This is a genomic window from Subsaxibacter sp. CAU 1640 (assembly GCF_023156585.1).
Classification (GTDB): domain Bacteria; phylum Bacteroidota; class Bacteroidia; order Flavobacteriales; family Flavobacteriaceae; genus JBPOFM01.
Genome location: NZ_JALNMI010000002.1, coordinates 1 through 57,671, shown reverse-complemented (window position 1 = coordinate 57,671; position 57,671 = coordinate 1). Strand labels below are relative to the sequence as shown.

General features: G+C 35.4%; 58 protein-coding genes and 2 tRNA genes (1 of these 60 running past the window's edge). 30 read left to right on the top strand and 30 right to left on the bottom strand.

The window, feature by feature from the left end; genetic code table 11:
- The 3 genes from M0G43_RS04790 to M0G43_RS04780 form a co-directional block, all read left to right on the top strand.
- On the top strand, window positions 1–133 hold the 3' portion of the coding sequence (locus tag M0G43_RS04790) for an O-antigen ligase family protein (protein WP_248023933.1). The gene continues 1,232 nt to the left of window position 1, outside the view; the window shows 133 of its 1,365 coding nt (coding positions 1,233–1,365); the start codon falls outside the window, past its left edge; its stop codon occupies window positions 131–133.
- 280 nt (window positions 134–413) lie between these two features.
- A complete protein-coding gene (locus M0G43_RS04785; RefSeq protein WP_317231413.1) occupies window positions 414–1,097 on the top strand; it encodes a glycosyltransferase family 4 protein in 684 nt (227 codons plus the stop codon).
- Between the two features lie 53 nt (window positions 1,098–1,150).
- Window positions 1,151–2,545, top strand: coding sequence for an exopolysaccharide biosynthesis polyprenyl glycosylphosphotransferase (locus M0G43_RS04780; RefSeq protein WP_248023929.1), 1,395 nt, complete (start codon window positions 1,151–1,153; stop codon window positions 2,543–2,545).
- On the opposite strand, the gene M0G43_RS04775 is transcribed toward M0G43_RS04780, so the two are convergent.
- Entirely contained in the window at window positions 2,539–3,717 is a 1,179-nt protein-coding gene (locus tag M0G43_RS04775) for a DUF4105 domain-containing protein (RefSeq protein ID WP_248023928.1), read from the bottom strand. The genes M0G43_RS04780 and M0G43_RS04775 overlap by 7 nt on opposite strands.
- Before the next feature lie 14 nt (window positions 3,718–3,731).
- Window positions 3,732–4,718, bottom strand: a complete 987-nt coding sequence (locus tag M0G43_RS04770; protein WP_248024779.1) for a PorV/PorQ family protein — start codon at window positions 4,716–4,718, stop codon at window positions 3,732–3,734.
- Between the two features lie 202 nt (window positions 4,719–4,920).
- On the opposite strand from M0G43_RS04770, the gene M0G43_RS04765 reads away from it, so the two are divergent.
- Complete coding sequence (locus M0G43_RS04765) at window positions 4,921–5,682, top strand: CDP-alcohol phosphatidyltransferase family protein (protein WP_248023925.1); 762 nt, start codon at window positions 4,921–4,923, stop codon at window positions 5,680–5,682.
- A 20-nt stretch (window positions 5,683–5,702) separates the two neighbouring features.
- Window positions 5,703–6,581 carry a DUF808 domain-containing protein gene (locus M0G43_RS04760; protein WP_248023923.1) on the top strand — a complete coding sequence of 293 codons (879 nt, stop codon included), beginning with the start codon at window positions 5,703–5,705 and terminating at the stop codon, window positions 6,579–6,581.
- 1 nt (window position 6,582) lies between these two features.
- Here M0G43_RS04760 and lptB read toward each other — a convergent pair whose 3' ends face one another.
- From lptB to M0G43_RS04740, 4 genes are all read right to left on the bottom strand, one after another.
- The gene (lptB, locus tag M0G43_RS04755) at window positions 6,583–7,323 is read right to left on the bottom strand and encodes an LPS export ABC transporter ATP-binding protein (protein ID WP_248023921.1); all 741 of its coding nucleotides are present in this window, start codon (window positions 7,321–7,323) and stop codon (window positions 6,583–6,585) included.
- Window positions 7,324–7,397: 74 nt separating this feature from the next.
- Window positions 7,398–7,745, bottom strand: a complete 348-nt coding sequence (locus M0G43_RS04750) for a carboxymuconolactone decarboxylase family protein (protein WP_248023918.1) — start codon at window positions 7,743–7,745, stop codon at window positions 7,398–7,400.
- Window positions 7,738–8,538: a twin-arginine translocase subunit TatC gene (gene tatC, locus M0G43_RS04745; protein ID WP_411039849.1), complete on the bottom strand. Its 801-nt coding sequence runs from the start codon at window positions 8,536–8,538 to the stop codon at window positions 7,738–7,740. The genes M0G43_RS04750 and tatC overlap by 8 nt, the downstream gene beginning before the upstream one ends.
- A 23-nt stretch (window positions 8,539–8,561) precedes the next feature.
- Window positions 8,562–9,527: an SIS domain-containing protein gene (locus tag M0G43_RS04740; protein ID WP_248023914.1), complete on the bottom strand. Its 966-nt coding sequence runs from the start codon at window positions 9,525–9,527 to the stop codon at window positions 8,562–8,564.
- 88 nt (window positions 9,528–9,615) lie between these two features.
- Here M0G43_RS04740 and recQ point away from each other — a divergent pair, with 88 nt between their 5' ends.
- Window positions 9,616–11,817: a DNA helicase RecQ gene (recQ, locus tag M0G43_RS04735; protein WP_248023912.1), complete on the top strand. Its 2,202-nt coding sequence runs from the start codon at window positions 9,616–9,618 to the stop codon at window positions 11,815–11,817.
- 14 nt (window positions 11,818–11,831) lie between these two features.
- Here the strand turns inward: recQ and M0G43_RS04730 are convergent, their stop codons facing one another.
- Window positions 11,832–12,281: a hypothetical protein gene (locus tag M0G43_RS04730; protein WP_248023910.1), complete on the bottom strand. Its 450-nt coding sequence runs from the start codon at window positions 12,279–12,281 to the stop codon at window positions 11,832–11,834.
- Between the two features lie 122 nt (window positions 12,282–12,403).
- On the opposite strand from M0G43_RS04730, the gene M0G43_RS04725 reads away from it, so the two are divergent.
- Window positions 12,404–13,336, top strand: coding sequence for a peptidylprolyl isomerase (locus M0G43_RS04725; RefSeq protein ID WP_248023908.1), 933 nt, complete (start codon window positions 12,404–12,406; stop codon window positions 13,334–13,336).
- 93 nt (window positions 13,337–13,429) lie between these two features.
- Window positions 13,430–14,125, top strand: coding sequence for a tetratricopeptide repeat protein (locus M0G43_RS04720; protein WP_248023906.1), 696 nt, complete (start codon window positions 13,430–13,432; stop codon window positions 14,123–14,125).
- On the opposite strand, the gene M0G43_RS04715 is transcribed toward M0G43_RS04720, so the two are convergent.
- The gene (locus M0G43_RS04715; protein ID WP_248023903.1) at window positions 14,126–15,991 is read right to left on the bottom strand and encodes a M1 family metallopeptidase; all 1,866 of its coding nucleotides are present in this window, start codon (window positions 15,989–15,991) and stop codon (window positions 14,126–14,128) included.
- Window positions 15,992–16,150: 159 nt separating this feature from the next.
- On the opposite strand from M0G43_RS04715, the gene M0G43_RS04710 reads away from it, so the two are divergent.
- The 4 genes from M0G43_RS04710 (at window position 16,151) to M0G43_RS04695 (ending at window position 19,303) form a co-directional block, all read left to right on the top strand.
- Window positions 16,151–16,774 (top strand): hypothetical protein, encoded by a 624-nt coding sequence (locus tag M0G43_RS04710; RefSeq protein ID WP_248023900.1) that lies wholly within the window; start codon window positions 16,151–16,153, stop codon window positions 16,772–16,774.
- A gap of 23 nt (window positions 16,775–16,797) precedes the next feature.
- Window positions 16,798–18,132 (top strand): 2TM domain-containing protein, encoded by a 1,335-nt coding sequence (locus M0G43_RS04705; RefSeq protein WP_248023898.1) that lies wholly within the window; start codon window positions 16,798–16,800, stop codon window positions 18,130–18,132.
- Window positions 18,132–18,446, top strand: coding sequence for a 2TM domain-containing protein (locus M0G43_RS04700; RefSeq protein ID WP_248023895.1), 315 nt, complete (start codon window positions 18,132–18,134; stop codon window positions 18,444–18,446). Before M0G43_RS04705 ends, M0G43_RS04700 begins: the two co-directional genes overlap by 1 nt.
- 101 nt (window positions 18,447–18,547) lie before the next feature.
- Window positions 18,548–19,303, top strand: coding sequence for a LytR/AlgR family response regulator transcription factor (locus M0G43_RS04695; protein ID WP_248023893.1), 756 nt, complete (start codon window positions 18,548–18,550; stop codon window positions 19,301–19,303).
- On the opposite strand, the gene M0G43_RS04690 is transcribed toward M0G43_RS04695, so the two are convergent.
- From M0G43_RS04690 to M0G43_RS04680, 3 genes are all read right to left on the bottom strand, one after another.
- The gene (locus M0G43_RS04690) at window positions 19,304–20,560 is read right to left on the bottom strand and encodes a DUF2254 domain-containing protein (protein ID WP_248023891.1); all 1,257 of its coding nucleotides are present in this window, start codon (window positions 20,558–20,560) and stop codon (window positions 19,304–19,306) included.
- Between the two features lie 65 nt (window positions 20,561–20,625).
- Window positions 20,626–20,862: a hypothetical protein gene (locus M0G43_RS04685; RefSeq protein WP_248023889.1), complete on the bottom strand. Its 237-nt coding sequence runs from the start codon at window positions 20,860–20,862 to the stop codon at window positions 20,626–20,628.
- Entirely contained in the window at window positions 20,849–21,310 is a 462-nt protein-coding gene (locus M0G43_RS04680; RefSeq protein ID WP_248023887.1) for an SRPBCC family protein, read from the bottom strand. The genes M0G43_RS04685 and M0G43_RS04680 overlap by 14 nt, the downstream gene beginning before the upstream one ends.
- A 274-nt stretch (window positions 21,311–21,584) precedes the next feature.
- Here M0G43_RS04680 and M0G43_RS04675 point away from each other — a divergent pair, with 274 nt between their 5' ends.
- From M0G43_RS04675 to M0G43_RS04660, 4 genes are read left to right on the top strand one after another with little or no spacing between them, the layout of a single operon-like run.
- Window positions 21,585–23,531 (top strand): peptidylprolyl isomerase, encoded by a 1,947-nt coding sequence (locus M0G43_RS04675; protein ID WP_248023886.1) that lies wholly within the window; start codon window positions 21,585–21,587, stop codon window positions 23,529–23,531.
- On the top strand, window positions 23,532–24,395 hold the full coding sequence (locus tag M0G43_RS04670) for a peptidyl-prolyl cis-trans isomerase (protein WP_248023884.1): 864 nt from the start codon (window positions 23,532–23,534) through the stop codon (window positions 24,393–24,395). It begins immediately after the preceding gene.
- Entirely contained in the window at window positions 24,352–25,806 is a 1,455-nt protein-coding gene (locus tag M0G43_RS04665; protein WP_248023882.1) for a peptidylprolyl isomerase, read from the top strand. The genes M0G43_RS04670 and M0G43_RS04665 overlap by 44 nt, the downstream gene beginning before the upstream one ends.
- 6 nt (window positions 25,807–25,812) lie before the next feature.
- Window positions 25,813–26,766, top strand: coding sequence for an AAA family ATPase (locus M0G43_RS04660; protein ID WP_248023879.1), 954 nt, complete (start codon window positions 25,813–25,815; stop codon window positions 26,764–26,766).
- Here the strand turns inward: M0G43_RS04660 and M0G43_RS04655 are convergent.
- Window positions 26,750–27,349 (bottom strand): SCO family protein, encoded by a 600-nt coding sequence (locus tag M0G43_RS04655; protein WP_248023877.1) that lies wholly within the window; start codon window positions 27,347–27,349, stop codon window positions 26,750–26,752. The genes M0G43_RS04660 and M0G43_RS04655 overlap by 17 nt on opposite strands.
- Complete coding sequence (locus M0G43_RS04650; RefSeq protein ID WP_248023873.1) at window positions 27,346–28,494, bottom strand: hypothetical protein; 1,149 nt, start codon at window positions 28,492–28,494, stop codon at window positions 27,346–27,348. The genes M0G43_RS04655 and M0G43_RS04650 overlap by 4 nt, the downstream gene beginning before the upstream one ends.
- A 39-nt stretch (window positions 28,495–28,533) precedes the next feature.
- Here M0G43_RS04650 and M0G43_RS04645 point away from each other — a divergent pair, with 39 nt between their 5' ends.
- The 3 genes from M0G43_RS04645 to M0G43_RS04635 all read left to right on the top strand — a co-directional run bounded on the left by M0G43_RS04645 (window position 28,534) and on the right by M0G43_RS04635 (window position 32,755).
- The gene (locus M0G43_RS04645) at window positions 28,534–29,670 is read left to right on the top strand and encodes an acyltransferase family protein (protein WP_248023871.1); all 1,137 of its coding nucleotides are present in this window, start codon (window positions 28,534–28,536) and stop codon (window positions 29,668–29,670) included.
- Between the two features lie 202 nt (window positions 29,671–29,872).
- Entirely contained in the window at window positions 29,873–32,134 is a 2,262-nt protein-coding gene (locus tag M0G43_RS04640; RefSeq protein ID WP_248023870.1) for an aconitate hydratase, read from the top strand.
- 141 nt (window positions 32,135–32,275) lie between these two features.
- Entirely contained in the window at window positions 32,276–32,755 is a 480-nt protein-coding gene (locus tag M0G43_RS04635) for a TlpA family protein disulfide reductase (RefSeq protein WP_248023868.1), read from the top strand.
- Here the strand turns inward: M0G43_RS04635 and M0G43_RS04630 are convergent.
- The 7 genes from M0G43_RS04630 to M0G43_RS04600 form a co-directional block, all read right to left on the bottom strand.
- Window positions 32,733–33,428, bottom strand: coding sequence for a lycopene cyclase domain-containing protein (locus M0G43_RS04630; RefSeq protein WP_248023866.1), 696 nt, complete (start codon window positions 33,426–33,428; stop codon window positions 32,733–32,735). The two genes, M0G43_RS04635 and M0G43_RS04630, sit on opposite strands and share 23 nt — an antisense overlap.
- A gap of 48 nt (window positions 33,429–33,476) precedes the next feature.
- The gene (locus M0G43_RS04625) at window positions 33,477–33,926 is read right to left on the bottom strand and encodes a sterol desaturase family protein (RefSeq protein WP_248023864.1); all 450 of its coding nucleotides are present in this window, start codon (window positions 33,924–33,926) and stop codon (window positions 33,477–33,479) included.
- Between the two features lie 8 nt (window positions 33,927–33,934).
- Window positions 33,935–34,774: a phytoene/squalene synthase family protein gene (locus M0G43_RS04620; RefSeq protein WP_248023861.1), complete on the bottom strand. Its 840-nt coding sequence runs from the start codon at window positions 34,772–34,774 to the stop codon at window positions 33,935–33,937.
- A 77-nt stretch (window positions 34,775–34,851) separates the two neighbouring features.
- Entirely contained in the window at window positions 34,852–36,318 is a 1,467-nt protein-coding gene (locus M0G43_RS04615) for a phytoene desaturase family protein (RefSeq protein ID WP_248023859.1), read from the bottom strand.
- 49 nt (window positions 36,319–36,367) lie between these two features.
- Window positions 36,368–37,267: a MerR family transcriptional regulator gene (locus tag M0G43_RS04610; protein WP_248023857.1), complete on the bottom strand. Its 900-nt coding sequence runs from the start codon at window positions 37,265–37,267 to the stop codon at window positions 36,368–36,370.
- A gap of 68 nt (window positions 37,268–37,335) precedes the next feature.
- Window positions 37,336–37,420, bottom strand: a tRNA-Leu gene (locus tag M0G43_RS04605).
- Window positions 37,421–37,477: 57 nt separating this feature from the next.
- Window positions 37,478–37,550: transfer RNA gene (locus M0G43_RS04600), tRNA-Lys, on the bottom strand.
- A 127-nt stretch (window positions 37,551–37,677) separates the two neighbouring features.
- Between M0G43_RS04600 and M0G43_RS04595 the strand changes: the two genes are divergently transcribed.
- Window positions 37,678–38,196, top strand: coding sequence for a shikimate kinase (locus tag M0G43_RS04595; RefSeq protein WP_248023855.1), 519 nt, complete (start codon window positions 37,678–37,680; stop codon window positions 38,194–38,196).
- Here the strand turns inward: M0G43_RS04595 and M0G43_RS04590 are convergent.
- Window positions 38,188–38,691: a phosphoribosyltransferase domain-containing protein gene (locus M0G43_RS04590; RefSeq protein ID WP_248023854.1), complete on the bottom strand. Its 504-nt coding sequence runs from the start codon at window positions 38,689–38,691 to the stop codon at window positions 38,188–38,190. The two genes, M0G43_RS04595 and M0G43_RS04590, sit on opposite strands and share 9 nt — an antisense overlap.
- Window positions 38,692–38,730: 39 nt before the next feature.
- Window positions 38,731–39,108 (bottom strand): RNA-binding S4 domain-containing protein, encoded by a 378-nt coding sequence (locus tag M0G43_RS04585; protein ID WP_248023853.1) that lies wholly within the window; start codon window positions 39,106–39,108, stop codon window positions 38,731–38,733.
- A gap of 81 nt (window positions 39,109–39,189) precedes the next feature.
- Between M0G43_RS04585 and M0G43_RS04580 the strand changes: the two genes are divergently transcribed.
- Window positions 39,190–40,131, top strand: a complete 942-nt coding sequence (locus M0G43_RS04580) for an FKBP-type peptidyl-prolyl cis-trans isomerase (RefSeq protein WP_248023852.1) — start codon at window positions 39,190–39,192, stop codon at window positions 40,129–40,131.
- A 30-nt stretch (window positions 40,132–40,161) separates the two neighbouring features.
- Here the strand turns inward: M0G43_RS04580 and M0G43_RS04575 are convergent, their stop codons facing one another.
- Genes M0G43_RS04575 through M0G43_RS04565 form a run of 3 tightly spaced genes read right to left on the bottom strand, consistent with a single transcriptional unit; the run spans window position 40,162 to window position 42,631 of the window.
- A complete protein-coding gene (locus M0G43_RS04575) occupies window positions 40,162–40,752 on the bottom strand; it encodes an outer membrane beta-barrel protein (protein WP_248023849.1) in 591 nt (196 codons plus the stop codon).
- Window positions 40,753–40,807: 55 nt separating this feature from the next.
- The gene (locus M0G43_RS04570; protein WP_248023847.1) at window positions 40,808–41,761 is read right to left on the bottom strand and encodes a transketolase family protein; all 954 of its coding nucleotides are present in this window, start codon (window positions 41,759–41,761) and stop codon (window positions 40,808–40,810) included.
- A gap of 24 nt (window positions 41,762–41,785) precedes the next feature.
- Entirely contained in the window at window positions 41,786–42,631 is an 846-nt protein-coding gene (locus tag M0G43_RS04565; protein WP_248023845.1) for a transketolase, read from the bottom strand.
- Between the two features lie 157 nt (window positions 42,632–42,788).
- Between M0G43_RS04565 and tgt the strand changes: the two genes are divergently transcribed.
- The 9 genes from tgt (at window position 42,789) to M0G43_RS04520 (ending at window position 53,147) form a co-directional block, all read left to right on the top strand.
- Complete coding sequence (gene tgt / locus M0G43_RS04560; RefSeq protein WP_248023842.1) at window positions 42,789–43,919, top strand: tRNA guanosine(34) transglycosylase Tgt; 1,131 nt, start codon at window positions 42,789–42,791, stop codon at window positions 43,917–43,919.
- A 16-nt stretch (window positions 43,920–43,935) separates the two neighbouring features.
- Complete coding sequence (locus M0G43_RS04555; RefSeq protein ID WP_262917147.1) at window positions 43,936–45,012, top strand: LptF/LptG family permease; 1,077 nt, start codon at window positions 43,936–43,938, stop codon at window positions 45,010–45,012.
- Window positions 44,999–45,913 (top strand): DMT family transporter, encoded by a 915-nt coding sequence (locus M0G43_RS04550; RefSeq protein ID WP_248023841.1) that lies wholly within the window; start codon window positions 44,999–45,001, stop codon window positions 45,911–45,913. Before M0G43_RS04555 ends, M0G43_RS04550 begins: the two co-directional genes overlap by 14 nt.
- 48 nt (window positions 45,914–45,961) lie before the next feature.
- Window positions 45,962–46,915, top strand: a complete 954-nt coding sequence (locus M0G43_RS04545; protein ID WP_248023839.1) for an acetyl-CoA carboxylase carboxyltransferase subunit alpha — start codon at window positions 45,962–45,964, stop codon at window positions 46,913–46,915.
- Between the two features lie 167 nt (window positions 46,916–47,082).
- Window positions 47,083–48,624, top strand: a complete 1,542-nt coding sequence (gene dnaB, locus M0G43_RS04540; protein WP_248023837.1) for a replicative DNA helicase — start codon at window positions 47,083–47,085, stop codon at window positions 48,622–48,624.
- Between the two features lie 81 nt (window positions 48,625–48,705).
- A complete protein-coding gene (locus tag M0G43_RS04535) occupies window positions 48,706–49,740 on the top strand; it encodes an AI-2E family transporter (protein ID WP_248023835.1) in 1,035 nt (344 codons plus the stop codon).
- Between the two features lie 62 nt (window positions 49,741–49,802).
- Window positions 49,803–51,062, top strand: a complete 1,260-nt coding sequence (locus M0G43_RS04530) for an asparagine synthetase B (RefSeq protein WP_248023833.1) — start codon at window positions 49,803–49,805, stop codon at window positions 51,060–51,062.
- Between the two features lie 709 nt (window positions 51,063–51,771).
- On the top strand, window positions 51,772–52,050 hold the full coding sequence (locus M0G43_RS04525) for an EF-hand domain-containing protein (protein WP_248023831.1): 279 nt from the start codon (window positions 51,772–51,774) through the stop codon (window positions 52,048–52,050).
- A 14-nt stretch (window positions 52,051–52,064) separates the two neighbouring features.
- Entirely contained in the window at window positions 52,065–53,147 is a 1,083-nt protein-coding gene (locus M0G43_RS04520; protein ID WP_248023829.1) for an adenylate/guanylate cyclase domain-containing protein, read from the top strand.
- A gap of 8 nt (window positions 53,148–53,155) precedes the next feature.
- Here M0G43_RS04520 and M0G43_RS04515 read toward each other — a convergent pair whose 3' ends face one another.
- The 5 genes from M0G43_RS04515 to thrS all read right to left on the bottom strand — a co-directional run bounded on the left by M0G43_RS04515 (window position 53,156) and on the right by thrS (window position 57,392).
- A complete protein-coding gene (locus M0G43_RS04515; RefSeq protein ID WP_248023827.1) occupies window positions 53,156–53,965 on the bottom strand; it encodes a phosphatase PAP2 family protein in 810 nt (269 codons plus the stop codon).
- A 196-nt stretch (window positions 53,966–54,161) separates the two neighbouring features.
- A complete protein-coding gene (rplT, locus tag M0G43_RS04510; protein ID WP_248023825.1) occupies window positions 54,162–54,509 on the bottom strand; it encodes a 50S ribosomal protein L20 in 348 nt (115 codons plus the stop codon).
- A gap of 103 nt (window positions 54,510–54,612) precedes the next feature.
- A complete protein-coding gene (gene rpmI / locus M0G43_RS04505; protein WP_248023823.1) occupies window positions 54,613–54,810 on the bottom strand; it encodes a 50S ribosomal protein L35 in 198 nt (65 codons plus the stop codon).
- Between the two features lie 54 nt (window positions 54,811–54,864).
- Entirely contained in the window at window positions 54,865–55,419 is a 555-nt protein-coding gene (gene infC / locus M0G43_RS04500) for a translation initiation factor IF-3 (RefSeq protein WP_317231445.1), read from the bottom strand.
- A 32-nt stretch (window positions 55,420–55,451) separates the two neighbouring features.
- Complete coding sequence (thrS, locus tag M0G43_RS04495) at window positions 55,452–57,392, bottom strand: threonine--tRNA ligase (protein WP_248023821.1); 1,941 nt, start codon at window positions 57,390–57,392, stop codon at window positions 55,452–55,454.
- Window positions 57,393–57,671: the final 279 nt, after the last annotated feature.

Sequence of the window (57,671 nt, the reverse complement as noted above, 5' to 3'; positions counted from 1 at the left end):
TTGGTTCCTGACCATTAACCATATGTCCATGAGAATAGCTATGCCAGCCTTTATTTATGCCCTCGCACTATTGAATGTTACACATGACAAAAATCCTCTACATAGGAAACAACTTGACACAGGAAACGTCTAATGTTTCATATATGGCAACTTTAGGCCCACTTTTGGAAAAGGAGGGATATCAAGTTTACTATGCGTCAAATAAAAGAAATAAGATATTGCGGTTATGCGATATGCTATTCAAAGTTTTACGCTACTCACGAACTGTAAACATTGTTTTAATAGACACTTATAGTACCCAGAATTTTTATTATGCTTTTTTGGTGAGTCAACTTTGTCGGTTGTGTGGTCTACCTTATATTCCAATTCTGCATGGTGGCAAATTACCAGAAAGACTGCAGTCAAGCCCTAAAATGAGTGCTCTAATATTCAACAATTGTCAAGTGAATGTTGCGCCATCATCATACTTGAAAGAGCAATTTGAACTGAAAGGGTTTTATAATGTTGAATATGTACCAAATACCATTGAACTTTCAAATTATCAATTCTTTAAACGAACGTTTGATAAGCCAAAATTGTTGTGGGTGCGTTCATTCTCAAAAATTTATAATCCTTTGATGGCTATAAAGGTTTTAAATCAATTGAAGAAATTGGGTCTTGAAGCTTCCCTTTGTATGATTGGACCTGACTCTGATGGTACTATGATGGAAGCCAGAAATTTATCCAACGAATTGGATTTGAATGTAAGGTTTACGGGTAAGCTGCTCAAAAGAGAGTGGTTGGAGCTCTCGAAAGATTATAACATTTTTATCAATACTGCAAATGTAGATAACACCCCTATTAGTGTCATTGAAGCGATGGCTCTTGGTCTTCCTGTGGTTTCCACAAATGTTGGTGGTATGCCATTTTTAATCGAGAAGGGAAAGAATGGTATTTTAGTTGAGCAAAATAATACCGATGAAATGACACATGAAATTATAAAATTGTTCAATGATAGAGCTGCGTGCAAAACATTAGCAATAAATGCAAGGTTCTCTTCTGAACAATATGATTGGCAGATGGTTAGGTTAAAATGGAACGAAATTCTTCGAAACTAATTATGAATCTTTTTTATCTTATTATCTTTACAAAGTAAATATCCAAGGATTTAATGGGGAGAAAAAAAGATATTCATTTCGAAGTTTCAGAGCGCAAAATCTTACTGCGTATTTTCGACCTAATATTTGTGTTCTTTGGACTTTACTTGTTGGAACTCTTTGTGCCTTATAATTACTTGCTTATAAAAAGCGAAAATACAATCTACTTAATTGTATTGGCTATTTATTTAATGATTTTTGGTACCATTTTTGAACTTTACGATTTACAGAAAGCAAGCAAACTGGATGTAACCTTCAGAAATATTGTTCTAGTAGCTTCCACTACAATATTATTCTATTTTCTTACGCCATATTATACACCATTTCTTCCTGAAAAGCGTTTGCAGATCCTTTATTTCTATTTGGCCATCATCATTATGATTTTTATATGGAGATTGTGTTACGTGACATTTGTAGCCTCTCCAAGATTTTACAAAAGAGTACTATTGGTCGGAGAAATTAGCTACGTTGAAAACATTGTAAAGGCATTAAATGTCTCTGATCCTAACTACAAAATAGTCGGTTTTATTAACTGTGAAGAAACATCTGAAGATCCAATCAAATTTAAAGGTTTAAAGGAGTTTCAACCTAAAGATCTAGCAAAGGTCATTTCTGAACAAAAGATTTCAGAAGTTTTGGTGGCTAGTTATAATTCAGAGACGATTACTTCGGAAATTTATCATGATCTCATTACTCTTTTGGAAAAGGGATTTACGATTAGAGAATATACACAAGTTTACGAAGAATTGACTTACCGTGTTCCAATTCAATATGTCGGCAAGGATTTTTATAAATATTTTCCGTTCAGCCGAAGCAATCAAAATACTTTATACTTATTTTTTCATCGTGCTTTTGATTTGATATTTTCTTTAGTAGGTTTGATTTTAGGGCTGGTATTGTTGCCATTAGTTATTATAGGTAATATTTTGGGAAATAGAGGACCGCTTTTTTATACACAAGAAAGAGTAGGGAAGAACGGAATTCCTTTTAGAATTATGAAGTTGCGCAGTATGGTAACAGATGCAGAGGCTAATGGTGCAAAATGGGCTCAAAAGGATGATGCAAGAATTACGAAATTCGGAAAATTTTTAAGAAGAACTAGATTGGACGAGTTTCCGCAGTTTATAAATGTTATAAAAGGCGAAATGAGCATTATAGGTCCCAGACCAGAGCGCCCTTATTTTGTTCAAGAATTGTCACAGATTATACCTTTTTACGAAACACGACATATTGTGAAGCCTGGTTTGACGGGTTGGGCTCAAGTAAACACAAGATATGGTGCTTCAGTGGATGAAAGTCTCACAAAACTTCAATATGATTTATACTATATCAAACATAGAAGTTTGTTTTTGGATTTGAATATTGTCGTAAAAACTTTAAGTACTATTCTTTACTATAGAGGTCAATAAACTTCTTGAGTATCTTTAAAATGTTTAAGAAGAAACACGTAACGTATCAAAAGAGCAATCAGAAAAGGAATCAAACCAACTGCATAAACCTGTATGTTCATTATCCAATGAAAACAAAGCAGCACAAGCATTATGATTAGAAACTTTAAGTAGTTTCTAAACCAATTTCTCACTCGTTTGCTCAATAATTGTCCAATGATAAATAAATTTAGCGGAAAGGCCCACAACACATTGTAATTTTGGGCTGTCCCTGTATGGTCTGTTGCAAACCAAAGTAAAAGGATGGCAATTCCTATCAATCCTGTGATTCCGAATAGCAATAAATCAACCCATTTGGAGCGTTTTTGCTTTTGATGGTCTTTATAGGTGATGAAAAGAATGATGATCGAAACAATTCCCATAATCATCAAAGGACTCCATAAAAAGTTGCTGCTATTCGGCTTTTCAGCACTTTTGAAAATTACTTTTGAATCCTTGACCAATTTTTTGTCAGATTCAAGTGTTGCATTCCCAAAAAACTGATGAATGTATTTTGGCAAAAACATATGTTCGTATGGAGTCGCTTGTTTATCAATGACCGAGCCCAAAGCAATGTCAATCCCAAAGCTTCCCCAAGTATTCAGTCCTACTTGATCGTGAATCAGTTCCCTGAATGTTTTTGCCTTAAAATCTTTAGAAGGCGTGAATTTTATTTCACCATCAATCGATGCTTCGGCAACGTCCCTAATTCTAGTAGCACAATTGTCATAGAAAAAATCATAGAGATATTTTCTGTTTTCAGGTTGGTAATTTTCAACTAAATAATTGTAGAAACTTTGTTTTTCAGCAGCAGAAAGATTTAAAACCTGCTCCTCGATGGTACGATTGAAATAGGAATAGTATCTATAAATATCAACAAAATCGTGTTTGCTCATTTGATAGTTCAACTTTCCTTGGGCAAACTTCAAATAGAAATTCGGTGTGTCAAAATCATATTCGCCATAACCATAGACTACATCCATTCCCACAGATTGATCTTTAACCCTAAAGGCGCTATGACCGAACGCGTCATTTAAATTTTTACCTGGTCCAAAGGTCAAGACAGAAATTTCTGCATTTGGAGATAACTCGTGAGACTGTGCAAAAACTGTTAGCGAAAATAATTGTAGAAGAAGGAATAGTTTTAATTTCATAAACGAAAGATAAACTATCTAAAGATACTAAAATCGAGTTTGAGCGAGAACACATTGCTGTATAAAGCTGCACTTTGATCGCCAATATCTGTAAATGCATAATCCAACTGAATGCCACGATATTTGAAGCCGACACCAAAGTTAGGCTGAAAGGTCAAATTTTCAGAATTGTCAATCTGTAATTCATTCTGAAAGTTTCCAACACCAGCACGAAGAAACACCAAATCTGTATAACCAAATTCAAAACCTAATGCAGGATTGATGCTCGCAAAGGATGTTGAAATAATGTCATTGTTTTGCTCAAAACGCACATTCAAATCTAAAGCAGTTACCAGCGAATAATCATAATGAAAAATAAACTTTTTAGACATTCCAATTTGAAGTTTTGGAATGGTCAACTCCGTGTTTTCAGGTACTTCTTGATTTTGGCCCTCAATCGCATTTTGAATGGTCGCCAATTTTTCATCATCAAAAGTCCAGGCATTGAATGTGGTAGTTATATCTCTTGCCATTATTCCAAACTTCCAATCATTCTTGCTTTCAAATTGAATACCAGCATCAAGACCAAAACCCCAAGAATTGGCAAAATCACCTATAATTCTTCGGATGATTTTTGCGTTGATTCCATAACTTAAGCCATCTATCGGCAAATGTCTCGCGTAAGAAATTGTCAAACCATAATCCACAGCAGAAAACAGACTAATTCTATCATAATTGATATTTCCTTGCTCATCAATAAGTTGTGTGGTATCCAAAATGTCATCGACTCCAAAACGAATCAAGGATATACCAACAGCACTTCTATCATCCAGAGGCATCGCAAAAGCTGCATAATCGTAGTTGGCAATATTGGCGAAATAACTGGAGTGCATCAAAGCTATCTGCTTGTCTTCCAGCTTGACCAGACCAGCTGGATTCCAATAACCAGAATTGACATCACCTGTTTGAGAAACGACAGTATTGCTCATACCCAAAGCGGCAGCATCGACACCAATGTTCATAAATTCGTTGGAATACTTGGTTTGGGCAAAACTTACGGCAGCGCATAGCAGAAGAGCAATAAGTAGTTTAGTTTTCAATAGCAAAGAAATTTTTACAAAGATGCACTTTATTTTTAATCTAATAAACTTCAATTTTATTGAGTTATTGTATGAATCTTATCATAGACGCAAATAGTTTCCTATTTTTACAGAAAATAATTTGATGAGTCTTAAAAAGCACATTCCGAACATCGTCACGCTCCTTAATTTGTTCTGTGGCTCTATTGCAGTGATTTTTGCGGTTTATAACAATTTTGTGGCAGCTGCAATTTTTGTGTTTTTGGGTATTTTCTTTGATTTTTTTGATGGATTGTTGGCCAGAAAATTGAATGTCCAAAGTCCTTTGGGAATACAGCTCGATTCGCTCGCGGATATGGTGACCAGTGGCTTGGTTCCTGGCGTTGTGATGTTTAAGTTGTTATCTATTGCAGTCGATACGCCTTATTTTATTGAGTCTTCAGATGTTTGGACAAGCAGTATGCATTGGACCGGATTTAAAATCTCTTGGATTCCATTGATTGGTTTATTGATTCCGCTTGCTTCGGCTTACCGATTGGCAAAATTCAACGTAGATGAAGACCAGAAAAGCTACTTTAAAGGCTTGCCAACTCCCGCAAATGCGCTACTCATCATTTCTTTGCCTTTAATTATGGAATTTCAAAATAGCGATTTGATGAACGCTACTATCGTAAACAAATGGTTTTTGATAGGTATGACTTTGGTGAGTTGTTATTTGTTGAATTCCCATATAAAATTGTTTGCACTGAAGTTCAAGAACTTCGGATTCAAGGATAATGCCGTAAGATATGTATTCCTTATTTTGACGATGGTTTTATTGGTGTTGTTACATTTTGCTGCAATTCCAATTATTATTCTTTCTTATATCATTCTATCTTTGATTTCTGAATCTTTGATGAAAAAATGATACATTCCTAAACTTAAAAAATGGCTTCAGGATTTTTTGCATTACTCGACGATATAGCAGCACTTATGGATGATGTAGGTGCAATGGCTAAAATTTCAACCAAAAAAACAGCAGGAATATTGGGTGATGACTTGGCTGTAAACGCCGAAAAGGCTTCAGGTTTTGTATCGTCTAGAGAAATTCCTGTGTTATGGGCTATTTCAAAGGGCTCATTCTTGAACAAGGTGATAATTTTGCCGATTGCTTTCTTGTTGAGTGCGTTTCTTCCCATTGCAATTACCATTGCACTTGTTGCTGGTGGAATTTATTTGGCTTATGAAGGAGCTGAAAAGATTTATGAATTTTTTGTACCTCATAAGCACGAAGATGACCATACGATAGATTTAAAAACACCTACTGAAGAGGAAGTTTTGGCAGCTGAAAAATCAAAGATAAAATCAGCAATTCTGACAGATTTTATATTGTCTGTAGAAATTGTCATCATTGCCTTGGGAACTGTGATTGAGGAGCCATTATTGACACAGATTCTGGTGGTAACGATAGTTGCAATGATTGCTACTGTTGGAGTTTACGGCATTGTGGCACTCATTGTTAGAATGGATGATTTTGGGTTAAGATTGATTCAAATGAATGATAAAGACAAAAGTGTCTCTGATTTTTTCGGACATCTTTTGGTTAAATCGCTACCAATTGTTGTCAGAAGTTTGTCGGTTATTGGAACCATAGCATTACTTCTGGTAGCAGGAGGAATTTTTGTGCATAATCTTGAGTTTATGCATCATTTTCTTGAATCTTGGCCTTCTTTTATAAGAGATTTTATTGTTGGATTGGGTGTTGGGATTGTCGCTTTGATTTTGATTAATGCAATCAAAAAGCTAATTTCTTTAATCAAAAAGTAAATTAAAACATCAACTTCTTTTTCCTCAACTCAAAGTTCTGACCTAAATAAACCTTACGAACCATTTCGTCATTTGCCAAATCTTCAGGAACACCAGCTTTAAGGATACTGCCTTCAAACATTAAGTAGGTTCTATCGGTAATTGCCAAGGTTTCTTGGACATTATGGTCTGTAATCAATATTCCAATATTCTTTTTGGTCAATTGTGCCACAATACGCTGAATATCTTCAACAGCCACCGGGTCTACACCTGCAAATGGTTCATCCAAGAGAATAAAGTTAGGATCTGTAGCCAATGCTCGAGCAATTTCAGTACGTCGACGCTCGCCACCAGACAATAAATCGCCTCGGCTTTTACGAATGTGACCAAGACTGAACTCTTCTATTAACGATTCCATCTTGTCGTGTTGCTCCTTTTTGCTCAATTTTGTCATTTGAAGAACGCTTAAGATATTGTCTTCAATGCTCAATTTTCGAAAGACTGATGCTTCTTGAGCCAAATAACCAATTCCGTTTTGAGCACGCTTGTACATTGGATACTTTGTGATTTCCTGACCTTCAAGATAAATATTGCCACTATTGGGCTTAATAAGACCAACAATCATATAGAAAGAAGTGGTTTTGCCAGCACCATTGGGACCCAAAAGTCCAACAATCTCTCCTTGGTTGACTTCCAACGAGACACCTTTCACCACTTGTCGTCCACTGTAGGACTTCATTAAATTTTCTGCTCTTAACTTCATAAGTTAACTTCTGAACGCTAAAAATAGTAAAATCATATCTTCTACTCGGATAAGAGTTTCAATTTATTAAAAGTTTAACTTTGGTTTTCCAAAGCTTCCCAAAATTCGTAAGCTCTACGCAGATGTGGTATCACGATGGTGCCTCCTACAAGCGTTGCAATTCCTAAAGCTTCACCCACTTCGGCCTTCGTCAAACCTTCTTTATAACTTGTTTCTAGATGGTATTTGATACAGTCATCACATCTCAAAACCGTTGAAGCTACGAGACCTAGCAACTCTTTGGTTTTGACGTCCAAAGCGCCTTCAGAATATGCATTGGTGTCAAGATTGAAAATCCTTTTGATGATTTTATTGTTATCAGCCAAAATTTTATCATTCATTTTAGCACGATACTCATTGAATTCTTTGACGATATCAGACATTTTGTTTTGTTTTACGATTTTGATTTCTAACTACAACAGCAGAAATATAGATACTAATTTGGTATAAAATCAAGATTGGAATTGCCACAATGACCTGACTAGCAACATCTGGAGGTGTGATAATTGCCGATAAAATCAAGATGATAACAAGAGCAAATTTTCTGTATTTTTTTAAGATTTGAGGCGTTACTATACCAACTTTAGTCAAAAAATACATAATGATTGGTAGTTCAAATACAAACCCAGAAGCCAATGACGATGATCTTACCAGTGAAATATACGAGCTTAAATCAATTTCATTGGTAATTTCGGAACTAACAGTATAGGTTCCTAAAAAGTTGATGGATAATGGTGTGATCACATAATATCCGAACAAAACTCCGAGAAAAAATAGAAATGAGGTTACAAGAATAAATCCTTTGGAATGTTTTCGCTCATTCGGATGCAATCCAGGGCTGATAAAGCTCCAAAGTTGATAAATGATATAAGGAAAAGCAATCACTAAACCTGCGTAAATGGCTGTCCATATATCCGCAGAAAATTGTCCTCCCATTGTTCTGTTTTGAATGGTAAAGGGAAAACTTTCAGCACAAAAGGTACTTTCAAAATCAAAAAATTGTGAAATCTTACAAAGATATTTATAGGTGGGAAAAGTCATTTTCTTTGGACCAAAAATGATTTCATCAAAAATGAATCTTGAGAATATGAATGCACCAGTTCCAGCAATAACAATTGCCAGAGTACTTCTGATTAAATGCCAACGTAAATCTTCAAGATGATCTAAAAAAGACATCTGATCTGTATTCTTTTTTGCCATTAGATAATGCCTTCTTTAATTAAATCGTGTAAGTGAACCACACCAGCGTATTCACCGTTTTCTTCCACTAACAACTGTGAAATTTCATTTGCTTCCATCAGTTCCATTGCGTCAATGGCCATTGCACTGTTGCTGATACGCTTTGGGTTGGAACTCATAATGTCTTTTGCGGTAAGGTTCATAAAGGATTCACTTTTTGACAACATTCTACGTAAATCGCCATCCGTAATGATTCCAACTATTTTATTGTTCTCGACAACCGCTGTAACGCCTAACATCTTTTCCGATATTTCTACAATGACCTGTTTCACATTAGTGTCCAATCGTACTTGCGGTTTTTGGTTCATTGAAGACAAATCACTTACTCTCAAATACAAACGTTTTCCAAGTGCACCGCCGGGATGATACTTTGCAAAATCCCTACTTGAAAAACCTCGCAATTCCAATAGACAAATGGCAAGGGAGTCTCCTATGACCAATTGAGCTGTTGTGCTGGTGGTAGGCGCTAAATTATTAGGGCACGCTTCCTGCTCCACATATGCATTCAAGATATAATCTGCCTGTTGACCTAAAAACGATTTTGAATTGCCTGTAATAGCAATCATTTTATTATTAGCATTTTTAATCAATGGAACCAAAACTTTAATTTCTGGTGTGTTTCCACTTTTTGAAATGCATATTACAATGTCGTCTTCAAGCATCAGCCCCAAATCACCGTGTATCGCATCTGCAGCGTGCATAAAAACTGACGGCGTTCCTGTTGAATTTAAAGTTGCGACTATTTTATTTGCAATGATGGCACTCTTACCAATACCTGTAATAATTACGCGTCCTTTTGAGTTATATATAAGTTCGACAGCATTTGCAAAATCATCATCAAGAAGAGAAGAGAGGTGAGCAATTGCTTTGCTTTCTAACTCAATGGTCCTTTGGGCAGTATTGAGAATAGAATGTTTATGATTCAAAATTTATAATTTTTGTGTTTGATGCGTTTGAAGAATTTTAGTATCTTTAAACTAAATGCAAATGTATATAAAATACTAATAGCGATTAATGAGTAAAACAGAAATTGACTTGCATGGCGCTCTTAAAAAATATTTTGGTTTCTCAAAATTCAAAGGGCTTCAAGAAGAGGTCATAAAAAGTATTGTATCGGGTCATAATACGTTTGTGATTATGCCCACTGGAGGCGGAAAATCATTGTGCTACCAACTTCCAGCCTTAATTAAAGACGGCACTGCAATTATTGTGTCTCCGTTGATTGCCCTGATGAAAAATCAAGTAGATGCTATTCGAGCAGTATCCCAAAACGAAGGTGTTGCACACGTTTTAAACTCGTCATTAAGCAAAACCGAAATCAAACAAGTCAAAGAGGATATTTCAAACGGTGTCACCAAACTTTTGTATGTTGCTCCTGAATCCTTGACAAAAGAAGAGTATGTCGAATTCTTGAAATCTGAAACTGTTTCTTTTATGGCAGTTGACGAAGCTCATTGTATCAGTGAATGGGGACACGATTTTAGACCGGAATACCGCAACTTAAAACAAATCATAGAGCGGATTGGCAATGATATTCCAATTATTGGATTGACTGCCACGGCGACTCCAAAAGTTCAAGAGGATATTTTAAAAAGTTTGAACATTACGAATGCAAAAACCTTTAAGGCATCGTTCAATAGACCGAATTTATATTATGAAGTTCGTCCGAAAACGAAAAATGTAGATGCAGATATCATTCGTTTTATCAAGCAAAATCAAGGGAAATCAGGAATCATTTATTGCTTAAGCAGAAAAAGAGTTGAAGAATTGGCACAGGTACTTCAGGTTAATGGTATCAAAGCGGTTCCTTATCACGCAGGTTTGGATGCTAAAACAAGGGTGAAGCATCAGGATATGTTTTTGATGGAAGATGTAGATGTTGTGGTTGCCACAATAGCCTTCGGAATGGGTATCGATAAGCCGGATGTTCGTTTTGTCATTCATCACGATATGCCGAAAAGTATTGAAAGCTATTATCAGGAAACTGGTCGTGCAGGAAGAGATGGTGGTGAAGGTCATTGTTTAGCATTCTATGCTTATAAAGACATCGAAAAGCTCGAAAAATTTATGTCTGGTAAGCCTGTTGCCGAACAGGAAATTGGACAAGCTTTGTTACAGGAAGTGGTTGCTTTTGCTGAAAGTTCGGTGTCGAGAAGGAAATTCATCCTTCACTATTTCGGAGAAGAGTTTGATAACGAAACAGGCGAAGGTGGCGATATGGATGATAATGTAAGGCATCCTAAAAAGCAGCACGAAGCGATGGATGACGTTTTAACATTGCTTGGAACTGTTGAAAAAACAAACGAAAAATATAAGTCGAAAGATTTGGTTCAAGTTCTCATAGGAAAGTCCAATGCATTGATTTCATCACATAAAACCGATACTCAAGAGTTCTTTGGGATTGGTGATGATAAAGATAAACGCTACTGGATGGCCTTGATTCGTCAAGTGTTGGTTGCTGGACTTCTAAAAAAGGACATCGAAACCTATGGAGTTTTGCGTTTGTCCAATGATGGGAAGAATTATATGAAAGCTCCCACATCTTTTATGATGACAGAAGACCACGTTTTTGATGAAGGCACCGATGATAGCATTATTACCGCTTCAAAAGGAGATGGAGGTGTAGCTGACGAACGGTTGATGAGTATGCTCAAAGATTTGAGGAAAAGCAATGCCAAAAAACTCGGAGTGCCACCATTCGTTATATTTCAGGATCCATCTTTAGAAGATATGGCCTTGAAATATCCTATTACTATTGACGAATTGAGTAATGTTCACGGCGTAGGAGATGGGAAAGCAAAAAAATATGGTAAAGATTTCGTGGCGTTGATATCTCGGTATGTTGATGAAAACGATATTGACAGACCAGATGATTTTGTCGTTAAAACTACAGGGTCTAATTCTGGATTGAAACTCTATATCATTCAGAATATTGATAGAAAATTGCCTTTAGATGATATTGCCAAGGCAAAAGGTATGAAGATGAAGGAGTTTATCAAGGAACTGGAAGCCATTGTGTATTCTGGTACCAAATTGAATATCAATTACTGGATTGATGAAATATTGGATGAAGACCAGCAGGAGGAAATTCACGATTATTTTATGGAATCGAGCACAGATAAAATCGACGTGGCCATTAAAGAATTTGATGGAGAATATGATGATGAAGAATTGAGACTCTATCGCATAAAATTCATTAGCGAAGTCGCCAATTAAATCTTTTTGCGTTGCTAGTTGTTTTTTTCTGCAATTGAAAACACGATATGTTGTTTTTTCGCAATCAACTCAAGAGATATAATTTTCGATTTGGAAATTTTTGAAAGGTCTTCTTTTTCAATTTCAAAATCAATTCTAGTAATGCTTCTGTTTGAGACATTTGAAAAATCAGACTCGATTTCAACCATATCAGAATTTAAATTCAATTCAAAATCTGAACCTTTAACTTTTAATTGAACGCCTTTTATTGTTTTTATATGAAATGATCCGACAATAACAGTGTTTAATAAATGATATCCAGCAAGTTCTCCCAAATCAGCATACATTACGTTAGACGCTGAAATTGCAAAAGGCTCGTTCTCAATGTCATTAATGATTCCTTCGGTATGCGTATCTACGTGGAGTTTTTCCATCGCTCTGATGTCTCCAAATGCAGCTCTTAATCTCGTAATGGAAAATTTCATAATTTTTTCTCTTTTTGTAAAACTAATGTTATAAAACTGAAATCCAAAATATCTTCAAACTTCCAACTTCCTGCTTCGCGCATTCTTTCTTATCTTTGCAACTTCAATTCAAAATTTAAATTATGCAAGACGGATTATACGCCAAATTCAAAACCAGCAAAGGTGATATTTTGGTGAATTTAGAATACAAAAAAACGCCTGGAACTGTTGGTAATTTTGTGGCTTTGGCCGAAGGAAACTTGGAAAATTCTGCAAAACCACAAGGAACACCTTATTATGACGGATTGAAATTCCACCGAGTCATTCCAGATTTTATGATCCAAGGTGGTTGTCCTCAAGGTACTGGAACAGGTCATCCTGGATATAAGTTTGATGATGAGTTTCATAAAGATTTGAAACACGATGGTCCTGGCGTATTGTCTATGGCAAATTCAGGTCCTGGTTCTAACGGCAGCCAATTTTTCATTACGCACGTAGAAACACCTTGGTTGGATAATAAACATACTGTTTTTGGTAAGGTGGTTGAAGGCCAAGATGTAGTAGACGCTGTTGCTCAAGGTGATACGATGGATCAAGTTGAAATCATTAGACAAGGGAAGGATGCAGAAGATTTCAATGCTGTTGAAGCTTTTAGAACTTTTGAAGGTGCTCGTGAAAAGCGAATTGCCGCAGAACGCGCTGCCAAAGAGGATGAAATAAATGCATTGTCAGCTGGATTTGAAAAAACCGAAAGTGGATTGCGTTATCAAATCATTCAAAAAGGAAGCGGTAAAAAAGCGGAGAAAGGTAATATGGTTTCCGTACATTACAAAGGACAATTGTCTGATGGTACTGTATTTGATTCTTCATATAAACGCAACCAACCTATTGATTTTCAAGTTGGTGTTGGTCAAGTTATTCCAGGGTGGGATGAAGGTATCTGCCTATTGAACGTAGGAGACAAAGCAAGATTGGTCATACCAAGTGATTTGGGTTATGGACCTTCAGGAGCAGGCGGCGTTATTCCACCAAACGCAACTCTGGTATTTGATGTGGAGCTGATGAATGTGAAATAACATTAATTGTAACAAAATCGCAATTGAATCGTCCCATTTTTAATGGGACTTTTTTTTGAGTATCTTACACTTCCCAAAATAAAATCAATCAAAATGAAATCAACATTTTATTCTCTTTTTTTAATCATTCTACTTTCGAGTTGTTCTAAAAACATTCAATATTCTGCGGAACATATCAAGGAAACTTCAGGACGTTATATTTTTAATGAGAATGAAGTAGTGGATGTTTTTTACAAAGACAATGATTTATACATCAAGTGGAAAGGTGCGTCAAGAAAGCCTGTAGTGTTGGATGAAAACACCTTTTTTGTGGCAGATATGTATCAAAAATTACGATTTGCAGTGCATCCTGATACCAAAAAACGCTATTTAGCTGTCATTTCAGAAGATGACGAAGTGAATTATCAATATCTAAAGGTTGATGATGATTTCAAAACACCTTGGATGTATTTGTCAAATGGAGAGTATGATAAAGCAACAGAAGGTTATTTGGAGCTAAAAAAACAAGATTCAACTAAAACGTATATCGAAGAACACGAGGTCAATCGACTTGGCTATAATCTATTGAGAAATAAGGAATATGAGAATGCCATTAAGGTTTTTGAGATGAACGTTGCACTTTATCCAGAAAGTAATAATGTCTATGACAGCCTAGCGGATGCTTTCTTGAGAAGTGGCGACAGTTTACAGGCTTACACAAACTACAAAAAGGCCTACGAAATGAACACAGGAAACGAGCGAGCCAAGGAATACGTCAAAAATTATGAGAAAAATAAACAGACGGACTAATTATAAGTCCTTTGTCTTGCCATAGTTCAATAATCCATCAATCGTATTAGCAGTTACGGAATGGTAATTACTTCTTGATTTTTTGTAAATCTCTAACGCTTCATCTACTCTGTTGCTTTTTTTGTAAGCCTCAAAAAGAGTGGTGACATACCAACGTCTTCCTACTGTGGTGAGAAATTCTTCAATTTTAACATCGACATTATTTCCGTGATAATTGTGTGTAATTGCTTTTTCAAACCAAACCATCGCAATATAGGAGTTGGTGGAATTGGTAAAATTGAATTTATCGTCAAGCAGTTGCATCTGTTCATTTGAAATGTCATTAGGAATGTTTCTTACAAAATGAACCCATTCCTGCGGTGTCCAATCTTTTGTAACCTGTGCATCAATGTTATTGGTCTCTATAAATGTTCTCAAAATGCTTTCAACCGTATCAAAAGCATTTGATTTTATGATAGCCTGATTGTCAGGAATTCCAGGTTGATAAATCCATTCTTCAGTATTGAAAGACACATTGTTTTTCTCCAGCAGATTTTTGTTGAGGTAGCTTACGAAATCTTCTGTATTTGTAGTTGAAAATGCATTTTTTTTGAAGTAAGATTTCAAGAACGCATCAAATTTTTCTCGACCTACAGTTTCTTCCAACGTTCTTAAAAACAAATAACCTTTGTCGTAAGCAATGCTGTTCATACCATCATCAGGATTTCTGTCTTTAAGATTGAGCTTTAATTTAGTGTCGTTTGGACTATCTTTTAAGGATTCCAATTCTTCTTCCAAATCCTGACGTCCTATTTTTGCCAGCATATTGGCACGCTCTTTACCATAAAGTGCTTCCATAATACGCATTTCAAAATAAACCGTAAAACCTTCGTTTAGCCAAAAATCATTCCACGTGGCATTGGTTACCAAGTTTCCAGACCAAGAATGTGCCAACTCGTGGGCAACCAAAGATGTCAAGCTTTTATCACCAGCAATCACTGTAGGTGTAGCAAACGTCAAGCGCGGATTTTCCATTCCACCAAAAGGAAAACTAGGAGGTAGAACTATCACGTCAAACTGTTCCCAATCATAATCGCCATAAAGGTTTTCGGCAGCAGCAACCATTTTTTCCATATCTGAAAATTCTGCGTGTACTTTCTCAACCATTGATTTTTCTGCATAAACTCCAGTACGATTACTGACAGCCTTGTATTCAATGTCTCCAACGGCAAGTGCAATCAAGTAGGCAGAAATAGGTTGTTTCATTTTGAAATGATAAACACCATCAGCAGTTTTTTCCTTTGGGTTTTCAGCACTCATCACAGCCATCAAATCTGAAGGCACCTTGACGGTTGCGTCATAGGTTATACGTATCTGTGGACTATCCTGAATGGGAATCCAAGTTCTCGTCAAAATCGCCTGACCTTGCGTAAACAGAAATGGATGGGTTTTATCGGCTGTTTGTTGAGCGTTTAGCCATTGCAAAGCTTCGGTTTTATCCGTGGTGTTGTAAGTGACGGAAATGGTTTTTGTGTCTTCAGAAATTGCAATAGAGAGAGGCTGTCCAAGCATTTCATCCATTTCACCAAGATTAAAAGATGTTTCCTTGCCATCGGCTTTCACGGCTAGGATATCCAAATACTTTGAGTCTAAAATAATGGTTGATGCTCTATTGTTTTGAATGTCATATGTCGCTGTGCCAGTAATTACTTTCGCTTCGAAATCAACATTGATATTCAAATCCAAATGTTTGATGACTGCCTCATTCGGTTGCGCATAGGAGTGTGGCTCATCGATATATTTTTGAGCAGTTTTCTCTTCCTTTTTTTGTTCGCAACTGTTGATTGTCATTATTGAAACTAATAGTAAAAACAGGGATTTTTTCATTATAAATTGATTCTTAAACATTCGGATTGCTAAAGTAATTAAAACTTAATGGTATAAAAAATCACAATTCATCCATCTTATGTGACAGTTCAGTAGATTGCTTTTTTAAAACGAGAAATGCTGATGGATATTTGTCTCAACATTAAAACACATCACATTATGAAACATTTAATCATCATCGCAGCAGTTTTGGTATCGAGCATCACTACTGCGCAAACCAATTTTGAGAAAGGAATGCAAAAAGCATTTCAACTATGGGAACAAAACAAATGGACTGAAGCCGAGCAAATGTTCGAACGCATTGCTGCAGCTGAACCAAATGAATGGCTTCCCAATTATTTCGTAGCGCAAATGAACAGTTTAAAAACTTGGGATGAGAAAGACCCTAAAAAAGTTAAGGCGCAACTGGATAAGGCTCAAGACTATTTAAATACAGCAATGAGCATTAGCAAAGACAATCCAGAAATTATTGTATTGCAAGCGCACGTTTTGACTAATTGGGTGGCTTTTGACGGAATGACCTATGGAATGAAGTATTCTGCAAAAATCAATGAGCTTTACTCGCAAGCCTACAAATTGGACCCAAAAAACCCAAGAGTGATGTTCAGCAAAGCCGAATGGAATATGGGAAGCGCGAAATATTTCGGTCAGGATACAAAGCCATTCTGCAAAGAGATAGAAAAATCCATAGAACTTTTTGCTAACTTTAAACCTGAAACTCCTTTTCATCCTAATTGGGGAAAAGAGCGTGCTGAACAAGTTTTAGCTTCGTGCAACGAGTAAACTAATCAATTCATCAAACCATTATGATTAAATCATTCAAGAATATTTATCTCACCTTCTTTATCGGTTGCGCAGTTTTTGTGGTCGGCAATCTGCTTTTTGAAGGGTTTGATTTCGAAAACTTTAATGATTTTTTGGTGAGTTTCTCATTCTATCAAATGTATAGTTTCCTACTTGGCTATTCCAATTACTATTATTTTGCTTATCTGGAAAAACTCAACTGGACCAAGGAAGAACGTTTCAAGCGAATCATCATCGGAATTGTAGGTTCAGTGATAGTGACGATGATAGGATTGTTTATAATGAATGCATTTCAATATATAGCATATCGAGGCATTTCTTGGACAGATTTTATTGAAGGTCAACGTTGGAGCCAGTATAGATTTGGACTTTGGATTACATTGACGATTGTGATCATTTTTCATATTGTTTATTTCTATAATCGATATCAACAGACAAAGGTAAAGGAGCAAAAAGTCATTGCTGGCTCGGCAAATGCGAGGTTCGATGCCTTAAAAAATCAATTGGATCCTCACTTTTTGTTCAATAGTTTGAATGTATTAACAAGCCTTATTGATGAAAACCCTGAAAATGCACAAAAGTTCACAACATCGCTTTCCAAGGTTTACAGATACGTTTTGGAACAGAAAAATAAAGATTTGGTTAGCGTGGATGAGGAATTGGATTTCGCAAGAACCTATATGCTGTTGCTAAAAATGCGCTTTGAAGACAGTATCATTTTCGAGATACCAGAGAAGGCGAACAACCCAGAAAGCAAGGTAGTGCCATTGTCATTGCAATTGCTTCTTGAAAATGCTGTAAAGCATAATATGGTGACCACGAGCAAACCCTTGCACGTTAAAATTTATGAAAGCAATGGAATGTTAGTAGTCGAAAATAATTTACAACCGAAACAAATTGTCAAGAAAAGTAGTGGCGTCGGATTGGCAAATATTCAACAGCGCTACGAATTATTGACCAACAAAAAAGTAAACATCAATCAACAAGCAAACAGTTTTGCGGTGGCAATACCAATGCTTACCAAACAAATATCAATTATGGAAATTCAAAAATATAATAATCAGGAAGATGCTTATCATAAAGCAAAAAAGAGAGTGGAAGAGATCAAAGGATTTTACGGAAACCTGCTCTCGTATTGCGTCGTTATCCCGTTTTTAATTTTTATAAATTACTGGAGTTATTGGGGATTCCAATGGTTTTGGTTCCCAATGCTAGGTTGGGGAATGGGAATTATTTTTCACGCATTTGGGGTTTTCGGTTATGGAAAATCTTGGGAAGAACGAAAAATAAGGGAAATTATGGAGAGAGATGAGCAACGAAATAATACTTGGAACTAATGGAAAATAAATATTTTGAACAGGAAAAATATGATAGAGCTGCCAAAAAGGTAAAGCGCATCAAAGGATTTTATTCTCATTTATTGGTCTATATCGTAATTAACATTGCCATAGTGATCATAAATGTCCAAAATTTGAATCCGGGAGAAAGCTATTTTCAATGGCATAATTTTACAACGCTGGGCTTTTGGGGAATCGGTCTTTTGGCGCACGGCTTAAGTGTTTTTGTTCCGGATTTTGTACTTGGAAAAGACTGGGAAGAACGTAAAATCAAGGAATATATGGATGAGAATAAGAGCAATCGTTGGGAATAACTACAATGAACAATTAACAATTATCAATTGATAATTGATAATGGAAGATTGACAATTTGTGAATAACTTTCTATCAACCATCAACCAAAAATAACATATCAATGAATATCATAATAATAGAAGACGAAAAACCATCAGCAAGACGATTACAGCGAATGTTGGCATCTTTGAATATGGACACTGAAGTTATGTTGCATTCGGTTGAAGAATCCATAGAATGGTTCAGTAAGAATCAGCATCCAGATTTGATTTTTTTGGATATTCAGTTGAGCGATGGTTTGTCTTTTGAGATTTTTGAGGCTATCGATATCAAATCTTCAGTAATTTTTACAACGGCTTATGATGAATATGCATTGCAGGCGTTTAAGTTGAATAGCATCGATTATTTGTTGAAACCAATTGATGAAAATGATTTGCAAAAAGCAGTATCGAAATATAAAGATAGAGTTCCGCAAAAGCAGTCCGTGTCGTTGGATTTTGAGGATATCAAAAAACTGTTGGTCAATCCGATAGAACGCGAGTATAAAAAGCGATTTTCGGTAAAAGTGGGCCAACATTTAAAGCTTATCAATATTGACGATGTCGAATGTTTTTACAGTGAAAACAAGGGCACTTATGCTTTTACGAATGAAGGTAGAAATTATCTGCTGGATGGCACTCTTGAGCAAATAGAAGCTGATTTGGAACCACGAAAATTCTTTAGGGTAAACCGAAAGTTTTTTGTGAATATCGATGCCATCAAGGATATGATAAGTTATACCAATTCTCGCTTGCAAATCAAACTCAACAATTTCAATGAACAAGAAATCATTGTAGCAAGAGAACGAGTGAAGGATTTCAAGGATTGGCTGGAATAATTAGTCATTCAAACCTAATTCTTCAATTATAGTTTTCGAATCTTTTTTTAATAACTGCATTTCGTTTTCAACGCAACTCTTATAATCCTTTTCAAACACAGGCTGTTCTAAAAGGTAGGTTAACATCCAAAGCAATTTTTGAACCACAGTAGGATCGTGTTTGCAATACGTTCGCAAAGATGCCATAACATTGTATAGAAGCGTTCGGAACTTGATGGTTTCTAACCGAAAATAGGACGTTTCATCCTTCACAAAAATTTCCACGTCCTTCTTTTTCATTCGCAAAGCGAACAACTCTGTTAAATAATCAATCGCATTAATGGCAGTTCCAGGATCGTTGATTCCTGGAGACATTGCTTTTACGGCAATTTCGGTTAGTTGTTTAAAAGCTAGTGCATAATTATCTGTGACAAGTTCACTTTTAGAGAAATTTATATTCGAAAAAAAGGATTCCAATTGTTCTTTGTCCAATTCTTTTTCAGATTTAAAGAATACCATATTATCTAGAACGAATAGGCCTTTCGGTATTTCGATGCTCAATTTAGTGTCGTGTTTTTTACAAAAATCAATGATATTTGAGTAAGATAAGTTTTGAAAATAACCACATCCTTCAGTTTTATAACTATGCCAATTTGAAGTATCGTGAAAGGTCTTTACTGATGCGAATTGTTCTTCCTTTTCCAAAATATCAGCCAACCGTTCTCTCGCTTCCTTATAAATGGTATCCACAATGTTTGAAATCTGTATACTTTCCGAAATATTGTGAATAAAATAAATAAATGACCCAAGGCACATTATCGTGAAGATGATAGCCAAGAGTATCGAGAAACCAGGAAGGGAATATTTATCTTCTGAAGGTTCAATTGTGAACATCGTGAAAATACAATATAGAATAGTCGCAAGGTAAACGCCTAAAATGATCTGGTGTCGTTTGTCCGAAATCAATCCAGGAAGCAAGCGCGGTGAAAAGTTGCTTGAAGCTTGACTTAACAACAGCATTACCATCGAAAAACTGAAAACCATCATCGAGATCAATCCACCTATACAAACGCTTAAAACAGTCAGTGCAGTGTCGCCATCTTCTACGACCAATTGAGGCAAAACCTCAAACAGATAATTTGAAATTCCCTGTTTTTCAATAACTACCATAATCAAGGAGAGTGCAAATCCGACGGCTGCCAAAATGGTTGGATAAAAGGCAATGTTGCTTTTTATGGTATTAAAAAAGGAAAATAGTTTATTGAATAATTGTTTCATCAAGATGTTTTGAAAATTAAAGATATGGAAAATCCTTACGAAACAATAAAAAATAGGATGTGGAATTAATCAGAATACACTTGTCCTCTATGAGGTTTCAGGCTGTCTCGAATGGGTTTCATATCAATCTCATCGATCACCAAATATGCCAAACTATGAAGTTCATTTAGGTTTTCAACACCAGTTTTATGGACGTTTATATGATGTATGGAAATGTATTCTTTGAGATGGATTTCGTGATGTTCTGCCACTTTTTGCGAAGAAGGACCTCTAAAATCCCAGATAAGTTTAAGCTTTCTCATTGGCTACAGATACTCCTTTTTCAGCAAAATTCTTGAAATCGGTCATATTCTTCATCGATTGCTTTTTAAATGCTTTGGGCATAAACCAAATCATACTTCTCATCATAAAGTTCAGAGGTAAAAATTCACTTATTGAAATCCATTTGGTCTTTCCATTGGGTAATTCTTCAAAATAGTTTTCCTGTATATTGTGCATTCCTATGGTACTATAGGTGCCATGAAATTCCTTTGGTAAATTTCTATGAGTAACGGTCTCAATAAGTTCCATCTTACGTTTGCCAAAGTTGTAGTTCAACTTCATTTTGGAACCAACCATACCAGGGTTTCCAGAAATGTGCTCTACAGATACTAATCCTTTTTGCCAATGCTTCATATTCTCTGCATTGTCAAACTTTTGAACAAACTCCTTTAATGGCAAATCCACAATTATTTCTGATGAATATTTCATTCGCAACGATGGGATAAATGATGTGCAAATATATTTGGTTTAGCCGAAATTTTGGAGCATTGAAAGTTCAATTGCAGAAATAATAGACAACCTACTATCACTTTAATATATTGCAAGGACATTCATACACTTTATCAAATTAATTGAAAGGTTCAAAAGGTAATTTCAAAATTTTTATCAATACTAAAGCACTCATTCAATCGTTTCAAAAAATGAACTTGTTTAATATATGATTTTATTATTTTTGCGACAGGTTTCAAAACTTTATACCATCATGATTAAAAAACTTTATTTGTGCTGTTTGGCACTAACCTTGACTGCGACATTGTTTGCTCAAAAAAATTCAGATGATGTACTTTTTACAATAGATAATGAACCTATCAAATCGTCAGAATTTATACGAGTTTACAATAAAAATCTGGACTTGGTGAAAGATGAGTCACAAAAAGATGTTGATGCTTATCTAGATTTATTTGTCAATTATCAACTTAAAATCAAAGAAGCGAAGCGGTTGGGATTAGACACCATTCCGAAGTATTTGCGAGAATTTGAAAGCTATAAAAAGCAACTTTCAAAAAATTACTTGTCCGACTCAAATGTTACGGAAGCTTTGATTAAAGAAGCTTATGACAGATCCACTCAAGAGGTGAAAGCATCGCACATTTTGATTCGGATGGATGAAAATGAAAAAGATACTTTGAAAGTCTATAATCAGTTGCTAGAGTTGAGAGACCGAGTAAAAAAGGAAGGCTTTGAAACAGTTCAGAAAGAGATTCATAATGGAAATACCATTTTCGCTGAAGATTTAGGATGGTTTTCTTCTTTTAAAATGGTCTATGAATTTGAAAGTGCAGCGTTTAATACGAAGGTTGGAGAGATTTCCAAACCGTTTAGAACGCGTTTTGGATACCATGTTGTCAAAGTTGATGATAAAAGACCTTCGCGAGGTGAAGTTACAGTGGCTCACATTATGATTTCAAATAAGCAGGCAGATAGTTTGTTGAATCCTGAAACTAGAATCAATGAAATCTATAAAAAAATTAATCAAGGTGAGAACTTCGAGTCTTTGGCAAAACAGTTTTCAGATGATAAAAGTTCTTCAAGTCTAGGCGGATTGTTGTCGCCATTTACTGGTGGTCAATTGAGTTCTGTAGAATTTGAAAATATGGCATTTAGTTTAAAGGAACCAGGAGAGATTTCAAAACCATTTAAAACAGATTTTGGATGGCATATTGTGAAATTGGTTTCTAAAAAAGGAGTCCAACCATTGGAGGAAGTAAAAGGCGAAATTGAAAATAAAGTGAAGAGAGATGCTCGCTCAAGCTTAATTAATTCGGCATTAGCCAAAAAGCTTAAGAAGAAATACAATGTCAACACAGATCCTAAAAAACTGGAGTATTTCACTTCAATATTATCGAATGATTTCTACAGCAGAGCTTGGACAATTCCTACAAGTCTTGATAAAGAAAAAGAACTTTTCAAGATAGGTGATAAATCGGTCACATATGGAGAATTTGCAGGTCATTTATTATCTGCCCAAAAAGTATATCTTGGAAAAACAACGCCATTCTCGGCAATCGTAGAGAAAGAATTCAAGGAATTTGAAGAAAGTGAAATTTTAAGATACCACGAAGATCATTTGGAGTTTGAAAATGAAGATTTTGCTCAAATTTTGAAGGAATATAGAGATGGATTGTTGCTGTTTGATTTAATGGAGAAAGAAGTTTGGAATGCGGCAGTGAAAGACACAGTTGGACTTCAAAAATATTACGATGCTCACAAGTCGAATTATATCTGGAAAGATAGAGTAGACGTAGTTTTGGCAACTTCAGCAAAAAAATCAGATATTGAAAAAGTAGCTTCCTTATTGAAAAAAGGAACTTCTGATGAAGCAATCAGTAAACAACTCAATTCTGAAGCAGAGCAAAAAGTGATTTTTACAAAAGGAACAATGGAGACAGACCATCAATCATTGCCTAAAGATTTGGAATTGAAAGAAGGTGTATCAAAAATATATAATTATAATGATGCTTACCACGTGTTGTTGATTAACAAAATAATTCCATCAAGCAATAAAACATTTGATGAGGCAAAGGGCAAAGTTATAAGCGATTATCAAAATAGCATTGAAGAAAATTGGTTGAAATCCTTGCACGATAGATATAAGGTAGAAGTCGATCCAAAAGTTTTAAAAACAGTTAAAAATCAAATCGGGAAATAATTGATAAAAAAGCTTCTCAATATAAGTATTGCAACCATTTGCTTGGTTTCTTGCGATGTATTCTTCAAAGAATCAGATGATAGAGAACCCATTGCAAGGGTAAATGACACGTATTTGTATGAAGATGATATCAAAGGTTTGGTTGCGGAAGGTACTTCTGCAGAAGACAGTATTTTGATAGTAAATAGCTTTATTACACGTTGGGCAACGCAATTATTATTGGTTGATGGTTCAGAACGCAACTTGCCACAGAATATGCAAGATGAGTTCAATAAACTTGTTGATCAATACAAAAAAGATCTTTATACGAAAGCCTATTTGGAAGCATTGGTAAAAAAATCAATTGATACGGTTGTGCCTTATTCTGAAGCCAATGCATTTTATGAAGAGAACAAAGAAACGTTCAAATTGAATGACGAATTGATAAAGTTTCGATATGTTCATATTCCTCAAAATGCCGTTGACAAAGATGATATTTCAAAACGATTTCAACGCTATTCAGCAAAGGATAAAAAGCATTTGGATTCGATATCTGTTCAGTTCAAATCTTATTCGCTGAATGATTCTATTTGGATTAAGGCTTCACAGGTTGCTAATAAAATATCTGTCATAAATTCTGAAAACAAAAAGGAACTGTTAAAAAAATCTAATTTTATACAACTCAAAGATTCATTAGACCTATATTTGATGCAAATTAATGACGTAAGATTGCAGAATGATTATGCGCCTTTGGAGTTTGTGATGCCTACCATCAAACAGATTGTCATTAACAAAAGAAAATTAGAACTTGTCAAACAACTCGAAAAAGACATTACAAAAGATGCCATTAAAAACAATCAATTTGAAATATATAATCTACAATAAAATTATAGTTTCTTTTTTGGCTCTTATGAGCTATCAATTTGCTATTTCACAGGAAATTATTCCAGATGAAGTGGCTGAAGTCGATATTGCAAAGGATACGGTGAAGCAAACTTTTCAACGTACTAAAGTAGATGGAGTTGTAGCAGTTGTAGGTGATTATGTCATATTGGATTCAGATTTGGATAAGGAGTTTTTGCAACTTCAAGCAGCTGGTGTTTCAACGGCTGACATCACTCGTTGTCAATTGTTTGGTAAATTATTGGAAGATAAATTGTTTGCTCACAGCGCCATTCAAGATAGTATTGAAGTAAAGGAATTGGAAATCCGCTCTAACATAGATCAGCAAATCAGCGCTTTCCTTGAAGAAACCAATGGCTCTATGGATGAACTTTTGAAGTTCTATAATAAAGATACAGAACAAGCTTTGAGAGATGAAATGTTCGAAATTAATAAAAACCAACAACTTGCTTATGAGATGCAACGCAAGATTGTTGAAGATATCGAAGTAACTCCAGAGGAAGTGAGAGAATATTTTAATAGTATCCCGAAAGATGAAAGACCAATTTTTGGTACGGAATTGAAAGTTGCTCAAATAGTTGTCATACCTAAAATTTCGGAAGCCGAAAAACAAAAGGCAATCAATAAATTAAAGGAGTTTAAGGCAGATATTATTGAAAATGGCGCAAGTTTTACGACGAAAGCTACATTTTATTCAGATGATATGGGTTCAAGGAGAACTGGAGGAAAGTTGCCACCAATGAACAGAAACAGACCTCAAATGGTGAAAGAATTCCGAGATGTAGCGTTTTCTCTTGAAGAAGGCGAAATTTCAGAACCTTTCCAAACAGATTTCGGTTATCATATCATTTGGCTTGAAAAAATTAGAGGACAAGAATATGATGTTCGCCACATTTTGATTAGACCTGAAGTTACGCAAGAGGCAATCAGGGAAGCAAAAACTAAAATTGATACCATCAGAGCTCGCATTGTGAGAGGTGAGTATAAATTTGCTGATGCTGCAAGAGAATTCAGTGATGAGAAGGAAACACGGCAAGATGGAGGTCAATTGATCAATCCAAAGACTCAAGATTACAATTTTGAGTTGACAAAAATGGATCCAGAGTTATATTCACAAATTCAAAATCTTAAGGACAACGAGGTTAGTTTGGTGCTTCAGGATGAAGACAGAATCAACAGAATCAAATTCAAGATTTTGACGGTTACCGATAGAATTGACGAACACGAAGCCAATTTTGCAAAGGACTATTTAAAAATAAAGAACTTAACCGTTCAGGACAAACAGTTTACAGAGGTCAAAAAATGGCGGGAAGAAAAAATTAAAGATACGTATATCAACATCAATGGGGAATATCGCGACTGCGAATTTCAGAGCAATTGGTTGAAAAAATAATAGAATATGTCTGACGTTGCGGCTGTAGAGCAGTTTGTAAAAAAATATCAATCGTTAAAAACTGAAATCGCCAAAGTGATTGTCGGTCAGGATGAAGTGGTGAATCAAATTTTGATATCCATTTTTTCTGGAGGACACGCATTATTGATAGGAGTTCCTGGTTTGGCAAAAACCTTAATGGTCAATACAATCGCTCAAGCTTTAGGGTTGGATTTTAAACGTATTCAGTTCACGCCAGATTTGATGCCAAGTGATATTCTAGGCAGTGAAATTCTTGATGAAAACAGACAGTTCAAATTTATAAAAGGACCAATTTTTGCCAATATCATTTTGGCAGACGAGATCAATAGAACGCCTCCGAAAACTCAAGCAGCTTTGTTGGAAGCGATGCAAGAACGAGCTGTAACCGTTGCAGGACATCATTACAAACTGAATTTGCCATATTTCGTTCTTGCAACCCAAAACCCGATTGAACAAGAAGGAACTTATCCTTTGCCAGAAGCACAGTTAGACCGTTTTATGTTTGCCATCAATTTGGAATATCCTTCATTTGCAGAAGAAGTGCAGGTTGTAAAATCGACTACAACTGACGTGCAATCTAAAGTAAATTCGTTGTTTACTGCTCAAGAAATTATCGATCTTCAGCAATTGATTCGTCGTATTCCTGTAGCTGATAATGTGATTGAATATGCAGTGTCAATGGTGGGAAAAACAAGGCCAAACAGTTCTGCAGCATCAGACCTGGTGAAGGAATTTGTGGATTGGGGCGCTGGACCTAGAGCATCCCAAAATTTGATTTTGGCTGCTAAAACGCATGCTGCCATTAAAGGCAAATTCTCACCAGATATTGAAAATGTTCAAGCGGTTGCTAGCGGAATTCTTCGTCATAGAATCATCAAAAATTATAAAGCGGAAGCCGAAGGTATTTCTGATGACCAAATCATCAAGAGTTTGTTTTAAGTAGAAAAGCGATATCTTCTTTTAATCTTTCAATTTCCTCATCGACCAACAGATTATAGAATCCTCTTATCTGTTGATCCGTATCAACTAATGCGGCATAACTACTGTGGTAAAAATCAGTTCCATCTTCATTGGCTTTGAAGTTGGTCATATACAAATCTGCTTGCTTTCTTGTAAGCTCTACGGAAGAACGGACAAACTGCCATTTATCTGAAGAAATTCCAGTTGCTTCAGAATAATTTTTTAGAACTTCGACAGTGTCATTTTTAGGATCGATGGTGTGTGAAACGATCAGGAAATCATCATCGCTTTGAAAGGTTTCAGCAATGTCAATAAGTTTGTTTCGCATAGGCGGACAAATGCTTGGACAACTTGTGAAGAAGAAATTCGCCAAGAAAACTTTGTCCTTGATGTTATCGGTTGAAAAGTTTTCTCCAAGCTGGTTTTTAAAATTGTCATATTTGATTTTGTAGGCTACTGTATTTCCTTTGTCATCAATTTGGTAGCTCAAAATCGGTAATTGTTTTGAGCCTGAATTACATCCGAAGAAAAAAAATAAAACAAGAACCTTTAGAAACTTCATTGATTGGAATTGTAAGACTTTATTCTTTCATCCATTTCTTTATCATATAAAAACACAAACATACTCGCCATCATATCCTGATTGACATCTGTGGTATTATTTGTCTTTAAAACAAGTTCGTACTGATGGTCTGGATAGAGCATAATGCCTTCTTCGTTCGAAAAATAAGTGACTTTTTTCAATCCGATTTTGTCTTTATAATTTTCAGCTTTAGATATAAATAATGTGGTGTCTTTGGTTTTGTCCCGAAATTGTAACTCTTCAGCAAAAGGATGCAGATGCACCGCAATTTGATGCATAGTCGTGCTATCTTTTAACTGGAGTTGCTGGGTGATATCAGAAGTATAAGTTTCTTTTCCTTTAAAAATAACCCAATGACCGGAAAGATGGTGTCCTTCGTCATCAACATAACTATGGTTTTTAGTCTCCACTGGTAAACACATATTTGGGTTGTTTTCAGTTGGACCCTGAAAAGGTTTGTCACTGTCATAAGGCAGCATCACAAACACGGTTTTGCTCATTAAAGGTTTCATATTTGGATGATGAGCTTTAAAACCTAAAGTCACTTTGTGCTTTACAGTAAAAGCATCACCTTTGATATTATGATTGAGGATTTGTGTTGCCGTGAAAAGATTTTCATTGGTAAAAACTGGAAAGCCAAAACCATCAGGCAGTTTATAGGCTTCAATCCCGTTGCTCATCGAGGTCAGACGAGGATATTGTTCACCGATTCTATTGTTTAAATTCCAGCGAGCGTAGTGTTCTCCGTCATAAAAATCAATGTTGGTATGACATACATAATCATTTGATAATTGATCGATTTCGTTGGTGCTGACCGCTTTGGTTTCGAATGAGGTGAGCCAGACCAAATCATTTCTAGTATAATCAATCTGGAATGATGTCAGCGCCTTCGGACCTTCCATCGACTTGTAAATGTTATCAATGACCAAAGTAGGAGAGAACAGCGAAATTGTGGAATCTGTGGTTTTAATATTCCAGGAATCATCAACAAGACCCAATTTGTGATACACCTGTGTTTTTATGATCGCTTTATGCCTATTGGGAAGTTTTAAATAATAGATTCCGCCAATAATCAGCAAGATGATGAATAAAAAGACTGAATATTTTAGTATTTTGGACCTCATTTAGAAACCGTTTCTTCCCTAACAAATTAACGCTTTTTTATGCAAATAGACTACAGCAAACGAATTTTTGGTTTAGACCTGATGCGTGCTGTTGCTATTATGATGGTAGTCTGTTCCCATATTTTGTGGATTACTCCAAATGCCAACGGATACATTCCAGATATTTTAAGTATTTCTGGCGTAATGGGTGTAGAGATATTCTTTAGTTTAAGTGGCTTTTTGATTGGAAGAATTTTATTTCGCCTTTACACATCCCAAAGTTTCAGTTTCAAGAATGTGTTTTATTTCTGGATACGACGTTGGTTCAGAACATTGCCCAATTATTATTTGGCATTGATAGCAAACATCTTGATTGCTATCTATATTGGAAATCAATTGCCTGATGGCGTTTGGCGCTATTTTTTCTTCCTTCACAATTTTGCAACCGAAATGCCTTGGCTTTTTGCAGAATCCTGGAGTTTATCAATAGAAGAATTTGCTTATATTTTAGGGCCGTTGCTGCTGTATGGAATCTTGTTCATAAAAACATCAATTCCAAGACCAAAGCTGTTTTTAGCAGTTACTTTGCTCATAATTTTTATGTTTTTGGTTTCAAAATTGATCTACAATCACGAAGAAACCATCAGGGATATGCGTCATTGGAGCATCAACGTGAAAGCCATTGTTATTTATAGAATTGATGCTATTTATTATGGCGTATTGGCAGCTTATATTTCAATTGTTAAACCAAACTTTTGGAGAATGATGCGGTTTCCTGCTTTTTTTATTGGAGTTATTGGATTACTTTCCTTGAATATTTTAATTCCCAGACATCAAATTTTTATCGGTACCCATCCACAATTTTGGAATGTATGGTATTTCGTCATTAAATCAATATCCATTTTACTTACCTTGCCTTTGTTGAGTACAATGAAATCAGCGCCAAAATCCATTTTGATTCCAATCACATATATCAGCATTTTGTCTTATGCTATGTACGTCTTGCACTATTCGATTGTGATGCAATTGATGAAACATTTTATGCCTACGGAAGCGTTTGCAGGTCTTGATATTGCGGTTTTTATAATAGTTTACTTTTTGCTGACACTCTCGCTATCATATCTGCTCTATCAATTTTATGAGCGACCATTGATGAATTTAAGGGATAAACCAGTAATTAAGAATCATTTCAAATAACAAATTTTGTCAATATGATATTTTTTAATATCAAATTTTGACAAATACTTAAGTATATTCTGAAAAATAATCGTCCTATTGATGAATGTTTATGAATTCATGCATTTTGTTACATATTTTTAAAAGTCTTTGAAATTCCGTAATTTTGCATGACTTTAATTAATGCAACCAAACACTTAATACAAATTTTAAATTATAATATATGGCATTCGATATTGACATGATAAAGAAGGTTTATAACACTATGCCCACACGTGTAGACAAAGCACGTCAAATAGTTGGTAAGCCATTAACACTTTCTGAAAAAATATTATACGCTCATCTTTGGGATGGAGAGCCAACTACTGCCTTTAGGAGAGGTAAAGATTACGTTGATTTCGCACCAGACCGAATAGCATGTCAAGATGCCACGGCTCAAATGGCTTTGTTACAGTTTATGCAAGCTGGAAAAGCAAAAGTGGCTGTTCCAACAACTGTACATTGCGACCACTTGATTCAGGCCAAACAAGGTGCTGCTGCCGATTTAAAAAGAGCAAATGACAGCAGTAAAGAAGTTTTTGACTTTTTAGCTTCTGTATCTAATAAATATGGTATCGGATTTTGGAAACCAGGAGCGGGTATCATTCACCAAGTGGTTTTGGAAAATTATGCATTTCCAGGAGGTATGATGATTGGAACCGATTCGCACACAGTGAATGCTGGTGGTTTGGGAATGGTTGCCATTGGAGTAGGTGGAGCCGATGCGGTAGACGTGATGGCTGGTATGGCTTGGGAATTGAAGTTTCCAAAACTGATAGGTGTGAAATTAACAGGAAAACTAAATGGATGGACATCTGCTAAAGATGTCATTCTTAAAGTTGCTGGAATTTTGACCGTAAAAGGCGGAACAGGAGCGATTGTGGAATATTTTGGGCCAGGAGCCAAGAACCTTTCTTGTACTGGAAAAGGAACAATTTGTAATATGGGTGCTGAAATTGGAGCTACAACATCAACATTTGGATATGATGATTCTATGGAGCGTTATTTAAGAGCGACCGATAGAGCTGATATCGCTGATGAAGCCAATAAAATCAGAGAATATTTGACTGGTGATGATGAAGTTTATGCTAATCCAGAGCAATATTTTGATGAATTGATTGAGATTGATTTAGATACACTTCGTCCTCATTTGAATGGACCGTTTACACCAGATTTGGCAACTCCAGTTGGTGAACTTGGGCAGTTGGCTAAAGAAAAAGGATGGCCTATCAAGGTTGATTGGGGATTGATTGGTTCTTGTACCAACAGTTCTTATGAAGATTTAACTCGTGCTGCCTCAATAGCTAAACAGGCCGTTGACAAGAAAATAAAATCTAAAGCTGATTTCGGAATCAATCCAGGTTCAGAGCAAATACGCTACACTGCAGAGCGCGATGGACTTCTAAAGATATTTGAAGATTTGGATGCTACTGTTTTTACAAACGCTTGCGGACCTTGCATTGGTCAATGGGATAGAAGCGATTTGAAAGGTGATGAGAAAAATACGATTGTACATTCTTTCAACAGAAACTTCTCAAAAAGAGCTGATGGAAATCCTAACACACACGCTTTTGTAGGTTCACCTGAAATGGTAGCAGCAATCGCAATCTCTGGTCGATTGGATTTTGACCCAGTAAACGATTATCTGATTAACGAAGAAGGGGAAAAGGTAAAACTTGATGAACCAAAAGGTATTGAATTGCCACCAAATGGCTTTGATGTGGAAGATGCTGGGTACGTAGAGCCAGTTGCTGATGGTAGCAATGTTGTTGTTGAAGTAAGCCCTACTTCGGAAAGATTACAATTGTTGGAACCATTTGTTCCAATTGGTAACACTATCAAAGGAGCGAAATTATTGATCAAGGCTTTTGGAAAATGTACGACAGACCACATTTCTATGGCAGGACCATGGTTGCGTTTTAGAGGTCATTTAGATAACATTTCCAACAATATGCTAATTGGTGCAGTTAATGCTTACAATAAGAAAACTAATTTCGTCAAAAACCAATTAAATGGAGAATACGAAGGTGTTCCTGATGTAGCGAGAGCTTACAAAGCACAAGGCATCAAGTCCATTGTTGTTGGTGACCATAATTATGGTGAAGGTTCTTCAAGAGAGCACGCTGCAATGGAACCTAGACATTTGGGAGTTGCTGCTGTATTGGTAAAGTCTTTCGCTCGTATACATGAGACCAATTTGAAAAAACAAGGAATGTTAGGTTTGACGTTCGCAAATGAAAATGACTATGATTTGATACAAGAAGATGATACGATCAATTTCTTGGATTTAGATCAGTTTGCACCAGATAAACAATTGACACTGGAATTTGTTCATAAAGATGGTACAAAGGACATCATAAAAGCAAACCACAGTTACAACCTGCCTCAAATTGAATGGTTCAACGAAGGTTCAGCGTTAAACCTTATTAAGAAACAAAACGCTTAATAATTAATGTTATAATAAAAAAAACTCCCGATTTGTATGGGAGTTTTTTTTTCAGCCATGAAAATTTCCAAAAAAAGACGTAACAACATTTTTTTACTGATAATCATTTTGATAATGATTATTCCGCAAACCCGTCAACCTTTGCAGATTTTAATTCATAAAGGCTTGGCTTTGTTCAGTCCTTCGGTGATTGATGAAGGAAAACGTATTAAGGTTGCAGACTATAACTGGAAGCTCATAGATGAAGCTGGAAAGGAGTTTTCTTATGAAGAAGTGAAAGGTAAAGTGGTTATAATAAATTTTTGGGCGACTTGGTGTCCTCCATGCATTGCTGAAATGCCCAGTTTAAATATGCTTTACAACACTTATAAAGATAATGTCGTTTTTTTGTTGATTTCAAATGAGGATAAATCCACGATCTCTCAATTCAAACTAAAAAATGATTATAATTTTAAGGTGTATTCTTCTATCAAGCCTCAACCCAAAATGTTTGATAGCTCATCAATTCCTAAAACATACATTATAGATAAAGAAGGATACATCATCATTGACAAAACGGGCGCGGCCGATTGGAACAGTGAAAAAGTCCAAGACTTACTTAATTCGCTGTTGAAAATTTAGATTTGAAATATTTGGTTAGAGCCAAAACCGTCAAAATCATAGTGAATGCATAAACGGAGTCTTCAACAGGTATTGTGAAGATTCGCACTCCCATAGTTTCATCATTGTTGTACCAAACGACCTCATTTTCAATCAAACTACCAGTTAGAATGCCATTGACAATAAAAAATGGTATCAAAATGATTAAAAATGTCAAATAGTATTTTTGAAGAACTTCTACGTTATAATGCTTAACAATCAATAATAATAGAATTGCATACGAGAAATTAACCATTGGATACCATCTGTCATGAAAGATGAACGTAAGGACAAGCATAAGAATAATTAGAATATTGGTAATTAGTCTTGTCTTTTTAGTTGAGAGTTGTGTATTTGGAAAAAAATAAATCAATGAATAATGCGTGAAAACACAGGCAAATGGTATACAGATAAAAAATAACCACTCCTCCAATGGAAGGTTGACAATGTTAATTCCGGAAAAATAGGCTTCATTAAAACCCCAAAAACCATTGTCGGTAAAAATGATATCCCAGGGAATAAAGACAGCCATCATGATTACGATCGCTGGAAACAATGCCTTCCAATAGTTGTAGAATTTTAATTTAGGATGAAAGCTAAAAATTAAAGGAAGTGATAATGAACCGATATCAAGAAGTAAATAGAGATATGTCATTTAATACTATTGAATGTGATTATCATCAAAAATGAAATCTAAAGAAAATTATCTTTTGAAATACTTAAATGGAACTACCAACATACCGAAACATTCTCCATCATCCTTACCTAGATGTTTATGATGCATTTTATGAGCTCTTCTTACACCTCTTGCATACCAATTATTGGCATTTCTAAAAAGTTTAAACCTTTGATGTATAAAAATATCATGAACCATAAAATAGGCTGCTCCATAAACCATAATTCCTAAAGCTATTGGTAAACAATACCAAACATCTTCATAATTCCATAGATAGAAACATACCATACTAACAATAGCATAGAAGAGAAAAAAAGCATCATTGCGCTCAAACCAACTTTTATGATCCTTTTTGTGATGATCTTTATGTAGACTCCATAAAAATCCGTGCATGATATACTTGTGGGTAAACCAAGCCATGAACTCCATAATGAAAAAGGTTCCTAGAAAAATCAATATCCAAAGAATAATATGCATATTTAAATTTACAATAAATTAAGTTGGTATTTCACGTAACTTCTAGTTAAAAGCTCAATTTTCTTATAATTCGGAACCCTTATTCTTGAAGCTTTAATATCCAGTGCAGGCGTTTTTTTGAGTTTTTTCAATAGCTGATTGTAGTAACGATACGCCATAAACACGCCAAATTTGGCTTCCAATGGTAGCTCTTTGATCCCCTTTAGGCCTTTTGCAAAATCGATTTCAATCTCATCAATAATCGCTTTTTTTGAAGCCTCATCAAGTTTACTTAAATCGGTGTTTGGAAAATATGTTCTACTCAAATCCTCATAATCGGCCTTCAAATCTCTTAAAAAATTTACCTTTTGAAAAGCCGACCCTAAACTCATGGCACTGTCTTTCAAAGATTCATACTTTTCGGAATCTCCTTTGACAAAGACTTTCAGACACATCAATCCAACCACATCTGCCGAGCCATATATGTACATTTTATATTCGTCATCTGTGAGATAGGTGCTTTTGTGTAAATCTAAGCGCATACTTTTCATAAAGGAGTCGACCAAGTGCTTATCGATGTTATATTTGTGATAAGTTTCCTGAAAAGAATTAAGAATTGGATTTAAACTGATTTTTTGTTCAAGTGCTAATTCCAAATCTTTCTCAAAGTGATTGAAAAGAAACTCTTTGTTATAATCATGAAACGTGTCAACTATTTCGTCGGCGAACCTCACGAAACCATAAATATTATAAATGTCTTGTCGAATTGATCCACATAACATTTTGGTTGCCAGCGAAAAAGAGGTGCTGTAAGACTTTGTAACAGTTTTACTGCATTGGTGGGAAACTAAATCAAACAGTGTTTTCATCTGTATATTTATTATTTTATAAGGATCCTATGGAAAGCTTAAATATTTGGAGCAAATAGTATTATGGCACTCATACTTTAATTATTATGATGTTTTTTAATGAGTTCAGATACCAGTTTTCCAGAAATCAATGAAGGAGGAACACCAGGTCCTGGAACCGTCAATTGACCTGTAAAATAAAGGTTGTCTACCTTTTTACTCTTTAGCTTTGGCCTCAAAAAAGCGGTTTGCATCAATGTGTTGGCCATACCGTAAGCATTTCCTTTATATGAATTATAGTCATTTATAAAGTCATTTACACAAAAGGATTCCTTAAATATAATGCTATTCCTAACAATTTGTGAAGTTAAATTCTCAAATCGAGTAATAATTTTTTCAAAATAGCGCTCTCTAATTTCTGGTGTATCTACAATTCCAGGCGCAAGTGGAATCAAAAAAATTCCAGCTTCTTTCCCCGTTGGAGCCACACTTTCATCAGTGATAGATGGAAAGCTTGCATAAAATAATGGGTTTTCTGGCCATTTTGGGTTATCATAGATATCTTTTGCATGAGTTTCAAAATCAACATCAAAAAATAATGTGTGATGGTTAACATTGTTGATTTTTTTATCAAAACCTACATAGAATAGGAGTGAAGAAGGTGCAAATACTTTCTTTTCCCAATAGGATTCTGAATACTGACGGAATTGCTTATCCAACAAATTTTCCGAATGATGATAATCGGCCCCACTCAAAACGATATCGCAACTATGAGTGATGCCATTTGAAACGATGCCTTCTGCTTTACCATTAGATACGACAATTTTTTCAATTGGGTTTTCGGTTTTAATTGTAACACCCAGTTCTTCAGCTAATTTTTTTAAAGCTAAAATAACTTGATACATTCCTTTTTTAGGGTGAAATGTACCAATGCCAAAATCAGCATAGTTCATAAAACTATAAAATGAAGGCGTATTGCTTGGTTTAGCACCTAAAAAAAGCACTGGAAACTCTAAAATCATTGCCAAACGCTCATTTTTAAACTCTCTACGCACGTCTTTTTTGATAGTGCTAAAAAATTGGTCGATTTTCTTGATGGTTTCCAGAGTCATCAACTCAAAAGGTGAGACCCCTGGTCTGTAAACCAAATCCTTTATCGCAACGTCATAATTGGATTTTGCACTTGCAATAAACTCTTGAAGCTTTTTAGAACTTCCTTTTTCTTCTTTTTCAAATGTTTCGCAAATTTTCCCTAAAGTGTCTTCGATGGTAATAAAATCATCTTTGCCAAAATACACGCTATATGCGGGATTAAGCTTTTCAAGGTTATAGTATTCAGATGGAGACTTGTCAAAATCTGCAAAGAAACGTTCAAACACATCTGGCATCCAATACCACGTTGGTCCAATATCAAATGTAAATCCATCACGCAACAGTTGCCTGGCACGACCTCCAACAGATTTGTTTTTTTCAAATACCGTAACAGAATTACCTTCTTTAGCTAAATAGCACGCTGCAGCGAGAGCTGAAAATCCAGAGCCGATAATTGCAATTTGTTTATTCATTGTTTAACAAAAATAAAAAAAAGTTAAACAAAAAACAATTCAAATGTGATTATAATTCACCAATCAAATTATCGATCGAATTAAAGACCTTGATTTTGGTAGAAACTTTTTCCTTTTTGACGTGTTCAGCCATTTTGCCAAGCACCCAAAGTGTATTATCTTTTTTCATAAGAAGTTGATTTTCAAAACTCTTTAGGTATTTTGGAAGCTCATCAATTTCTGGCTTTATTGTGAAGTATGAAACAAAGGTAATATTATCATAGTTGTCCGTTAGGCTTATCAAGCTAGAAATAGGAACACTTGGTCCTAATAAAATCGAATTGTAACCTCTTGAAATTATCTCAAAATTCAGATACATAAGTCCCAATTCGTGGATCTCGTTATCTGGTAAAAACAATACAAAAGTGGTGTTGGAATTTGAAATAGTTGTGGACTGAACTTTTTCTGTATTTAGAATAATCTTTTGGCGAATTAAATTGGATATAAAATGTTCATGGGCCGGTGTAATTGTATCGGTTTGCCATAATACACCAATTTCCGAAAGTAAAGGAATGAGAATATCATTGAAAATTTCCCTGAAAGATTTCGTCTTTGATAGATTTGTATAGGTAGATTGAAACATTTGTTGATCGAAATTGAGCATCGATAATTTCAGCAAATTTAAAGTGTGGTCTTTAGCACTATCCCCAACGGCATTATTTTTGACCAATTCACCCAGTTTATCTTTGGGAATCGCAGCAATTTTGGAAATTTTAAAACCGTTATCATTTAAATAACTAACGTTCAGAAGTGTCTGCAGACTTTTTAGATCGTAATATCTTATATTCGTTTCAGTTCTTTCAGGCTGTAAAAGATTGTATCTTCTTTCCCAAATTCGAATGGTATGAGCTTTAATACCAGTGAGATTTTCAAGGTCCTTGATGCTGAACGTAGATTTAAGATTGTTCATTTTTAAACGTATAATCTTAAACAAAAATAATTAAAAATACTTATTGTAGAAAAAAATGAAGAGAAAAGTGCGCACGAGAAGACTCGAACTTCCACATCCTAAACGGATACCAGCCCCTCAAGCTGGCGCGTCTACCAATTCCGCCACGTGCGCTTAATTCAATATAAAGATAAAGGTAAAAAAAAAGTCAAGCAAATGCTTAACTTTTTGTGACCCGGCTGGGGCTCGAACCCAGGACCCCAACATTAAAAGTGTTGTGCTCTACCAGCTGAGCTACCGAGTCTTTGTTTTACGAGGGTGCAAATATAAAAACGATTAATTTATAATGCAACGCTTTTTTGATATAAATTTGTTTTTTTTATTCGGTTTAAGCGTAAGAAGTTTAAAATCAATTTTCTATATTAAAAGTTATGAAAATTTTATTAATGGGCTATATGGGTTCTGGTAAATCGACTGTTGGAAAACGGCTTGCTGAAATTCTGAAATTTGATTTTATTGATCTTGATGCATTTATTGAACAAAATGAAAATCAGTCTATCGTAAACTTGTTTAAGGCAAAAGGTGAAATTTATTTCAGGAAAAAAGAGAGCCTTTACCTTAATGAAATACTTTTAAAGAAGAATGTGGTTATATCATTGGGAGGAGGAACGCCTTGTTACGGCACAAATATGAATCGGATATTAACTAGTGAAAATGCTAGAAGTGTATATCTTAAACTTTCAATACCCAGTTTGGTTTCACGATTGAATGATGAGACAACCAAACGTCCCTTGATAGCTCATTTGAAGACCGATGAAGAACTGGTCGAGTTTATCGGCAAACATCTTTTTGAGAGATCACCATTTTATAATCGGGCAGATTTAACGGTTTCGGCTGATTATAAAACTGTAGATGAGCTTACCGAAGAAATTGTAGCTAATTTATTTTAAGTACGCTTCAAATTCTTTTCCTTCAAGTACAACCTCTACATGCTCATTCAATGATGTCGACAAGGAAATGCCCTTAAAATCAGCTTTGACGGGAAATTTTTTGTGATTTCTGTTGACTAAAACGGCAGTCTTGAATTGCTTCAAAGGAACTTCGAGAAAATGCTTGACCCCATAAATTAATGTGCTTCCAGAATTCAGTACATCATCGATTAGAACGATTGATTTACCTTTATAATCTTCCGATTTCAAAGAAGTTTTGATGCTGGATAAAGGATTCTTTTTGTCAATCGTGACTTTACATAAAACGGAATTCAATTCTGAGATCCTGTCCAAATTTGATTTTAATTTTTTGGCAAGAATATATCCGTTAGAATCTATACCTGCTAAAATAACTTCAGTTTCATTGACATTGCTTTCATAAATCTGGTAGGCAATCCTTCTGATTTTATGTTTAATTTCTTCGTGATTTAAAATGATGTCTTTAGCTGGAGTCATAAAGTTTCCTTTTAATTCCAAAGATAAAAAAGAGTTTATTTAATCAATATCTTCATTGTCATAAAAATCATCAATATCTCTTCTGTCTTTCTTTGTAGGTCGCCCAGAACCTTTTTTTCTATAATAATCTTTTGAGTATTTAAGTAATTCTTTCGCTTCGAAAGCCTCTTTAGGAGTTGTGTCGGTTCGATAAATATCCACAAGCTTTGCACCAACCCTATTTTCGGGAATATCGTTGACCGTCAGTCGGTAGTTGATTTGATCTTTCCTTAATTCAATTTTATCGGTAGGAAAAACTTCTCTACTGGGTTTGACCACTTGATCATTCACCTTTACATGACCTTTCTTGCAAGCTTCTGTAGCAATATTTCTAGTTTTATAATATCTGACGCACCAAAGAAACTTATCTATTCGCATATAAATTTATCAAAAACAACGTTGATGTAATTGCACAAAAATATTATAATATTGTATCTTGCACACAAAAAATAAGCAATAATGAACTTAAGAAAATCTACATTTGGCGTGCTTTTGCTGCTCGCATTGGTTTCATCGTGTAAAAAAGATGATGATGACAGTATTCCTTTTGTTGAAGCTGATAGAACCGAACAACAAGTAATTGATGGGGATTCATTAATAGGATATCTTCAAACACATTATTATAATTCTGGAACTTTTGAAACACCTGGCGATTATAGTATCGACGAAATAATTATTAATGAATTGCCTGTTGATGAGGTTACGGGTGAGTACTTACCTATGCCCAACCCTAGTGTCAACACGATGTTAATTGATGCAGTAGAAACTCGTACCACAACATATCTTGATGTTGAATATACTTATTACTTCTTAAAATTAAATGAAGGCGCAGGAGAAAGCCCTCACTTCACTGATGCCGTTTTGGCTAACTACGAAGGTATGATGCAAGATGGTGACGTTTTTGACAACACTATTAATGCGCAGTCTCCCTTTAATTTGCTTGATCTTGTTCAGGGTTGGCGTTTAGTGATGCCGGAATTTAAATCGGCCGAAAGTTATGTTTTAAATGATGATGGAACTTTGAGCTATAATAATTACGGTTTAGGTGTAATGTTTTTTCCTTCAGGTTTAGGGTACTTTGGTCTACCACCTGTGGGAGTTAATTCTTATGCGAACCTTATATTTAAGTTTGCCTTGTATCAAACTGAAATAAATGATAATGACAGTGATTTTGTTCCATCATATTTGGAAGATTTAGATAACAATGGAAATGTTTATGATGATGATACAGATGGTGATGGGATACCAAACTTTCTCGATACAGATGATGATGGTGATGGTGTTTTAACTCGTTATGAAGATATTGATCATGACGGTAATCCGATGAATGATGATACAGATGGGGATGGAGTTCCAAATTATCTAGATCGGGACACGAGAATAGATAACAGAGAAGATTAAAAAAAAAGCCGCTTATTAAAGCGGCTTTTTTTATAGTATAAATGATAAACTTAATATCAGTTGTTCTGGTCTCGTGTCAATTCTGCTGACTATTCCAGAGCCCAGGTTATTATTGATGAAGATTGCTTCATTATCGTTGAAACCACGTTCGTATCTTAAATCAATTCCGATTTTGTTAAAGTTTAAACCGATTCCAAAATTAAGTCCAACCGAAAAATCATCTTCGATATCATCTATTGTTATACCGTCAAATTCTGTATCGACAATGTATTGAAGAGATGGGCCTCCAAAGACGCTGACAGGTCCTAGGATTTTGACACCGACTAATAATGGTGCATCAAATTTTTTCATCCGGAAATCATCACTATCATAAGAACTTTTCGTACTTGTATAAACTAATTCTGGTTTGAAGTATAGTCTGTCTCCAATTTTTCCAAAAATACCTAAATGATAGCCAATATTTCTATCTGGATGTTCAGCATTAGCACCAATAGATTCAAAATAATCACCATTGCCATTGTAGTTTAAACCACCTTTAATGCCGAAACCGCTTCCGTTTTGAGCTTGAATTGCAATACTGCTTCCGAAAAGCAGCAATACTACTATAATCACCTTTTTCATAATGTTCGTTTTTGTTGTTTCGATTTGTACAATCAAAAACGCTGCCAAACGAACATTATTTTCTAGTCATCACTTTTTTAACAGCTTTGATAATCGCATCACTATTCAAACCATATTTATTCATCAGTTGCGCAGGAGTACCTGATTCTCCAAAAGTGTCATTGGTTGCAACAAATTCTTGAGGAGTTGGATTGTGCTGTGATAAAGCTCTTGAAATACTTTCACCAAGGCCACCAAGAAAATTGTGTTCTTCAGCTGTAACGATACATTTCGTCTTTTTCACCGACTCTAAAATAGCTTTATCATCAAGAGGTTTAATTGTATGAATATTGATAACCTCGGCTGAAATTCCTTCCTCATTCAACTTTTTAGATGCTTCTAGCGCTTCCCAAACCAAATGGCCTGTTGCCACTATGCTAACGTCGGTTCCTTCAGTAAGATGAATGGCTTTTCCTATTTCAAAAGTTTGATTTTCTGGAGTGAAATTAGGAACAGAAGGTCTTCCAAATCGAAGATATACAGGTCCATGATGGTCGGCAATCGCAATGGTTGCGGCTTTGGTTTGATTATAATCGCAAGGATTAATAACAGTCATTCCTGGAAGCATTTTCATAAGTCCGATATCTTCCAATATTTGATGGGTTGCGCCATCTTCTCCCAAGGTTAATCCTGCGTGAGAAGCACAAATCTTTACATTTTTATCTGAATACGCTACACTTTGACGTATTTGGTCATACACACGACCTGTCGAGAAATTGGCGAATGTTCCAGTAAACGGAATTTTCCCACCAATGGTCAAACCTGCTGCAAGACCAATCATATTGGCTTCAGCAATACCAACTTGAAAAAAGCGTTCTGGATGATTCTTTTTAAAATCGTCCATTTTTAATGAACCTATTAAATCTGCACAAAGCGCCACGACATTTTCATTTGTTTTGCCCAATTCTGTCAAACCTGCTCCAAATCCTGAACGTGTATCTTTATTTCCTGTATTTGTATATGTTTTCATAAGTCTTTTTCCTTCTGATAAAAATTAATAATCACCCAACGTTTCTGCGTTTTGCGCTAACCCTTTTTCCAATTGCTCATCATTGGGTGCTTTTCCGTGCCAAGCGTGCGTATGCATCATAAAATCAACACCATTGCCCATTACGGTCTTGAGCATGACGCAAACAGGTTTTCCTTTACCAGTTTTATTTTTTGCAACTGCCATGCCTTTGATAATCTCTTCAAGATTATTTCCTTGGTTGATCTCAACAACATCCCATCCAAATGCTTCAAATTTCTCTTTCAAATTACCCATCGGTAATACAACATCTGTCGGTCCGTCAATTTGCTGACCATTTAAATCAATGGTAGCAATGATATTATCAACATTGTTTCCTGCGGCATACATAATGGCTTCCCAGTTTTGACCTTCCTGAAGCTCACCATCACCATGCAAGCTGTACACTAAATGGTTATCATTATTCAATTTTTTTGCTAAAGCCGCTCCTAAAGCTACTGACATGCCTTGTCCAAGAGATCCAGAAGCTACTCGAACGCCAGGTAGACCTTCATGAGTGGTAGGATGTCCTTGAAGTCGCGAATCAATCAAACGGAATGTGCTCAATTCTTCCACAGGAAAATAACCTGCTCTGGCAAGAACACTGTAGAAAACAGGTGAAATATGGCCATTACTCAAAAAGAAAATATCCTCACCGATACCGTCCATTTCAAAACTATCTTTTCGATCCATGATTTTATTATATAAGGCGACGAAAAACTCTGTGCAACCCAAAGAACCACCAGGATGGCCAGAATTTACTTTATGAACCATGCGCAAAATATCGCGCCTTACCTGTATGACTAAATCTTCTAAATGCTTTGTATCAGACATGCTATTGTATGTTAGTTTTTTTTCAGTTGCAAAAATAAAGTTTAAATAGGCTTAATCAAAAACCGATTGTCCGCACTTATTAACGAATTCATCACTTTTGCTAACAATTTTGATTTTATTAAGATTCATAGTAAAGGAGTTATTTATATTTGCCATCATGAAATTTGATTTAATAACCAAGGATTCCCAAAGTAAGGCTAGAGCAGGAACGATACAGACCGATCATGGTGTGATTGAAACGCCTATTTTTATGCCTGTGGGAACTGTTGGCACAGTGAAGGGTGTCCATCAACGTGAGTTGAAGAATGACATCAATCCAGATATTATTCTGGGTAATACCTACCATCTTTATCTTCGTCCGCAGACTTCAATTTTGGAGCAAGCTGGGGGTCTTCATAAGTTTATGAATTGGGACAGAAACATTCTGACTGATTCTGGAGGCTATCAAGTGTACTCATTGTCTTCAAACCGAAAAATTAAGGAGGAAGGCGTTAAATTCAAATCGCATATAGATGGCAGTTACCATGTGTTCTCTCCAGAAAATGTGATGGAAATCCAAAGAAGTATTGGTGCAGACATCATTATGGCTTTTGATGAGTGTACTCCTTATCCTTGCGATTATCGATATGCACAACGAAGTATGCATATGACGCATCGATGGCTAGACCGTTGCATCAGTCATTTGGAAAAGACACCTTTAAAGTATGGTCATCATCAATCTTTTTTTCCGATAGTTCAAGGAAGTACTTATAAAGATCTGCGTCAGCAATCAGCAGAATATATCGCAAATGCAGGAGCGGAAGGAAATGCTATTGGAGGTTTGTCGGTTGGCGAACCAGCTGAAGAGATGTATGCCATGACGGAAGTTGTAACAGCTATTTTGCCGAAAGATAAACCTCGCTATTTGATGGGAGTGGGCACACCTATTAATATTTTAGAAAATATTGCGTTAGGTATAGATATGTTTGATTGTGTAATGCCGACGCGTAATGCTAGAAATGGGATGTTGTTTACAGCGCAAGGAACCATCAATATCAAAAATAAAAAGTGGGAAGCAGATTTTTCACCAATAGATGAAATGGGCATCACGTTTGTTGATACTGATTATACGAAAGCATATTTACGCCATCTGTTTTCAGTGAATGAACGGTTGGCAGCACAGATTGCTACAATTCATAATTTGGGTTTCTACATGTGGTTGGTTAGGGAAGCGAGAAGGCGTATAATTTCAGGTGATTTTAGAGCTTGGAAAGACCAAATGGTGAAACAAATGGACAATAGGTTATAAGATAAAATAGTTGAAATTGAAGATATTAGATTGGTACATACTTAAACGTTATCTCTTCACATTTTTGATGATGCTATTACTGTTTATCCCTATTGGTATAACAGTAAATCTTGCGGAGAAAATCGGAAAGATTCTTGAAAACGAAGTTCCTTTTGGTGAAGTAGCGTTGTATTATTTAAACTTTACAATCTATTTCGCGAACTTACTTTTTCCGTTGTTTTTGTTCCTTTCAGTGATTTGGTTCACATCCAAACTTGCGAACAACACAGAGATTGTCGCTTTTTTGAGTTCCGGAGTGTCTTATTTCAGATTTATGCGGCCTTATATGATTGGAGCAACAGTAGTTGCGATCATGGCTTTGATATTGGGATTATGGCTGGCACCCATGGCAAGTAGAGGTTACAATCAGTTTATATTTAAGCATTTGAAAAACAGAGGTGCCGAGTTACAGACTCAAAACATTTTTAGGCAGATAAATGACAATGATTACATCTATGTGAGTAATTTCGACACCAAACAGAAAATTGGCAATAATTTTACTTACGAACATTTTGAAGGGAATAAACTGAAATACAAGGTTTTTGCAAACTCAATTTCTTATTCTGAAAAAGACAGTTCTTATCGTTTATTTAATTATGTAAAACGAACCATTGGAGACCATGATGATATTATTGAAACGGTAAGACGAAAGGATACACTTTTTACATTTGATTTGGATGATTTAACTCCGGTGGAATATATTGCGGAAACGCTTTCTTATAGCGATTTGAATAATTTCATTGAAAAAGAAAAGTCCAGAGGTTCGTCAAATATCGGACGATATGAAGTTGTTAAATACAAAAAATGGAGTTTACCTATTTCTGTATTTATTTTGACAGTTATTGCCGTAGCCGTTTCTTCCATAAAACGAAGAGGAGGAATGGGTGTCAATCTTGCTATTGGCATTGGTATTGCAATGATCTATGTGTTTTTTGATAAGGTATTTGGTGTCATGGCCGAGCAGTCTGACTTTCCTCCGTTGGTAGCTGTATGGTTTCCTAATGTAGTTTTTGGTATCTTGGCTGTTTATATGCTCTATAATGCAAAACGCTAAACTCAAAAACTATCTCCATCTTCATTTTTTAGTTTTTATTGCAGGGTTTACCGCTATTCTTGGTGATTTAATTTCTATTGGTTCAATTCCATTGGTATGGTTTAGAATGCTCATTGCTGGTCTTCTGATGTTTTTATACATTAAATCTATCAAGCTAAAAATTAAGGTAAGCCTTAAAACCATGATGCGCTTTTTTGGAGCAGGAATTATCATTGCACTTCATTGGATTACTTTTTTTGAAGCGATAAAACAATCCAATATTTCCATCACTTTGGCAATGTTTTCAACAGGTGCTTTTTTCACATCTTTTATTGAACCATTGATATATAAAAGAAAAATTGTTTGGTATGAAATTCTCTTCGGGATTATTGTAATTATTGGTGTCTTTCTGATTACAAGAAGCGAAATCAAATATCTAAATGGAATTCTTCTGGGAATATCTTCAGCACTTTTCTCCTCATTATTTGCAGTCATTAATGGCAAGTTTATTGAAACCCATAGAGCAACAGTCATTTCATTTTATGAATTTATCAGTGGTGTGGTATTCATAACGTTATTTCTTCTGTTTTTCAAAGGAGGTTTTTCTACGGAATTTTTCACCTTATCATCTTCAGATTGGATATATCTACTCATTTTGGCATCAATTTGCACTGCATATGCATTTATAGGAGCGGTTCAAGTAATGAAATACATCAGCCCATATACAGTCATGCTCACCTACAATTTAGAGCCTATCTACGGAATAACATTGGCTCTTCTGCTGTTTCCTGAAACTGAGACCATGAGTGTCCAATTTTATTATGGTGCTATTTTGGTGCTAATCACAGTGTTGGCAGAAGGGTTTGTTAAGAATTCAAAATTGTTCAAAAAGAAAAATACCATTTCTACCAAAGCCGATTAAATTTTTATCTTTGTAGACTAACTTATAATTAATCTAACTTAAATTTCTATGGAATATTTAGAATTTGAGCTTCCCATTAAAGAATTAGAGGAACAACTTGAAAAATGTCAGGTTATTGGTGAAGAAAGTGATGTTGATGTGACCGAAACCTGTAAGCAAATCGAAAAAAAGCTTGTTGAAACCAAAAAAGAAATATATAAAAACCTCACAGCATGGCAACGTGTTCAGCTTTCTCGCCATCCAAATAGGCCTTACACCATGGACCACATTAAAGCACTGTGTGGTGATTCATTTTTAGAACTTCATGGTGACCGAAATGTGAAGGACGACAAAGCAATGGTAGGTGGTCTTGGAAAAATCGGAGACCAAAGTTATATGTTCATAGGTCAGCAAAAAGGCTATAATACAAAGACTAGACAGTACCGAAATTTTGGAATGTCAAACCCTGAAGGTTATAGAAAAGCACTTCGTTTGATGAAATCTGCAGAGAAGTTTAATATTCCTGTCGTCACCTTGATTGATACTCCAGGTGCTTATCCAGGTTTGGAAGCCGAAGAAAGAGGTCAAGGAGAGGCAATCGCTAGAAACATTCTAGAAATGACGCGTCTCAAGGTGCCAATTATTTGTTTGATTATTGGTGAAGGCGCATCTGGCGGAGCATTAGGAATAGGAGTGGGAGATAGAGTTTTGATGCTCGAAAATACATGGTATTCTGTAATTTCTCCAGAGTCTTGTTCTTCAATTTTATGGCGAAGCTGGGAATACAAAGAGAAAGCTGCCGAAGCCCTAAAACTGACGGCAAAAGATATGAAAAAGCTTCACTTGGTTGATGACATTATCAAAGAACCACTTGGAGGCGCACATACTGACAGAGAAAATACATTCATTGCCGTTAGAGACGCCATCGTTAAGGCTTATGATGAATTGAAAAACTTATCACCAAAAGATTTGGTTAAAAAGCGTATGGACAAATATGCTGACATGGGTGTCTTCAAAGGTTAAATAAGATAAAATCACATACTAAAAAAAACTGAAGCTATTCGCTTCGGTTTTTTTTATAGCTATTAACAATATTATTTAGTTATCAACAGTTAAATTGTTAATGACTTGTTGAGATTACGCCATTTGAAATGGTCATATTTTTTTACAATTTAGTTACTTTCGCTGTTATGAAGCAACCCAACCCAGTCCCAGGATATAAAGTAGATAAAAGTACCATTATTAGTCTCGAAAAGGGGAAAATACCTCCTCAAGCTATTGATTTAGAGGAAGTTGTTCTTGGAGCAATGATGATTGATAAAAAAGGTGTCGACGAGGTTATTGATATTTTGAGCCCCGAAGCCTTTTACAAAGATGCTCATAAATACATCTTTGAGGCCATTTTTAAATTATTTGAAAATAGTGAACCGGTTGACTTATTAACCGTTTCTAGTCAATTAAAGAAAGATGCAAAACTTGAGTTGGTAGGAGGTGATTTTTATCTCATTTCGTTGACCCAAAGAGTGTCTTCTTCTGCACATATTGAATTCCATGCGCGAATCATTCTTCAAAAGTTTATTCAGAGAAGCTTGATTAAAATTTCCAGTGAAATTATCGAAGAAGCCTATGACGAAACAAAGGATGTTTTCGACTTGCTGGATGCTGCTGAAGCAAAACTTTATGAAGTGACTCAAGGCAATATCAAAAAGTCAACCGAAACAGCTCAAAGTTTGGTGATTCAAGCCAAAAAGAAAATTGAGGATATTTCAAACAAAGAAGGTTTGAGTGGTATCCCATCAGGTTTTACGAAGCTTGATAAGCTGACTTCCGGTTGGCAAGAAAGTGATTTGATTATCGTGGCAGCACGTCCTGGTATGGGTAAAACAGCTTTGACCTTGTCTATGGCTAGAAATATTGCCGTCAATCAAAATGTGCCTGTAGCATTCTTTTCTTTGGAGATGTCATCGGTCCAATTGATTACGCGTTTAATTTCAAGTGAAACTGGGCTTTCTTCGGAAAAATTACGTACTGGAAAATTAGAAAAGCACGAGTGGGAACAATTGAATGTGAAAGTCAAAACATTGGAAAAAGCGCCTTTATTTATAGATGACACACCTTCTTTATCCATTTTCGATCTTCGTGCCAAGGCGCGTCGTTTGGCTTCGCAATATGGTATTAAAATGATTATCATTGATTATTTGCAATTGATGACCGCTGGAGGAAGTCAAAAAGGAGGTAATCGTGAGCAAGAAATTTCTACCATTTCTCGAAACTTGAAGGCATTGGCAAAAGAGTTGAGTGTCCCAGTGATTGCCTTGTCGCAGTTATCGCGTGCTGTGGAGACTAGAGGTGGAAGCAAGCGTCCGTTGTTATCAGATTTGCGTGAATCTGGAGCTATTGAGCAAGATGCTGATATTGTGTCGTTTATATATCGTCCTGAATACTACAAAATTGATGAATGGGATGATGATGACCATACACCTACCGAAGGACAGGCAGAATTTATAGTTGCAAAGCATAGAAATGGTGGATTGGAAAACATCCGATTGAAGTTCATCGGTCATTTAGGTAAATTTGACAACCTAGATGAGTTTGATACACCATTTGGTGAATTCCATAGTAAAATGAATGCAGCTGCAAACGATGATACTTTCAAAAGTGGAAATTATCCTTCACCTAGCGATGCCTTTGACCCACCAGTGGAGGACGATGATAATGATGTGCCGTTTTAATTCAAAACTTAACTTTTTGTTTGAAATTATTCTTGCCTGAAAGTTTATCTTTGCAAGCTATTTAAAAGACAGCCTTTCACTATGGATAAGATACGCACCACGAATACTTTATTGTTGGTTCTTGTAATTCCGGTTATTTTCTATTTACTGAAAATACTTTCCTTCATATTTATTCCGGTGGTGTCTTCAATGTTCATTGCGTTGTTGTTTTTACCTTTGATGCGTTGGCTTGGAAAAAGAGGCGTTCATAAAGTGTTAAGTATTGGCATTGTTATTCTATTGATTTTATTGGGATTGGCTCTAACAGCTGAATTAATTCATCTGTCTAGTCAACAAATTATGTCTTCGGACAGTACATTTTTTGCGCAAGCAGAACTGAAGCTGACAAACCTGAAGCAATCGCTTGAAGCATTCCTTGGGACAAAATTGGGAAATGAAGATAATTTCATTGCAGAGATTCTTCAAAAGGACAGTCTTGGAAAGGCATTTGGATTTGTTGGCAATATGTTGAGTATGACATTGACTACGGCGTTCTTCACGGTTTTATGGCTGGCAGAATCTATCAATGTCCAAAAATTGATGAATGCCACATTATTAAAACAGAAACATACATCAGTTAAAACATTTCGTAAAGTTGAAAAGGATTTAATCAAATTTATCAAAGTAAAGTTTTTGGTAAGTCTAGGAACTGGAATTGGAATTGGCCTTGCTTGTGTGTTTTTTGATGTCAGTTTCCCTATATTTTGGGGATTATTCGCCTTCGTCATCAATTTTGTTCAAATGATAGGATCTTTTATTTCCGTTATTGCGTTGGCAATTTTCGCTTTTGTGGAAATACAATTAATGGGAACATTGTTTTTCTTTGTTCTTTCCATCACAATGGTCCAGGTGATTTTTGGCGCAATTCTCGAGCCCATTTTTATGGGAAAATCGTTTTCCATCAATATCATTACAGTCTTGGTAATGTTGATGTTCTGGGGCTTTATTTGGGGAATTCCAGGCATGATAATGTCTATTCCAATTACTGTTTTTATCAAAATAATTTTAGAACAATTTCCAAATACTCGCGTAATTGCTAGTTTGCTTTCAGGAAACGAACTGATTATTAAGAAGTAACTTTAACCTAATATTTCCTTAAAGTTTTTCAATCCGCTGCAATTTTTGAGTATATTTCCACTATGAAGAAGATTGCCTTATTGTTGCTATTTGTATTTTTTGGATTTAAATCCTATGCTTCGTATATCCTGATTCCTATGGATGCTGAAGGGCAGAAGAACCATTTAAAGGCATATGGAGTCACTTATTGGACCTTGGAAAAACAACTCAAAGTCAATTGGTTGCTAAATTATAGAGGTGGTTCATTTTTATTGCCAGATACAGAAGCCATTCAACGTGAGTGCCAAATAAGAGGAGTTTCCTATGAAATCTTGTCTGATACAAAAACAGAAGAAATTCTCAACCTTATTGCGAGTCCATCGCAAAATATGGAAGCGGTAATTCTTGAAAAAGCACCAAAAATTGCTGTTTATTCTCCAAAAGGAAATTTACCTTGGGACGATGCCGTGACAATGGTTTTGACCTATGCCGAAATACCTTATGATGTGATTTATGACGAAGAAGTACTCAACGATGCTTTGGTTTTATACGATTGGCTACATCTTCATCACGAAGACTTTACAGGTCAGTATGGTAAGTTTTACCGAGCTTATAAATCAGCAGCTTGGTATATAGAAGAGAAAAAGGAGGCCGAAGCTTTGGCTACAAAATTAGGTTACAATAAAGTTTCTGAAGAGAAGCTAGACGTCGCATTGAAAATTCGAAATTACGTTGTAGGTGGAGGATTTATGTTCGCTATGTGCAGTGCGACAGATAGTTTTGATATTGCATTGGCCGCCGAGGGAGTTGATATTTGCGAACCAATGTTTGATGGTGATGCCAGCGAGCCCAATTATCAGAATCTCATCGACTATAATAAAACCTTCGCATTTAAAGATTTTATTTTGGAAAGAAACCCAAATGTTTATGAGTTCTCATCTATAGATATGACCCAAAAGAGGCAAATTCTTCCCACGCTCGATTATTTTACCTTGATGGATTTTTCAGCAAAATGGGATCCTGTGCCAACGATGTTATGCCAAAATCATACAGCTTTGGTAAAAGGTTTTATGGGACAAACAACCTCTTTCACCAGAGACGAAATCAAATCGAATGTCTTGATTCTTGGTGAAAATAAAAGTAATGGTGAGGCAAAATACATTCATGGTATCAAAGGAAAAGGCTTCTTTACGTTCTATGGAGGCCATGATCCAGAAGATTATACCCATAAGGTTGGAGACCCAAAGACCGAACTCGAACTTCACCCAACCTCACCAGGTTATCGCTTGATTCTGAATAATGTATTGTTTCCTGCGGCCAAAAAGAAAAACCAAAAAACCTAAATTAAGCCTACCGCTGTATATGAATTTTCTGTTGTCATTTTCAATTAGCCTCATTGGTCTGTTATTATTGCTTCTAAATACTATTTTGTTTATTAAAAACAAAGAGGTTAGGGGAAAGGTATCAAAGGTTTTTATAGCCTATTTGGTATCGCTGTTAAGCATAGAGATTTTGTGCCATGCCATTGGGTTTTTCAAGCCTGGTTCTAATTTATTTCTTTCCCATTTTTATTTTTTATTTCAATTTTTATTCTTGGGTTACTTCTATTATACATTAATAAAGGACAAATACTTTAAAAGTCTTATGTTATCTTTGGCTACTGCCGTTCTTATCATTTTGGTATATTCGTACGTAACGGATCCAACGATATTTTGGAGATTCAATGAATTGGAAATATTAGCCACCTCCTTTTTTCTTGTATTTTGTGCAATATGTTTTATTCTCTTGAACATGGATAAACATCACAAATATTTCCATTTTTCCTTGGGAGTTATCATGTACTTATTATGTAGTATATACATATTCATTACTGGTAATGCAGAATTCATTATTATTAAAGAGCCATTGATTGATATTTGGGTGCTTAACTCATTTTTTTATATTATGTATCAATTGATGATTCTTAAAGAATATAGATTATTGGCGAGTTTTCATAAGGATAATCTAGTTCTTAAATGAGCTTTTTTTTGTATTTTTAAAAGAAAAGAACATATGTCTACAAAGGAAGTTATACTCAACAAAATTCAGATTTTAATATCCAATAGTTTTGAAACTCCAGAAAAAGCTTTTTCATTTTTTGATGATGACGATGACGGGAAACTGTCAAAAAAAGAAATTTCTGAATTATTAAAAAAGGCAGAAATCAGTGGTTTGATAAGAGGAATCGTTACCAATAAACTGATTGAAGGTTATGATAAAGACGGTGACGCACTCGTCAATTGGAGCGAGTTCAAAGCTGCAGTGGATGAGATAGGGAAAAAGACTAACTAAATACATTTCATCCTTTGAAATACGCACTAAAGCAATTTTTTAAATTATTGTTTTTTTCGACCGTTTTTTGGTCCTTCGTTTTTTGTCTATTTATCCTTATCAGATATTACGGTAGGCATCAAGAACAAGTCAATTCGGTAAGATTATCTGAACAAATTGCCGTATCTGAATACCTTATGTTTGGTGTCATTCTAGGTGTAATGGTTGCAATTGTTTACACTATTATAGAGTTTTTGTTTGATAAGTTTTTATCTAAAACACTACATCTAGGAATTATAATTATTCTTAAATCTATTATCTACCTATTTTTTCTGATCTTTTCTCTCACTTTCATTGCTTATTTAGCTGAAGATTATATCAATGTTGATTTCCCAAACCACAGAGGGTGGTGGATTTCCAATAGGATATTTTGGTTAGTGACTGCCTACTTTATTCTATGTTCACTCATGTTTTCACTAATAAGGTTGGCAAATGATAAATTTGGAAAAGGCGTCATATTAAAGATGTTGTTTGGAAGATATCGTAAACCGAGAGAAGTCGAGAGGATATTGATGTTTATTGATTTAAAATCCTCTACTTCTATAGCGGAAGAACTGGGACATCTAAAATACAGTCGTTTTATACAAGATTGCTTTTATTATTTAAATCGGATAATAAATAAATATAATGCCGAAATATATCAATATGTTGGTGACGAAGCAGTACTGACATGGACAATGAAGAAAGGGACAAAACACCTCAATTGTTTAAACTTGTTTTTTGAATATGATGCAAAGCTTCGAAAGCATGCAAAATATTATATGAAACGATATGGTGTTGTCCCAGAGTTTAAGGCTGGACTTCATTCAGGGAAAATTATAATTGCCGAAGTTGGAACCATTAAAAAAGAACTGGCTTATCATGGAGACGTTATAAATACCACTTCGCGCATTCAAGAACAATGTAATGAATACGAAGAATCATTTTTGACTTCAGAAGAAATGCTTTCACACCTTAAATTAAGTTCAAAGTTTAAAGCAATTCCTCTTGGGAATGAGCTTCTTGAAGGTAAATCAGAAGAACTCAAGCTTTATGCTATTCACAAAGTAAAAAAATAAGAGTTGTCTTAAAACTTGAATCTTAAAGCCAAACCAGTGTAATCATCACCTCTGAAATCGCGACCTCCAACAGGAGTTAATTCAAGAGAATTTTCTCTGGTTTTATGCATTTCAGGAATTAAAATTCCAGCTGTCATACCAAGTCCATATCCTAATAATACATCAGTTAAAAAGTGTTGTCCGGCTTGCATTCTAAAATATCCGACGGTAGCTGGAATAACTGCTGCAGATGCCCAGATCCAGCCTTTTCCAGTGGCATCTGGATTAAAATCACAATAAACTTTCGCAGCGAAGAATGTAGCAGTGGCTGCTGCTGCTACGTGGCCAGAATAAAAAGAACGTTGTCCATTATTTTTTGTACGTCTATCTATATCGACGCTCTCATCATAGACATAAGGTCTAGATCGATTTACTAAACCTGCTGTAATAGTGTAAAGAGCAGATGTCGTTGAAAGACTTTGAAGATACATTCCAACAAACTGCCCAGTGTGATCATTGATTTCGTCATCGAACAACATGCCAAAAGGCAAAATAAAAGATGCAGCAAAAGGAATATCGCTTATATTATTGGCAGTTTCTGAACTATTACCGGCAACCCAACGATCTATAAAAATGATATCGTCCGCATCCAAAGCATTTACTTCGGCAACAGTTATGTCATCTTTATTTTGAATTAATATCAAACCATAAGCACTTGTTCCCATGGCTGCACCTGTCCAAACGCCATCTCTAACCCATTTCCATTCATATGGTGATGTACTTTGAGCGTTTGCAAAATTGGTTAACAATAAAATGGTTATAACAATTAATCTTTTCATAAACAATATATTTTAGTAATAATACTAGACTTTTAATTCATGCTAAAATATAGAATAGAGGTTTGCTCATGTAGCTTTTATGATATAAAGGTTAACTCTATCTAAACCTTGAAATATATCTTCATTCAATAAAAAAATCCGATTCGTAAGAATCGGATTTTATAAGCGAAATGTGGTTATTATTTTGGCGAAACGCCTATTTTTTTACTTTTTTTGCAATCGCTTCAAAAGCTTCAGGGTTGTTCATAGCTAAATCTGCAAGAACTTTCCTGTTCAATTCGATGTTATTAGCTTTAACTCCTCCCATAAATTTTGAATACGACATCCCATGCATTCTAGCTGCAGCGTTGATACGTGCAATCCATAATGAACGGAAGTTTCTCTTTTTTTGTCTACGGTCTCTGTACGAATATAACATCGCTTTGTCAACCGCATTTTTAGCTACTGTCCAAACGTTTTTACGTCTTCCGAAGTAACCTTTTGCTTGCTTAAGAACCTTTTTTCTTCTGGCTCTCTTCGCTACTGAATTTACTGATCTTGGCATTTCTTAATTGTTTTTTGTAGTGGGCGACCTATAAATGGTACTTGCTAAAATTTATTTGCCCAACTCCATGGTTTATAATTTGTTTTAACCGTTTAAAACAGTGTTACTTTAAACGCAACATTGTTTTAACATTGTTCTCGTCTGCTGGATGCACTAAAGTGTCATGTGTCAGAGCGAGTTTACGCTTTTTAGACTTCTTTGTCAAGATATGACTTTTAAAAGCGTGTTTTCTCTTGATCTTACCAGTACCAGTGAGCTTGAATCTCTTTTTGGCACTAGATTTAGTTTTCATTTTCGGCATTTCTCCTAATTTTTATTTTACGTTTCGCTTATTATCTTTAAACTGTAAACAGTTTTATTTTGCTTTTTTTGGCGCAATGAACATTGTCATTCGTTTTCCTTCAAGCTTTGGCATTTGTTCAACTTTGCCATAGTCTTCTAGGTCTTGAGCCAATTTCAACAACAGGATTTGACCTTGTTCTTTAAACACAATCGAACGTCCTTTAAAGAATACGAATGCTTTTAATTTAGCACCTTCTTTTAAGAATTTTTCTGCATGTTTCTTTTTGAACTCGTAATCATGGTCATCTGTTTGGGGACCAAAACGAATTTCTTTTACAACAACTTTAGTTGCTTTGGCCTTTAAAGCTTTATCACGTTTCTTTTGCTCGTAAAGAAACTTCTTATAATCCATAACCTTGCATACAGGAGGATCAGCTTTTGGTGAGATCTCTACAAGATCAACACCTTGCTCTTCAGCTTGTGCTAATGCATCTCTTAATGAATAAATACCAGTCTCAACGTTATCACCTACTAATCTTACTTTCTCGGCTCTAATTTTTGAGTTAATTCTATGCTGCTCCTCTTTTTCAGTGTTTCTGAAATTACCTTTTGTTCTACGTATTGCTATGGCTTAAATATTTTAGTTAAACTTATTTTATATTAAAATGATTTTAATGTTTTGCTTATTTCACTTTCAACAATTTTTGAGAACTCCTCTACATGAATCATGCCTAAATCTTCTCCACCATGTTGACGAACTGAAATCTTGCCTTCGTTTTCCTCATTCTCTCCAACGATAATCATAAAAGGTACTTTTTGCATTTCAGCTTCCCTGATTTTCTTACCAATGGTTTCGTTTCTATTATCAACGAGGGCGCGAATTTCGTTATTTTCTAGCAAATTTAAAACTTTTTCAGCGTATTTTTCATATTTCTCACTGATTGATAGGATGATTGCTTGAGTTGGCATCAACCACAATGGGAAATTTCCTCCAGTATGTTCTAACAAAATAGCCACAAAACGTTCCATACTGCCAAATGGAGCTCGATGGATCATCACAGGTCTGTGCAATTCGTTGTCACTACCTTTATAAGAGAGATCAAAACGTTCAGGCAAGTTGTAATCAACTTGAATTGTTCCTAACTGCCAGTTTCTGCCCAACGCATCCTTGACCATAAAATCAAGTTTTGGACCGTAAAATGCTGCCTCTCCTTCCACAACTTCATAATCCAATCCCTTATCTTTAGCAGCATTGATGATAGCATGTTCAGCTTTATCCCAATTCTCAAGACTACCTATATATTTTTCTGGTTGTTCTGGATCTCTAACAGAAACTTGAGTTCTGAAATTCTCGAAACCCAATGAACCGAATACATATAAAACTAAATCAATAACATTTTTGAATTCAGCATCAAGTTGATCAGGAGTACAGAATATATGAGCGTCATCTTGAGTAAAACCTCTCACTCTGGTTAAGCCATGAAGCTCTCCACTTTGCTCATATCTATATACTGTTCCAAACTCGGCATATCGTTTAGGTAGATCTTTATATGAAAATGGTTTAGTATTATAGATTTCACAATGATGAGGACAATTCATAGGCTTCAATAAAAACTCTTCGCCTTCTGCAGGAGTATGGATTGGCTGAAAACTATCAGCTCCATATTTGGCGTAATGGCCAGAAGTAACATAAAGCTCTTTTTGGCCAATATGAGGAGTTACTACCATTTCATATCCAGCTTTTTTCTGTGCTTTTTTGAGAAAATTTTCTAATCGCTCTCGCAGCGCTGCTCCTTTAGGCAACCATAGAGGTAAACCCTGGCCAACTTTTGATGAAAAGGTAAATAGTTCTAGTTCCTTTCCTAATTTCCTGTGGTCGCGACGTTTTGCTTCTTCTAGTATCTCGAGATATTCCGTGAGGTCTTTCTGTTTTGGAAAGGAGATTCCATAAACTCTTGTCAATTGCTCGTTCTTTTCATCACCTCTCCAGTAGGCTCCAGCTACAGAAAGTAATTTTACTGCTTTTACAATCCCTGTATTTGGTATGTGTCCGCCCCGGCATAAATCAGTAAACGTTGAATGATCACAAAACGTAATTGTCCCATCTTCTAGATTTTCTATCAATTCTATTTTGTATTCGTTACCTTGGGACTTGTACATCGAAAGTGCATCGGCTTTTGAGACCGAACGCATTTTAAAGTCATATTTTCCTCTTGCTATTTCAAGCATTTTATCCTCAATGGATTTAAAATCCTTTTCAGAGATAGACTGGTCTCCTAAATCCACATCATAGTAAAATCCATTTTCGATAGCAGGACCGATAGATAACTTTATGCCTGGATATAACTCTTCAAGGGATTGAGCTAAAATATGAGCAGAAGAATGCCAAAAGGCTTTCTTTCCTTCTTTGTCATTCCAAGTATACAAAACTAAACTACCATCTTGTGTTAATGGTGTGTCGGTTTCAACAATTGTATTATTAAAGCTCGCGGAAATAACATTTCGAGCTAAACCTTCACTAATACTTTTTGCAACATCCATAGGAGTTGAATTTAAAGGAAACTGTTTTATACTACCGTCAGGCAAAGAAATATCAATCATAAAATATTATTGTAATTAGAGTTTGCAAAGATAATATGATTAATGCTACCATACAATATAATATATAGGTGTAAATTTTATTGTTACTTTTATGAGGTATTGAGATTGATTAAAAGCTTATTTTACCTTTTCATTGATTTTTTTTGACGAACTATTTAACGCAAAGTCTTCAGGGATAGGGTTGTAAAAAAAACTTCAAAAAAAGGTTGAAAAAGTTTTGCTGGTAAGGGGAAAAGGGTTGTATATTTGCACCCTCGCAAAACGGGACGGTCCTTATGG

Bases quoted from the DNA above. Each gene is read 5' to 3' on its own strand.
- M0G43_RS04655 (WP_248023877.1), bottom strand. From the start codon at position 27,349: ATGAAGTTTCTAAAGGTTCTTGTTTTATTTTTTTTCTTCGGATGTAAT.
- M0G43_RS04550 (WP_248023841.1), top strand. From the start codon at position 44,999: ATGCAAAACGCTAAACTCAAAAACTATCTCCATCTTCATTTTTTAGTT.
- recQ (WP_248023912.1), top strand. From the start codon at position 9,616: ATGAGTAAAACAGAAATTGACTTGCATGGCGCTCTTAAAAAATATTTT.
- M0G43_RS04645 (WP_248023871.1), top strand. From the start codon at position 28,534: ATGCAAATAGACTACAGCAAACGAATTTTTGGTTTAGACCTGATGCGT.
- M0G43_RS04700 (WP_248023895.1), top strand. From the start codon at position 18,132: ATGGAAAATAAATATTTTGAACAGGAAAAATATGATAGAGCTGCCAAA.
- M0G43_RS04525 (WP_248023831.1), top strand. From the start codon at position 51,772: ATGTCTACAAAGGAAGTTATACTCAACAAAATTCAGATTTTAATATCC.
- M0G43_RS04595 (WP_248023855.1), top strand. From the start codon at position 37,678: ATGAAAATTTTATTAATGGGCTATATGGGTTCTGGTAAATCGACTGTT.
- M0G43_RS04580 (WP_248023852.1), top strand. From the start codon at position 39,190: ATGAACTTAAGAAAATCTACATTTGGCGTGCTTTTGCTGCTCGCATTG.
- M0G43_RS04620 (WP_248023861.1), bottom strand. From the start codon at position 34,774: ATGAAAACACTGTTTGATTTAGTTTCCCACCAATGCAGTAAAACTGTT.
- tatC (WP_411039849.1), bottom strand. From the start codon at position 8,538: ATGTCTTTTTTAGATCATCTTGAAGATTTACGTTGGCATTTAATCAGA.
- M0G43_RS04610 (WP_248023857.1), bottom strand. From the start codon at position 37,267: ATGAACAATCTTAAATCTACGTTCAGCATCAAGGACCTTGAAAATCTC.
- M0G43_RS04785 (WP_317231413.1), top strand. From the start codon at position 414: ATGAGTGCTCTAATATTCAACAATTGTCAAGTGAATGTTGCGCCATCA.
- M0G43_RS04565 (WP_248023845.1), bottom strand. From the start codon at position 42,631: ATGTCTGATACAAAGCATTTAGAAGATTTAGTCATACAGGTAAGGCGC.
- M0G43_RS04545 (WP_248023839.1), top strand. From the start codon at position 45,962: ATGGAATATTTAGAATTTGAGCTTCCCATTAAAGAATTAGAGGAACAA.
- M0G43_RS04615 (WP_248023859.1), bottom strand. From the start codon at position 36,318: ATGAATAAACAAATTGCAATTATCGGCTCTGGATTTTCAGCTCTCGCT.
- rplT (WP_248023825.1), bottom strand. From the start codon at position 54,509: ATGCCAAGATCAGTAAATTCAGTAGCGAAGAGAGCCAGAAGAAAAAAG.
- M0G43_RS04570 (WP_248023847.1), bottom strand. From the start codon at position 41,761: ATGAAAACATATACAAATACAGGAAATAAAGATACACGTTCAGGATTT.
- M0G43_RS04630 (WP_248023866.1), bottom strand. From the start codon at position 33,428: ATGACATATCTCTATTTACTTCTTGATATCGGTTCATTATCACTTCCT.
- tgt (WP_248023842.1), top strand. From the start codon at position 42,789: ATGAAATTTGATTTAATAACCAAGGATTCCCAAAGTAAGGCTAGAGCA.
- M0G43_RS04675 (WP_248023886.1), top strand. From the start codon at position 21,585: ATGATTAAAAAACTTTATTTGTGCTGTTTGGCACTAACCTTGACTGCG.
- M0G43_RS04665 (WP_248023882.1), top strand. From the start codon at position 24,352: ATGCCATTAAAAACAATCAATTTGAAATATATAATCTACAATAAAATT.
- M0G43_RS04690 (WP_248023891.1), bottom strand. From the start codon at position 20,560: ATGAAACAATTATTCAATAAACTATTTTCCTTTTTTAATACCATAAAA.
- M0G43_RS04725 (WP_248023908.1), top strand. From the start codon at position 12,404: ATGCAAGACGGATTATACGCCAAATTCAAAACCAGCAAAGGTGATATT.
- M0G43_RS04590 (WP_248023854.1), bottom strand. From the start codon at position 38,691: ATGACTCCAGCTAAAGACATCATTTTAAATCACGAAGAAATTAAACAT.
- M0G43_RS04695 (WP_248023893.1), top strand. From the start codon at position 18,548: ATGAATATCATAATAATAGAAGACGAAAAACCATCAGCAAGACGATTA.
- M0G43_RS04780 (WP_248023929.1), top strand. From the start codon at position 1,151: ATGGGGAGAAAAAAAGATATTCATTTCGAAGTTTCAGAGCGCAAAATC.
- M0G43_RS04750 (WP_248023918.1), bottom strand. From the start codon at position 7,745: ATGTCTGATATCGTCAAAGAATTCAATGAGTATCGTGCTAAAATGAAT.
- M0G43_RS04530 (WP_248023833.1), top strand. From the start codon at position 49,803: ATGAAGAAGATTGCCTTATTGTTGCTATTTGTATTTTTTGGATTTAAA.
- M0G43_RS04515 (WP_248023827.1), bottom strand. From the start codon at position 53,965: ATGAAAAGATTAATTGTTATAACCATTTTATTGTTAACCAATTTTGCA.
- M0G43_RS04685 (WP_248023889.1), bottom strand. From the start codon at position 20,862: ATGAGAAAGCTTAAACTTATCTGGGATTTTAGAGGTCCTTCTTCGCAA.
- M0G43_RS04625 (WP_248023864.1), bottom strand. From the start codon at position 33,926: ATGCATATTATTCTTTGGATATTGATTTTTCTAGGAACCTTTTTCATT.
- M0G43_RS04650 (WP_248023873.1), bottom strand. From the start codon at position 28,494: ATGAGGTCCAAAATACTAAAATATTCAGTCTTTTTATTCATCATCTTG.
- M0G43_RS04660 (WP_248023879.1), top strand. From the start codon at position 25,813: ATGTCTGACGTTGCGGCTGTAGAGCAGTTTGTAAAAAAATATCAATCG.
- M0G43_RS04760 (WP_248023923.1), top strand. From the start codon at position 5,703: ATGGCTTCAGGATTTTTTGCATTACTCGACGATATAGCAGCACTTATG.
- M0G43_RS04730 (WP_248023910.1), bottom strand. From the start codon at position 12,281: ATGAAATTTTCCATTACGAGATTAAGAGCTGCATTTGGAGACATCAGA.
- M0G43_RS04775 (WP_248023928.1), bottom strand. From the start codon at position 3,717: ATGAAATTAAAACTATTCCTTCTTCTACAATTATTTTCGCTAACAGTT.
- rpmI (WP_248023823.1), bottom strand. From the start codon at position 54,810: ATGCCGAAAATGAAAACTAAATCTAGTGCCAAAAAGAGATTCAAGCTC.
- M0G43_RS04710 (WP_248023900.1), top strand. From the start codon at position 16,151: ATGAAACATTTAATCATCATCGCAGCAGTTTTGGTATCGAGCATCACT.
- M0G43_RS04535 (WP_248023835.1), top strand. From the start codon at position 48,706: ATGGATAAGATACGCACCACGAATACTTTATTGTTGGTTCTTGTAATT.
- M0G43_RS04680 (WP_248023887.1), bottom strand. From the start codon at position 21,310: ATGAAATATTCATCAGAAATAATTGTGGATTTGCCATTAAAGGAGTTT.
- dnaB (WP_248023837.1), top strand. From the start codon at position 47,083: ATGAAGCAACCCAACCCAGTCCCAGGATATAAAGTAGATAAAAGTACC.
- M0G43_RS04575 (WP_248023849.1), bottom strand. From the start codon at position 40,752: ATGAAAAAGGTGATTATAGTAGTATTGCTGCTTTTCGGAAGCAGTATT.
- M0G43_RS04705 (WP_248023898.1), top strand. From the start codon at position 16,798: ATGATTAAATCATTCAAGAATATTTATCTCACCTTCTTTATCGGTTGC.
- M0G43_RS04765 (WP_248023925.1), top strand. From the start codon at position 4,921: ATGAGTCTTAAAAAGCACATTCCGAACATCGTCACGCTCCTTAATTTG.
- M0G43_RS04720 (WP_248023906.1), top strand. From the start codon at position 13,430: ATGAAATCAACATTTTATTCTCTTTTTTTAATCATTCTACTTTCGAGT.
- M0G43_RS04640 (WP_248023870.1), top strand. From the start codon at position 29,873: ATGGCATTCGATATTGACATGATAAAGAAGGTTTATAACACTATGCCC.
- thrS (WP_248023821.1), bottom strand. From the start codon at position 57,392: ATGATTGATATTTCTTTGCCTGACGGTAGTATAAAACAGTTTCCTTTA.
- lptB (WP_248023921.1), bottom strand. From the start codon at position 7,323: ATGAAGTTAAGAGCAGAAAATTTAATGAAGTCCTACAGTGGACGACAA.
- M0G43_RS04770 (WP_248024779.1), bottom strand. From the start codon at position 4,718: ATGAACATTGGTGTCGATGCTGCCGCTTTGGGTATGAGCAATACTGTC.
- M0G43_RS04715 (WP_248023903.1), bottom strand. From the start codon at position 15,991: ATGAAAAAATCCCTGTTTTTACTATTAGTTTCAATAATGACAATCAAC.
- M0G43_RS04585 (WP_248023853.1), bottom strand. From the start codon at position 39,108: ATGCGAATAGATAAGTTTCTTTGGTGCGTCAGATATTATAAAACTAGA.